The organism is Deinococcus taeanensis (assembly GCF_020229735.1).
Classification (GTDB): domain Bacteria; phylum Deinococcota; class Deinococci; order Deinococcales; family Deinococcaceae; genus Deinococcus; species Deinococcus taeanensis.
Genome location: NZ_CP083455.1, coordinates 2,517,521 through 2,573,642, shown reverse-complemented (window position 1 = coordinate 2,573,642; position 56,122 = coordinate 2,517,521). Strand labels below are relative to the sequence as shown.

Genomic DNA, 56,122 nt, shown 5'->3' with positions numbered 1-56,122 from the left:
GGGTCCGCTGCCCAGGATCACAACCTTGGGTTTGTCGGTGGCCTTCACCTCGTCCTCCCACTCGTAGGTGCTGTAGTGGTAGGGCGTGAACGCCTCGAACTCGGCGGCGCAGGTGTCCACGGTCTTGTACACGGGCAGGGCCCTGGCCGCCTTGCGCAGCGCCCGGACCTGCAGTTCGGTCAGGCCCACCAGCTCGCCGATGCGGGTGTCACTGAAGCCCAGGCGCTTCACCTCACGCCAGATCTCGTACTTCCACTCCTCGATGGGCCCCAGGTCGGAGATTTCCCGTTCTGCGTCCACGATTTCCTTCAGCTGGCTCAGGAACCAGGGGTCGATCTTCGTGGCGTCGAACAGCGCGCCCGTGCTCTCGCCGCGGCGCAGGAGTTCCAGCACGGCTTCCAGGCGGCGCGGGTTGCCGTACAGCAGGCCGCGCAGTTCCGCGTCACTCATGCTGGCGAAGGTGCCGCGCACGTCGGACTCGATGGACCGCATGGCCTTCTGCAGGCTTTCCTTGAAGGTCCGGCCGATGGCCATGACCTCGCCCACACTGCGCATCTGCGTGCCCAGCGCGTCGGGTGTGCCCGGAAACTTCTCGAACGCGAACCGGGGAATCTTCGTGACCACGTAGTCAATGCTCGGCTCGAACGACGCGGGCGTGGAGAGGGTAATGTCGTTTTTCAGTTCATCCAGGTGGTACCCGACGGCCAGCAGCGCCGCGATCTTCGCAATCGGGAAGCCGGTGGCCTTGCTGGCCAGGGCCGAGGAGCGGCTCACGCGGGGGTTCATCTCGATGACGATGACGCGGCCGTCCGCCGGGTTCACCGCGAACTGAATGTTGCTGCCGCCGGTGTCTACACCGATCTCGCGGATGATGGCCAGGGACTGGTCGCGCAGCCGCTGGTACTCCACGTCACTGAGCGTCTGGGCAGGCGCGACCGTGATGGAGTCGCCGGTGTGCACGCCCATGGGATCGAAGTTCTCGATGCTGGTGATGATGACCACCGTGTCGGCGTGGTCACGCATGACCTCCAGCTCGTATTCCTTCCAGCCGAGGATGCTTTCCTCAAGCAGCACGCTGTTCACGGGCGAGTCGCGCAGGCCGCCCTCGGTGATCTTCAGGAAGTCCTCGTAGGTATGGGCGATCCCGCCACCGGTGCCGCCCAGCGTGAACGACGGGCGGATCACGATGGGCAGCCCGATCTCCTTCTGGTACTCAATGGCTTCGGCCATGGAGTGCACCATCTGCCCGCGGGCGGTTTCCACGCCGATTTTTTTCATGGCGGCCTGGAATTCCTCGCGGTCCTCGCCCTTACGGATCGCGGCGGCGTTCGCGCCGATAAGCTCCACACCGAATTCCTCCAGCGTGCCGCTGCCGTGAAGGTCCATGGCCAGGTTCAGGGCGGTCTGCCCGCCCAGGGTGGGCAGCAGCGCGTCGGGGCGCTCCTTCTCGATCACCCGCCGCACGAACTCGGGCGTGAGCGGTTCCAGATAGGTGGCGTCCGCGAGGTCCGGGTCGGTCATGATGGTCGCCGGGTTGCTGTTGACGAGCACCACCCGGTAGCCTTCCTTCTTCAGGGCCTTGAGGGCCTGCGTGCCGGAATAGTCGAACTCGGCTGCCTGCCCGATCTGGATGGGGCCGCTGCCGAGAATCAGGATGGTCTGGAGGTCAGTACGCTTAGGCATTCCAGAGATTGAGCCTAACACGCCAGACGCCCGCAAAGGTAAGCATCATGCAAACTTATGCAGGCATGCGGGACACCTATCGCCGGTTCACGCCCGCAGACCCCGCAGGAGTCCGGCGGCCGTCAGCAGGAGCGTCACGCCAATCACGGCGTCCAGCAGGCGCCACGCCCCCGGACGGGCCATCACCGGCGCCACGGCCCGCCCCGCCAGCGCGAGCATGAAGAACCACGCCCAGGAGGCCAGCACCGTCCCGCTCAGAAACGCCCCGCGCCCCGCGCCGCTCAGGCCCGCGCTGGCCCCGCCGATCAGCACCACCGTGTCCAGCAGCGCGTGCGGATTCAGCAGACTGAACCCGGCCGCAGTGACCAGCACACCCCTGACGGTGGGGGCCACCCCGGCGCCGGCATGCAGGCCGGGCGCGCCGCCCACCCACGCGCCCCGCAGTGCCCGCAGCCCGTACCAGGTCAGGAACGCCGCACCGCACAGGGTTCCGGCCGTCACCAGGGCCGGCGTGCGCGACAGCAGCGCCCCGACCCCCAGGACGCCCAGCGTGATCAGCAGCGTGTCGCACACCGAGCAGGCCAGCGCCGCCAGGGCCGCGTGCCGGCGCGACAGGCCCTGCCGGAGCACGAAGGCATTCTGCGGGCCGATGGCCACAATCAGAGACAGGCCCAGGCTCAGGCCGCGCAGGAAGGGAGGCACGCGCCGCAGCGTAGCGCGCAGTTCACGCGGCGGTCGTGACGGTGTCCCGCCCGGCACGCTTGGCGCCGTACATGGCCTCGTCCGCGCGGCGCAGCAGATCCTCGAGCCGTTCCCCGGGCAGCGCCTGCGCCACGCCGCAGCTCACGGTGATCACGCCCGCCTGCAGGTGCGGCGCCTGCTTCAGCAGCTCCCGCAGGCGCTGCGCGACGTGCTGAGCCGTCACGGCGCTGCCCTGCACGATGATCAGGAACTCCTCACCGCCCCAGCGGCCCACCCGGTCGTGCTGCCGGACGCTGCGGCGCATGGTGTGAGCCACGTGCTGCAGGACGGCGTCGCCGACGTCATGGCCGTGCGTGTCGTTCACGCGCTTGAAGTGATCCAGGTCAAACAGGATCACGCTGGTGTCCTCCGGCCCGCCCAGGCTCTCACGCAGCCAGGTGGTGAGCTGACGGCGGTTGGGCAGCTCGGTCAGCGCGTCAATCTGCGCGAGACTCGCCTCGCGCTTCGCACTCAGCAGCGCCCGCACATAATGCCCGAGCAGCCGCTGCTGCCCCGCGAGGTACGCGATGAACGTGGCGTGCATCAGCATGGTCTGCAGCAGCGAGTTCCCCAGCCCGGTCTTCATGGCGGCCGGCACCTGGGCATCCAGAGCGTAATGAAAAACCACGGCTGCCATCACGCTGTACTGCGTGAGCGCAAAGCGCACGGCGCTGCGCGGCGACAGCACCAGGAACGCCGCGAGGTACGACAGGATCATCCACGGCGCGTACCCGCCCAGCCCGGAGTACGAAGGTGGACTGTGCAGCGTGACGTACAGCCGCACAATCGCCGTACACGCCCCGATGCCCAGCTCGATCAGGCCGACCAGCCGGAAGTGCCGCGGCGAGCGCCACAGCCACGCCAGCAGCGCGGCGTTCTTCAGGCCCAGCAGGCCCAGCAGCAGCTGATCCGCGGCGCTGAAGTTCCAGAAGGCCTGCACGCTGAGCGTCACGACACTCACGACCAGCACGGCGCCCAGCAGCGTCAGCAGGCTGCCCCGCCGGAACGCGAACTCCGCGCGGTCCAGGTGGGGAAGAGGCGAGACGGTCATACAGTTCAGGCTAGGCACGCAGGCTCACAGGCGCCTGACATCCCCCCCCATGAACACCCCGAAGGGGCGCCCGAGGCGAGGGGAACAGTGTTCTACCCCCCGCACCTGCCTTGCCCTGGTGCAGCGCGTCGTCTGCGCGGCGCAGTGGATATTCGCCAGTCCGGCGCTGGGCAGCGCCGCCGATGCCCGTGACCGGACCGGCCGAGCGGCGGGCCACCGTGCGCAGAACGGCGTCCCCAAGGTCATGGCCGCACGGGCCAGAGGGACGTTTACAGTGGTCCGGATTCAACAGAGTCAGGCGTTGTCCAGGGCTGCGCGCAGGCCGCTGTCCAGCAGGCGGTGGTTGGACAGGCCGGCGAACGGGTCACGCCGCGCGTGCGTCGGCTCGCCCTCCGCAGGAGCGCGTTGCCCTGCCGGGTGACGGCCCCCAGCTCAGGATGCGTCCAGGACGCGCCGCCCAACGCCGCGAGCGCCAGCAGCACCAGGGACGCCGCGAGGGAGTCAGAACGAGGAGCCGCTCAGGCCGGGCGGGGGAGAGGGCGCGCAGAACGCCATGCATGCCCGGCCACGACCCTCCCTGCTGACCTCCAGGAGGTCCACGAGCTGAAAGGTGTGCGGAACGCGGCAGTCTCACGCCAGAAACGCTGCGTTCAGGGCTCAGGGCCGGCAGGCTCTGGTCCGTGCGGCTGATGTCCAGCGTTCCGGCCAGGCCAGGGGACAGGCGGTGGAGGCCAGCAGGCCGGTCAGCGCGATGAACAGGCCGCCGCAGCGGTCCTGGAATTCCGGGCTGCCCTGAGGGCAACGAAACCCGGTCAAGGGCTATTGCCTTCAGTGGGGCAGCGGCTGGTCACGGGATTCTGCCGGGTGGATGCTGGCCTGTCGGCCCCGGTCCGGGCTGGGGGCAACGCTCGCCTCACCAGTCTCCTGCGTCAGCCAGGCACCTGCTTTGTCCTTCACGCCTGACCGCCGCGGCGCGTTTGTCTGCACCGCGCCGGCCGCTGCATGGCGCGCTCAGGCGCAGACTGCTGGTATGCCCGAAGTTCAGGTCCGCGCGCGCTCCGCCCAGGAGAGCGTCTTCGCACGTATGAGTCGACTGGCGGCGCAGCATGGCGCCGTGAACCTGGGCCAGGGCTTTCCCGCCGCCCCACCCCCTGCGTTTCTGCTGGACGCTGCGCGCGGCGCGCTGGGCCGCACCGACCAGTACACGCCGCCCGCCGGTCTGGGCGCTCTGCGCGACGCTCTGGGCGCCGACCTGGGCGTGAATGGCGCCGACATCACCGTGACCAGCGGCGCCACCGAGGCGCTGCATCTGCTCACCCTGGCGCTGGTGGGTCCCGGCGATGAACTGCTGATGCTGGAACCCGTCTTTGACGTCTACCTGCCGCAGACGGCGCTGGCCGGGGCGACCGGGGTCACGGTCCCCATGCGCCTGGACCCGGTCACCGGCTGGCAGTTCGACCTCGCCGTCCTGGCAGCGGCCGTCACGCCCCGCACGCGGGCCCTGCTGCTGAACAGCCCGTTCAACCCGACCGGGACGGTCTTTACGCCCGCGGAGCTGGCCGGCATCGTGGCGCTTGCCCGGCAGCACGACCTGTGGATCATCAGTGATGAGGTGTACGACGAACTGTACTTCGGCGCGCCGCCCACACCGCTGCGTGCGCTGGCGCCGGAACGGACCTTCACTGTCGGCAGCGCTGGCAAACGCCTGGAGGCCACCGGATGGCGCGTGGGCTGGATTGCCGCGCCGAGCGGCCTGAGCGCCGGGGTGCAGGGCCTGCGGCAGGTGACGTCCTTCTGCGCGCCCGCGCCCCTGCAGGCGGCGGTGGCGGCGGCCCTGCCGGTGGCGCGCGACTCGGGGTTCTACGCAGAGCTGCGCGCCACGTACGGCGCGCGCATGGCGCACCTGGCGTCCGGGCTCAGGGCGCTGGGCGCCACGGTGTTCGAACCGAGCGGCACGTACTTCCTGACGGCCCTGCACCCCACCTGGACGGCGGAGGCGCTGGTGACCGGGGCGCGTGTGGCGGTGATTCCGGGTGAGGCGTTCTACGCGCAGCATGCGGTGCCGGCGGGCCTGACCCGCTGGGCGTTCTGCAAATCGGACGTGGAGATTGACCTGGCCCTCTCGCGACTGGGTGCGCCTGCCTGATTGAAAAAGGAAGAAGGGATGAAGGGGCCCTCAGTGAACCGTAAGACGATTCACCTTACTTCCCCGGGGGCCAGCCTCCTATGCTCCGGGTATGAAGAAGATGCTGCTTGGCCTGATAACGCTGACCGCCCTGACCGGCGCTTCGGCGGCAACGTATATCGGCGGTTCCGTGGGTTCCGGCGCGACCATTCACTACCAGACGGACCTGACCGGCGCGTCGGCCCTCCGCTACGGCCTGAACCTGGACGCCACCAACTTCAACTTCAGCCGCAACAACGTCTCCATCGGGGGCAGCGTGGACTACCTGGGCGACTTCGTGGGCACCGGCTCCGCGCTGGGCGGCCTGACCCCTTACTACGGCCTGGGCCTGGGCGCCGGCGTGGTCCTGGGTGAGGGGGGCGGCGTGAGCGTGTACCCGCACGGCACGCTGGGCCTGCGCTACAACGTGACTGACCCCCTGAGCTTCTTCGTAGAGGGCAACGTGGGCCCGCGAATCACGGTGGGCGGTACGAATGCCAGCAACGTAACGTTGGGCAGTGGCGTGCGTGTGGGTCTGACCTACCGTCTGCCCTGAGCGGTATGGGCATCTGAGCAGCCAGAGGACGTGATCACTCCCGCAAGGGGTGGTCACTTTTGCTTGCCTTCATGAGGTCATCACTCTATGCTCATGCGCGATGAAGAAATTTCTGATCGCCACTGCCCTGCTCAGCGCTGTGTCCCTCGCTGCCGCCGACAGCCTCGGCCTGAGCGGCAGCTACAACAAAGGCTTCTACCGCGCCGACGGCGAGGCTCTGAAAGACGACGGCGCGTTCGGGGTCGGCCTGAGCTACACCTACGACATTGACGCTGTGTCCGCCGTGCGCACCGAACTGGACCTGCTTCCCAACCTGTACGGGAGTGACAAGCTGGGCTTCGGCGGCGAGTTCACCTACCTGCGCTCGGTGTTCAGCAGCGGTGACGCCGACGTGTACCTGGGCGGCGGCCTGGGCCTGAACACCGTGTCTGACAGTGGAACGGAGAACGGTGTGACGTACACCGCCCGCCTGACCGCCATCAACCCGACGCTGCTGGCGGGCGTGCGCTTCGCGGCCGCTCCCGGCTTCAGCGCCTTCGCTGAACTGGCTGGCGGCCCCTCCTTCCTGCGCGCCACGGTCAGCAACGGCAGCCAGAACGTCTCGGCCAGCATCAACGGGGCGTTCATCAAGCCCCGCGTCGGCTTCACGTACACCATTCGCTGAGTCGAGTTCGGGCTCAGCTCTGAATCTTTGCTCTGACGGGAGTCGCCTGCGGGCGGCTCCCGTTTTGCGTGCCTGGGCGCGGCTGGGCTGGACACGTCCCTTGACCCCCCGCGCCGCCCCTGCTAGCCTTCTATGCATAGCTATACGCAAATTGCGTATAACCATACATATGCAGACCCTGACCTCCCGACGTTGACGCCAGCCGCCTGACCCCACCCCGGGGTTCGCAGGCGGCGCGTCCATGCCGGGCGGTCTTGTGCTGCCCCTTGCACCCCCTTCACACAGACAGGAGACAATCACCTCATGGCAAAAGACAAGATCGTGCTCGCGTACAGCGGCGGCCTGGACACCAGCATCATCCTCAAATGGCTCCAGACCGAGAAGAACTACGACGTGGTGTGCTTCACCGCCGACCTCGGCCAGGGGGACGAGGTCGAAGAAGCCCGCGTGAAGGCCCTGAACACCGGCGCCGTTGCCGCGTACGCTCTTGACCTGCGCGAGGAGTTCGTCCGCGACTACGTCTTCCCGATGTTCCGCACCAGCGCCCTGTACGAGGGCTACTACCTGCTCGGCACGTCCATCGCCCGCCCGCTGATCGCCAAGAAGATGGTCGAAATTGCGGAGAAGGAAGGCGCCGTCGCCGTCTCTCACGGCGCCACCGGCAAAGGCAACGACCAGGTCCGGTTCGAGATGACCGCCTACGCGCTGAAACCCGACATCGTGACCGTCGCCCCCTGGCGCGACTGGACCTTCCAGGGCCGCGCTGACCTGGAAACCTTCGCCCACGAGCACGGGATTCCGGTGCCCACCACCAAAAAGGACCCGTGGAGCACCGACGCGAACCTGCTGCACATCAGCTACGAAGGCGGCATCCTCGAGGACCCCTGGGCGGAACCGCCCGCACACATGTTCAAACTCACCGTGGACCCCACCGAGGCCCCCGCTGAACCCGAGTACGTGGAGGTTGAATTCCTGAACGGCGACCCTGTCGCCATCAACGGCGAGGCGCTGAGCCCCGCCGCGCTGCTCGCCAGGGCAAACGAGCTGGGCGGCAGGCACGGCGTGGGCCGCCTGGACCTCGTGGAGAACCGCTTCGTGGGCATGAAGAGCCGCGGCGTGTACGAAACGCCCGGCGGCACCCTCCTGTACCACGCCCGGCGCGCCGTGGAGAGCCTGACCCTGGACCGTGAGGTGCTGCACCAGCGCGACGCGCTGTCACCCAAGTACGCCGAGCTCGTGTACAACGGCTTCTGGTTCGCGCCGGAACGCGAGGCGCTGCAGGTGTACTTCGATCACGTCGCGCAGTCCGTGACCGGCACCGCCCGCCTGAAGCTGTACCGCGGGAACGTCATCGTCGCCGGGCGCAAGGCCCCGCAGAGCCTGTACGACAAGGACCTCGTGAGCTTCGAGGCCGGCGGCGACTACAACCAGCATGACGCCGGCGCGTTCATCAAGCTCAACGCCCTGCGCATGCGGGTTCAGGCGCGCGTGAAGGCCAAGGCCACCCCGAACGCTGCGCCGGCCGATCAGGACCCCGCGCAGGTCTGAGGGGCATGACCGCCTCCGCGCCTACCCTGCGCGCCGCCACCCCTGCGGACGCGGCCGTGCTCGCCCGGTTCCGCGCCGCGATGTTCACCGACATGGGCGTGGCTGTGGAGGCCGGGGCGGAGGCCTGCTGGGCGGCGTACTTCACGGACGCCCTGGCCAGCGGGCCGTACCGGGCGCAGCTGGCCGAGGTGAACGGTCAGGTGGTCGCCGGTGCGGGCCTGCTGGTGTTCCCGGCCGTGCCCACCCCCCGCGACCCGTCTGCGCGGCGCGCACACATTCTGGGCGTGTACACCCTCCCGGCGTGCCGGGGGCAGGGGCTCGCGGCGGCGCTGACGCTCGCACTGCTGCGCGCCGCGAAGGCCGAAGGGATTGGCAGCGCGAACCTGAACGCCTCCGCGCAGGGGTACGGCGTGTACGAGCGCCTGGGCTTCACGCCCGCCCGGCAGCCGGAACTGCGCCTGAACCTGCACGAGGTGACGCTGTGACCCTCCCCGCCGGCTACACCCTGCGTGCGGCGGGTCCGGCAGACGCCGCCGTGATTCAGGAGCAGCGCACCGCGATGTTCACGGACATGGGGCTCGACCCGGCGCGGCTCGCTCAGGTGCATGAGGCGGGCGTGGCGTGGCACACGCGGGCCCTCACGGCCGGTACGTACACCGGGCGGCTCATCGAGTGCGGCGGGCACCCCGTGGCGGGCGCCGGCATCCTCTGGACGGACCTGCCGCCCAGCCCCGACTCGCCCGGCAGCACGCGCGCGTACGTGATGAACGTGTACGTGCACCCTGGTCACCGTGGCAGGCGGCTCGCCCGGATCCTCATGAACAGCCTGCTCGGTGAGTGCCGGGCGCGCGGCGTGACCACCGTCACCCTGACTGCCAGTCACGCTGGTCGGCCCACGTATGAAGCCCTGGGCTTCACGCCGCTGCCGGAACTGAAACTCGTGCTGTCTGAAGAGGTGACCTCATGACCCTGCGCCCTGTGAACCTCGACGATCTGCCTGCCTTTCACGCCGTGATGATGGCCGCCGGCATGGACCCGCGCAGCTCCTGGAGCCGCACCACGACCCAGGACCTCGAACGCTCGCTGTTCAGTCCTGGCGCGGGTGGCTTCCTGGCGGTGGGCGCCGGCGAGGTGCTGGGCTGCGTCGGGTTCCGCCCGGACGGTCCCCGGACCCTCACGCTGAACAAGCTGGCGACCGTCCCGCAGGCCCGGAGGCTGGGCGTGGGCCGCGCCCTGGTGCGCGAGGTGGAGCACGTGGCCCGCATGGGCGGGTACGGGCGGGTGCTGCTGGCGGTCTCCCAGTTCAACCTGGAGGTCCTGCCGTTCTACGAGAAACTCGGGTACAGCGTCACGGACGATCCCTACGCGCACGCCAGCCCCGCCAGTCCATCCCCGGTGGTGCTGGTGAGGATGATTGACAAAGGAAACGACGCATGACGAATACGCAGGACAAGAAACTCTGGGGTGGGCGCTTCGCGGAGGCCACCGACGGTCTGGTGGAACTGTTTAACGCCTCGGTCGGCTTCGATCAGCGTCTCGCGGAGCAGGATATCCGCGGGAGTCTGGCGCACGTGGCGATGCTGGGCGAGCAGGGCATCCTGACCCCTGAGGAAGTCACGCTGATCACAGAAGGCCTGCACGCGGTTCTCGCCGACATCCGCGCCGGGCAGTTCGAGTGGCGCCTGGACCGCGAGGACGTGCACATGAACGTCGAAGCGGCGCTGCGCGACCGGATCGGTCCGGTGGCCGGGAAACTGCACACGGCCCGCAGCCGCAACGATCAGGTGGCCGTGGATTTCCGGCTGTTCACGAAGGAAGCGGCGCTGGACCTTGCGGGCAAAACCCGGGCGCTGCGCGCCGTGATGCTCGCCGAGGCCGAAAAGGCCCTGGACGCCGGGGTGATTCTGCCCGGCTACACGCACCTGCAGGTGGCGCAGCCGATTCTGCTCGCCCACTGGTTCATGGCGTACGTGGCGATGCTGGAACGCGACGAGAGCCGCTTCCTGGACGCCGCGGCCCGCATGGATGAAAGCCCGCTGGGCAGCAGCGCCCTGGCCGGCACGCCCTGGCCGATCGACCGGCACGCGACCGCGGCGGCGCTGGGCTTCGCGCGGCCCACCGCGAACAGTCTGGACGGCGTGGGCAGCCGGGATTTCGCCCTGGAGTTCCTGGCGGCCTGCGCGATTCTCGGGGCGCACCTGTCGCGGCTGAGTGAGGAACTGATTCTGTACTCCACCTTCGAGTTCGGGTTCCTGACCCTGCCGGACAGTCACACGACCGGCAGTTCGATCATGCCGCAGAAGAAGAACCCGGACGTGTCCGAGCTGGCGCGCGGCAAGGCCGGACGCGTCTTCGGGAACCTGATGGGTCTGCTCACGGTCGTCAAGGGCACGCCGCTGGCGTACAACAAGGACCTTCAGGAGGACAAAGAAGGCGTGTTCGACTCGTACGACACGCTCAGCATCGTGCTGCGCCTGTACGCGGAGATGATGCCCAGAACCACCTGGCATGCCGACGTGACGCGCGCCGCCGCGGCCCGCGGCTACAGCACCGCAACGGACGTCGCCGACTTTCTGGCGCGCGCAGGCGTGCCCTTCCGCGAGGCGCACGAGGTGGTCGGCGGCCTGGTTGGTGTGGCGAGCCGCTCAGGCCGGCAGCTGTGGGACCTGACGGACGAGGAACTCCGCGCCGCGCACCCCCTGCTGTGTGCCGAGGTGGCCGCCGGACTCACGGTGGAAGAAAGCGTGAAGGGCCGCGCGAGTTTCGGCGGCACCGCCCCCGAACGCGTGCGGGAAGCCATCCGCGCGGCCCGGCAGGGCCTGGCGCCGTGACGTACTGCCCGCACGCTGCGCTCCGCGTCTCATTCCCTGGAGGAACCCCATGACCCTGACCGACATGCACGTGAAACTCCGTCAGGCCGCTCCGGCGGACCTGCCGGTCATCCTCGACCTGCTCCAGCGCTGCGGGCTGCACACCGCGAGCGTCGCTCTGGACGGCCACACCTACTGGATTGCTGAACTCGACGGCGTGCCCGGCGGCTGCATCGGGCTGGAGCACGGGCAGGACGTGAGCCTGATCCGCTCGACCGCCGTGGTGCCCGAGGCGCGCTCGCAGGGCCTGGGGCGGGCGCTCGTCACGTCGGCGCTGACGCACGCCACCCTGCGCGGCGATCACACCGTGTACCTGTTCAGCAGCGAAGCCGGAGATTACTGGACGCGCTTCGGGTTCACGCCGTCAAGCCCGCAGGCGGTCGAGTCGGCCCTGCCGGAGGCGCCGCAGGTGAAAAGCGGCGTGAGCAGAGGCTGGATTCAGGAGGAGCTGGTGTGGCGCCTGGAACTGCAGCCGGAAGGTCAGGGGGAGGCCGCGGCCGGGTGACACAGGACTGGCAGTGCTTCCACGCGGGCGTGCGCTATGCTGTCGCCACGCAAAACCCGTGTGCACCCGTGGTCCCCGTGACCGCCGAGCTTGCTTTCATTCCTGAAGGAGTACCGCATGACCGATTCCAGCGTTCAGATTCGCATGGCGACCCCCAACGACAAGGACACCGTAACCCGCGTCTTCCGCGAGGCCGGCCTGGACACCGAAGCGGCCCTCGCCGAGGGCACCACCTACTGGGTGATGGAACGCGGCGGGCAGCCGGTCGGCGCGATCGGCCTGGAGCACGGCGAGGGCGCCTCGCTGCTGCGCGGCGCGGCCGTGATGCCGCAGGCGCGTGGCGGTGGCCTGGGCCGGCGCCTCGTGATGAGCGCCGTGGAGTACGCGCAGGGCCGTGGGGACCGCGCGATCTACATGTTCAGCAAGGGCGGCGACTGGGGCAGCTTCGGGTTTCAGCAGGTGCCGCTGGCCCTCGTGATGGGCGAAGTGCCCGACGCGCCGCAGGTGCAGGCGTACCGCGCGCGTGGCGAGCGGCCCGGCGGCACCACCTGGATGCGGCCGCTGAGCTGAGCCCCGCCGCGCGCCGGGAGGGCCGGGCGTGACGCTCTCCCTGGAGTCCATCGCCGTTCCGGACATTCACCCGGACGCGCCGCTGGTGAGCCGCAAGGCACGCCTCTCGGACATCGAGGCGATTCACGAACTGATCGGCTACTGGGCCGCGCGCGGGCTGATGCTGGTGCGCTCCCGGGCGCTGCTGGCCGAAACCATCCGGGACTTTCAGCTGATGCTGGCAGAACCGCACGACGGCCGCCCCGGCGGCCTGGCGGGCGTGTGCGGCCTGCACATGCTCGCTCCGGATCTGGCGGAGGTGCGCGGCCTGGCGATCCACCCGAACATGCAGGGCCGCGGGCTGGGCCGGCAGCTGGTCGCGGCCTGCGAGGCCGAAGCGCGTGAGATCGCGCTGCCCGCCCTGTTTGCCTGGACGTACCAGCAGGGTTTCTTCGAGAAATGCGGGTTTCACCGCATCGAGAAGACGAACCTGCATCCGAAAGTCTGGAGTGAATGCCAGCGCTGCGCGTTCTTCGAGAACTGCAACGAGATTGCCATGTACCGGGAGCTGACGTGACCGCCGCGCCGCACCTGCGGCAGCGCCCGCCGGCGCCCGCCGTTAAGGTGCGGGGCGTGACTCGATTTCTTCCTGCCCTGTCCCTCACCGCTCTCCTGGCCGCTGCCTCTGCCCAGGCGCAGGCCGTGCGCCCTCTGGCGGACGGCCTGCCCGCCGGGGCGCTGCTGACGCTCGAAACCCGGAACGCCGCGCCGGCCCTCAAGCGCTTCAGCGGCGTGCTGCAGCGCGTTCTGGACGCCGCGCAGGTCGGCAGGAGCGACGAGGACGAGGACGCCGGGGCCATGATGGGTGTGGCCCAGGCCGTGCTGGCCGACTCGCTGGGCCGCGAAGGGATCGCGGGCGTCTTCAGCGTGCAGGGCCGGAAAGGCGCGTTCCAGCCGGCGCTGCTGGCCGTGACCCGCTCAGGCACCCTGACGGACGAGATGCTGGGTGAACTGCTGCCCGAAACCCCCGGCGCGCGGGTGGGCCGTTACACCTTCTCCCGGGCGGATGACCTGTTCGTGGGCGCCTCGAACGGCCTGGTGTACCTGTCGAGTGACAAGGCGCTGCTCATGAGCTACCTGGGCCGCCTCAGCGGAAAGGCCGCGCCGACCCTGGCGACGTCCGCGCCGTACGCAGCGGCCCGCCGCGCGGCCGGGGCGCAGGAACTCAGCGTGTACGCGAACTTCAGCGCCGCCGCGAAGGTGATCCGCTCGCAGCTCACGCAGGTGGCGTTGCCCCGGCTGCTCTCCCCGCTCGTGGACGCCCTGGACACCCTGGGCCAGTTCGCGGGCGGCGTGACCACCACGGCAAGCGGCTGGACGACCAGCAGCGCGCACGTGGTGAACGAAGCCGGCCGGGACAAGCCCCTGGCGCGCCTCCTGCTGGACACCACCGACTTCGCGGTGCAGAGCGTCATCCCGGCTGGTGTGGAAGCCGTGCAGGCCACAGCGTGCCACCCGGATTCCGGCGCGTACCTGGGCCGCTGGCTGACCCGCGTGGACCTGCTCGAACCCTTCGGTTTCCTGACCGACAGCCAGCTGGCGGACCACCTCACGCGCGCCGGGCAGTACCTGGGCCACGAGTGCGCGCAGGTCACCCTGGCCGGCGGCATGACGGCCGGCCTGAAGGACCAGGATCCCCTGGCCTCGCTGCGCCACGCGGTCAGTTACCAGCGCGTGACGGACCGCGCCGCCGCCGAAGCGCACCTCCCGGGGTACGCCCGCAGCGTGAACGACGCCCTGCAGGGCCTGCGCGGGACCCTGAACGAGGCGCTGCAGGGCGGCATCAAGGACTTCGGGGCTGATGACCGGATGACCGGCCTAGGGGCGGCGGGCCTGATGGGCCTGGGCGCCGGCATGCAGGCCGGGCGCGACCTGAACGCCGCGCTCGGCAGCCTGAAGCTGGTGTACGCCTTCCGGGGCGAGTACCTGCTCACGGCGTTCAGCCAGGACGCGCTTGACGCCGCGCTGGCCGACGGCCCCACGCTGGCCCAGAGTGAGGCGTTCCAGGCGGCGGGCCTGACCCTGAGCGGCGCGGCCGGCTGGTCGTACCAGCCGGACCCGGCTGATCTCACGGGCCGCGACCTGCTGGGCAGTCTGCCGCAGGAGCTGGCCGAGGACGACGGGCTCGGCCAGCTGCTCACGCCGGCCATGAACGCCGCAGCCGACCTCATCAACCGCTTTGATGGAACGACTTCACAGCGCGCCGTGACGGGGAATGTCATTATCGGCAAGGCGAGCGTGCGTTACCGCTGGTAAGCCCCCATGCGGGGGCCTGCGGGCGCCGCGCCGCTGAGCCATGAAACGCGTCCAGCGAGGCGCGAATGGGGAGGAAACATGATCAGGAAAGAGCGGGCCATTCTGGCCCTGGAAGACGGCACCGTGTACCGCGGGTACGCCTTCGGGCACCGCGGGGAGACAGTAGGCGAGGTGGTGTTCAACACCTCCATGACCGGGTACCAGGAGATCATGACCGATCCCTCGTACAACGGGCAGATTGTGACCATCACGTACCCGCACGTCGGGAACTACGGCGTGGCGATCTACGACATGGAAAGCAACAAGCCCTACGTGCGCGGCTTCATCTCCCGGGAGTTCAGCGGCGAGTACTCCAACCACCGCGCGCAGCAGTCCCTCGAAGCGTTCATGCAGCAGTACGGCGTTGTCAGCATCCAGGGCATTGACACGCGCGCCCTGGTCCGCCGGCTGCGCACCGGCGGCGTTGTGAAGGGCGTGATCGCCCACCGGTCCTTCACGCACCCTGAGGATTCGTACGGCGAGTTCACGCCCGCCGAGGAGCAGGTGTACGTGCAGCGCGCCCGGGACCACCAGGACATCGACGGTCACGACATGACCCGCGAGGTCACCACCGCGCTGCCCTACGCGTTTCCCACGCTGCGGCGCGGCAAGCGTGTGGTGCTGATGGACTTCGGAATCAAGCACACCATCATCGAGCGCCTCGCCGAGGTCGGGATTGAACCGATCGTCGTGCCCGCGCACACCACCCCGGCGCAGATCATGGCGCTGCAGCCGCACGGCCTGTTCCTCTCCAACGGCCCTGGCGACCCCGCCCCGCTGGAGTACGCGCACAAGACCGCCTGGGAACTCATGGGCCTGCTCCCCACCTTCGGCATCTGCCTGGGCCACCAGATTCTGGGGCTCGCGGCGGGCGGCCGGACCTTCAAGATGAAGTTCGGGCACCGCGGCGGCAACCAGCCGGTCAAGAACCTCCTGACCGGGAATGTGGAGATCACCTCCCAGAACCACGGGTACGCCGTGGATATTGACTCCATTCCGAACGGCGCGTTCGTCGCGACGCACGTGAACCTGAACGACGGCACCCTGGAAGGCATGGCGCACTCCCGCTATCCGGTGTTCAGCGTGCAGTACCACCCCGAGGCCAGCCCCGGTCCGCACGACAGCCGCTACCTTTTCGACCGGTTCATTGAGGAGATCGACGCGTTCGACGGCGGGGACGGCAGCCCCATCGTGAAGGCCAGCGCAGGACGCCTGGGCGTTTGACAGTCTGGCGCGCGGCCCGCATAGTCGGGCCAGGCAGAGCCCTGCTGCTGCCCCGCGCCCCCACCTGACCTGGCCCCGGCGCCCCGCGCGCCCCAGTACCGGCGGCCGTGAGGGCATCCCCTCACGGCCGCCGGTGCTCACCTTGAGGAGGTCCCGCTTGAACCGTCTCGCCCTTCCGCTGCTGCTGACCCTCGCGACCGCCGCCGCGCAGCCGGCCGCGCAGAACGTCACGTTCGTGCTCAGCCAGGACCTCGTGAAACGCACCGTGGTGAACGGCAGGACCACGGAAAGCATCACGCCCGGTCCAAAGACCGTGCTGCCCGGCGACACCCTGCGCGAGCAGGTCACGCTGCGCAACGTCTCTGGCCGCGCCCTGACCACCCTGAACGTCACCGTGCCCGTCCCCAAAGGCACCGAGTTCAGCGTCCTCACCACCCCCGCCACCGACCGCTGGACCGTGCAGTACTCCACCGACGGCGGAAAGACGTTCAGCGCCCAGCCGCAACGGACCGTGACCGTCACCGAGAACGGCCGCTCCGTCACCCGGCAGGTGCCCGCACCCACCACCACCTACACGCACGTCCGCTGGACCGTTCGCAGCATGACCCCCGACGAAACGCTGAAATTCAGTTTCCGCGTCACCGTCCGCTGACCCACGGCAGGGCCCCAGAAGAAAGGCTCAGCGCTTCGCAGCCAAACGCACACGCCCGCACCCGCAAACTGCCGTACAACAGAAGGCAGCCATGAGCGACCAACCAGACCTGTTCGGCCCCGTTCCCGCCACCCCGGACGCGCCCAGAGCCATCCTGCCTGCCGGTCTGCCCGGCAGCTGGCAGCAGGCCCTGCACGCCGAGTTCAGCGCCCCATACTTCCACGAGCTCAAGGACTTCCTGAGCGCAGAACGCCGCGAGCACCACGTGTACCCGCCCGCCCCGGACGTGTTCAACGCCCTGCGCTTCACCCCGCTCGAAGACGTCCGCGTCATGATCCTCGGGCAGGACCCTTACCACCGGCCCGGTCAGGCGCACGGCCTGAGCTTCAGCGTCCGGCCCGGCGTGACCATCCCGCCCAGCCTGCGCAACATCTACAAGGAACTCACGGCCGACCTGCCCGGCTTCACCGCGCCCCGCCACGGGTACCTGAAACACTGGGCGGATCAGGGCGTGCTGCTCCTCAACGCCGTCCTCACCGTTCGCGAAGGGCAGGCGAACAGCCACGCCAACAAAGGCTGGGAGCACTTCACGGACGCCGTGATCCGCGCCGTGAACGCGAAACCTGAACGTGTGGTGTTCATCCTGTGGGGCGCCTACGCCCGCAAGAAGAAGAAACTCATCACCGCGCCGCACCACGTCATTCTGGAGTCGGCACACCCCAGCCCGCTCAGCGAGGCGAAATTCTTCGGGTCCCGGCCGTTTTCGCAGACGAACGCCGCCCTCACCGGGGCCGGCCTGCCGCCCATCGACTGGCAACTGCCGCAGCAGGCCGAGTAATGCCCGGCCGCACCGACCTCCTGCAGGAGGAGTACCTGCGCCGCGAAGGCCATGACCCCAAAGCCTTCCAGTACTTCTGGCCGGACGACACCCCGTACACCGACGAGACCGGCCTGGCCCGCATTGCCAGACTGGCCGTGCCGCCCGCCTACGAGGCGGTGTTCGTCTCCCCGGACGACACCGCGGAACTGCAGGCTTTCGGCCGGGACGCCGCCGGGCGCCTGCAGTACCGTTACCACCCGGACTTCGTGCAGGCCGGCGCACTGAAAAAATGGCAGCGGCTCACCCGCTTCGCCGGTATGCTCGGCCCCCTGAAAACCACCACCGCTGCCGACCTGCGCGCCCAGGGTCTGCCGCCACGCAAGGTCACGGCCCTCATGACCCGCCTGCTGCACGTTGCGCGCTTCCGCGTGGGCAGCGACATCTACGCCCGGCAGCACAAGACGTACGGCCTGAGCACCCTGCGCCAGCGGCACGTGCAGGTCAGCGGCAACACCGTCACCTTTCACTTCAAGGGCAAGCACAGCATCACGCAGCACAAGGCCACCACCGACCGCACCCTCGCCGCGAACATCACGCGCCTGCTTGAACTACCGGGCCCGTGGCTGTTCCAGACCGCGGACGCCGATGGTGCGCGCCGGCGCATCCGGTCCGGTGAGCTGAACGCGTACCTGCGAGAAGTGATCGGTCCGTTCACCGCCAAGGACTTCCGCACGTGGGGCGGAACGCTTCTGGCCGCCGAGTACCTCGCGGAGTGCGGCGTGGCCAGCACCGACCGGCAGGCGCGGCAGGTTCTCGTGGACTGCGTGAAGTACGTGGCCGCAGACCTGGGCAACACGCCCGCCGTGACGCGCAGCAGTTACATCTGCCCCGTCATCTTCGACCGGTACCTGGAGGGCAAGGTGCTCGACGACTACGAGCCCCGCGCCGCGCGGACCGACAGTGACCTGGGCGGCCTGACCCGCAGCGAGGCCGCGCTGAAGCGCATGCTGGAAAGCGAGAAGACCCTGAAGGTGCCCCGCAGAAAGATTCAGTAGCGCAGGATGTACAGGCTGACCGGTGTTCCCATTCAAAGGTGGGGCCGGATCACTGAAACTGTCGCTGGCCTGCAAATCAAGCAACGCTCAGGCCTGTCGATCCGGGTGCTGGAGCTCACCGCCTTCTGCTTCTGAGATCTGGCTGTAGAAAGGAGAAAAAGCCTTGTTTGGCGGGAGAAAGCTTTGCTGAGGTTTGACAACAGTAATGACTGTCGCGGAATTCTGGGTGAAACTCTCCTGTCGGGCTTCAGCAGGTGGTAGCCCTCTCGTAAATACTTCAATATCTGAACTTTTCGGGCTTTAAGCACCAGTTGATGAAGGCTGCGGCGACGCCCTGATATGCACCCAGCCGCGGTCTGGGAAACCCCCAAAGAGAAAGATTGATCGTACTAGAAAACCCACCGCAGTCATAATGGAGCCGATTCTTTACTTTGCAGCCCACGAACCTCCATACTGGTAAACTGGAGGGACCACTCATGGCCTACAAGAAACTTAGTGAACAGGTGATGGAACTCAGCAACGCCCAGCGCAGCGATACGTTCGTGAAATTGTTCCAGGAAGCAGTGCGGCAGGGAAAATTTGACGGTGCATACCTGCCCGAGCGCTTCACAATGCCTAAGCAGTACACCCGGCGCGGCAGTGACGACACGTACCAGCGTGATACCCGCGAAATGCTCTTTGACTGCACGCCGGAATTCGAAACCTGGTTTGAAGAAACCAACCGTTCACTGGCCGCGCCCCGCCGGGGCGGCAACATCAAGCCCAGCATGGAAGCCGTCGAATCCGGCCTCGTGGACTTCAAGTCCCTCGTGGAGGAAACGCGCCGTAAGATGCAGGCCAGCTACGAAAAAGGTCAGGCGCTCGGCAAGGGCCGCGCCAAGACCACCCGAACCACCAAAACCAAGAAGAAGTAACGCCAGCCATCAGGGCGGGCCGCGCTTCATTGCGCGGCCCGCCCCTTCATGACCTGTCGTCTCACCACACTGCGGGTTGGTCTGTCCGGCCGCAGTTGAGTATCGTGACGGGATGACGTCACCTGACACTCCACTCTCCGTTACACCCCGGCGGGGCCTGCTCCTGGTAATGACCGGCGCGTCCGGCGTGGGTAAAGGCACCCTCAGAGAACGCTGGCTGGCCGGGCAGGACGTCTTCTACAGCACCTCCTGGACCACCCGCGAAGCCCGCCCTGGCGAGCAGCACGGCGTGCACTACGTGTTCGTGAGCCCCGCCGAGTTCGAAACGAAAGCGCTGGCAAACGGCTTCCTGGAGCACGCGGCGTTCGTCGGCAACCGCTACGGCACGCCCATCGAGCCGATCGAGGCGGCCCTGAGCCGCGGGCAGGACGTGATCCTGGAAATCGAAGTGGAGGGCGCCATGCAGGTCAAAGCCCGCATGGGTGACGAAGCCATCCTGATTTTCATCATGCCGCCCAGCCTGAGCGAACTGCGCCGCCGCCTGGAAGGCCGCGCCACCGAGACGCCCGAACGCATCGAGAAGCGCCTGGCCCGCGCCCGCGAAGAAATCCGCGAGGCCCACGAGTTCCGGTACGTGGTCGTGAACGACGACCTGGACCGCGCAGTGGATGAACTGCAGGCCATTCAGCGGTCCGAGCGGGCCCGGCAGCTGCCGGAACCCGAATGGACCGAACTGGACCGCGAGGCCCGCGTGAAAGCCGACGCTCTGCGCAGCTACACCCTTACCGACGCGGAACTCGCGCGCATCATCGGCGAATGACACCCACAGCGAGGCGCGCATGACGCTGGAACTGGTCCAGGGCGATATCGCTGCGCAGACCACCTGCGCGGTCGTGACCGCCGCGAACCGTGAACTGATGGGTGGAGGCGGTGTGGACGGCGTGATTCACCGCGCTGCCGGGCCAGAACTGCTGCGCGCCATCCGCGCGATCGGCGGCACCCCCACCGGAACGGCCGTCATCACTCCGGCCTTCGGACTGGAACGGCAGGGCGTGCGGCACGTGATTCACGCCGTGGGGCCCATCTGGCGGGGCGGAACTGCCGGCGAGGCACAGCTGCTGGCGGGCGCATACCGCGGCAGTCTGGAACTGGCGGTGCAGGCGCGCTGTGACAGCGTGGCGTTCCCGGCGATCAGCACCGGCGTGTATGGGTACCCGCTGGCACAGGCGGCTGAAGTCGCCCTACGGACCATCACGGTATTCCTGCACTCTCACCCGGCGCTGCGGGTGAGGCTGGTGCTGTTCGATCGGGGCAGCCTGAACGTCTTTACGCGGGTGCAGTCACAACTGAGTGCATAACCTTGACGGATGCTGCATCCAACGTTATCTTTGTTTTATCACCGTCCGAAAAGGGCGGATTTTTTTGCTTTGTTCCACAGACGCAGCTGAAGGGCCCGCGGCGCACCCTGAAGGCCCCCGGGGGGTGGGCTGGCGGTCGGCAGGTTGGACACGGCGCCTCCGCCGCTGCTGCTGTCGCTTCCCGGCCCCGCACACTTGGGCTGACGCATTGTCGCCAGTGCCCGTGTGGTTACGTGTCCAGGGTGGCCCTTCAGTGTGGTGAGGTGGCTGGTGGCACGGCGCTGAGACGCGTGCGCCCTGACGGAATGCGCCGCTGAGGTGCGGGTGGGGCCGGTGGTACGGCAGAGTCTCGGCTGGCCCTGCCCCTCGTGCGGTGAGCGCTGAAATTTCAGCGCCCTCAGCACGGGGGCAGCATTGTTCTGGTCGGGTGTCAGCTTTCCAGGGTGGTGAGGTCGCCGGGGTCCTGCCCGAGTGCCTGGGCGCGCAACACGCGGCGCATGATCTTGCCGCTGCGGGTCTTGGGCAGGGCGCTGACCACACGAATCTCGCTGGGTGTGGCGATGGGCCCCAGTTCCCGGCGCACGTGCTCGCTGATGCTGGCGCGCAGCCCCCGCCCGACCTGCTCTTCGAAGCCCTGACGCAGGATGACGTGCGCGATGATGCTTTCACCCTTGAGGTCATCCGGCAGGCCGATCACGGCGGCTTCCGCTACAGCCGGGTGTGACACCAGGACGTCCTCCACGTCTGCGCTGCCGATCCGGTGGCCGGCGACGTTCAGGACGTCGTCCGCGCGGCCCAGGATGCTGATGTACCCGTGCTCGTCCCGTAAGGCCAGATCACCGGACAGGTACCCGGCGGGGTTCTCGGTCCAGACCTGCGCGTACTTCTCGGGGTTGCCGTGAATGCCGCGCATCATTCCGGGTGTGGGGCGGCGCAGGACCAGCTGTCCCTGCACGCCGTCCGGCAGGGACTGGCCGGCCTCGTCGACCACGTCGGCGTCCACGCCGGCCAGGGCGCGGCCCACGAAACCGGGCCGGGCGGGCCAGCGTGGGTGGGTGCCCAGGACCGGGGCGCCCAGTTCCGTCTGCCACCAGTGGTCGATCACGACTGCGTGCGCGCCGTCCTCCAGCCCGCCAGCGAGGTGCTGTTGTGCCCAGCGCCACGCTTCGGGGTTCAGGGCCTCGCCGGCGCAGGCGATGACGCGCAGGCTGCTCAGGTCGTGGCCGCGCAGCACCTCAGCGCCGAGTTTCATGAACAGGCGCAGCGCGGTGGGTGCCGTGAACAGGACGTTCACCCTGTGGCGTTCCACGGTGCGCCACAGCACGCCCGGGTCCGGGTAGTCGGGGGCGCCCTCGCGGAACAGTACGGTCGCGCCGGCCACAAGGGGACCGTACACGATGTAGCTGTGCCCGACGATCCAGCCGATGTCGCTGGTGCAGAAGAACACGTCCCCTGGCTGCACGTCGAACAGCTGGCGCAGGTGGTAGGCGGTGGCGACCATGTACCCGCCGTGCGTGTGCACGACGCCTTTGGGTTTGCCGGTGCTGCCGGAGGTGTACAGGATGAACAGGGGGTGCTCGGCGTTGACGGGTGTGGCGTCGGCGCGGCCGTGCGTGAACAGCGTTTCCCAGGGGACGGTGCGGGCGTCGTGTTCGCGCTGGTAGGTCTTGATGCGTTCCCAGAGCACGAGGTGTTCAACGCTGCCGAGGTCCCCGATGGCTTCGGCGGCGATGGCGTACAGGTCCACGAGTTTTCCGCGGCGGTAGCCGACGTCGGCGGTGATGACCACGCGGGCGCCGGCGTCGGTGATGCGGTCGCGCAGGGCACTCACGCCCAGCCCGGCGTACACGACGGAGTGCACGGCGCCCAGGCGGGCGCAGGCGAGCATGGCGATCACGCCTTCGGGGGTGAGGGGCATGTAGATCACGACCCGGTCGCCGGCCTGCACGCCCAGGTGGCGCAGGCCGGCAGCGGCGCGCTCGACGCGGTCGTGAAGCATGCCGTACGTGTACACCTGCGTGTCCTCGGTTTCGGACAGCCAGATGAGTGCGGCGCGTGTGCGGTACTCGCTGCGGGCGTGGCGGTCCAGGGCGTTGAGGGTGATGTTCGTTTCGCCGTCCGCGAACCACTGCATGTGGGGGGGGTCCAGTGCAGGGCGGTGGTGGGGGGCGTGGTCCACTCGTAGGTGTGGGCCTGCGCGAGCCAGAAGGCGTCCGGGTCGGCCTGCGCGGCGTCGAGGTCGGCCTGGGGGTCGCTGTGGAGGCGGCGAAGGACGCTGTCGGGGACAGTCCAGCGGTCGGGGCGGGTGGGGTCGGTCATGCGGCGGTCCTCCGGGTGGGGGGGCGTGTCCGTGGCGTGGGTTGTGGTTGCTGTTTCAGTGTAGGGGAGTGGAGGTGGGGGAGAGGCTGGTGGCCTGTGGGTCATGGCGTGGTCTGCGCTGAAAAACCTCGTGGTTGTGGAGGAAAGTTGGCCGGTTGGGTTGGACGGCTACCCCCGGAATTATTCTGCTGAAAACAGAAAACGTGCTATACTTTTCTTATGAAGAACGCTTCGCTGACCCTAGACTTCGGCACCGTCCGACTGCCCATCAGCGCAGACGGACTCCTCCACGCCCCCACCGCCCTGACCCACCTGGGCGTCCCCGAACACCAGCACCTTCAGACCCTCCAGGCCCACGACGTCAAGCCGCAGACCAGCGACTACGGCGCCGGCCCTGAAGCGGCCCTGACGCTGCCTGACTTCACCCGGCTGGCCTTCACGCTCGACACCACCCAGGCCCGCCGCTGGCGCCGCCGCGCCCAGGACCTCCTGACCCGCACCCTGCAGGGCGACGTACGCCTCGCCGCGCAGATCGCCGAACGCAACCCCGACCCCGAAGCGCGCCGCTGGCTCGCCGCCCGCCTGGAAAGCACCCACGCCCGGCGCGAACTGATGAGCACCGTCGCCCGCCACGGCGGCCAGGGCAACGTGTACGGCCAGCTGGGCAGCATCAGCAACCGCAGCGTGCTGGGCACCGACAGCGCCACGATCCGCCGCGAACGCGGCGTGAAACAGACGCGTGACGGCCTGAACTCCACCGAACTGCTGCGCCTCGCATACCTGGACACCGCGACTGCCCGCGCCATTCAGGAACGCGGCGCCCAGGGCAACACCGCCATCCTCCGGCTGCATGAACACGTTGCCCGCCGCGAACGCCTCGGCTGGGAAACCCCCCTGTCCCCGCAGACCGCCTGATCCCGCACCACTGCGGCCCCCGCCCCGCGGCGGGGGCCGCGCCGTATCCGGGCCCTCCGTCCTCATGCGCGCCCGCTAGAATCCTGCACGTGCCCCCTCTCCTCATCCGCCTCGTTCTGGCCGAGGTCACGCGCTGGTACGCGGCGGGCGTGGCGCTCTTCCTGTCGCTGCAACTTGTGGACATCCTGAGCAGCACCGTCGCCAACCTGCTGACCTACCATCCGCCCCTCTGGAAAGCAGGCATGGCGTTCGTGAACATCGCGCCCACCATCCTGAACAAGAGTCTGGTGCTGGCCGTGCCCTTCGCGATCCTGCTGGCCTTCTCGCGCATGCAGCACGACAGCGAACTCAAGGCCATCAGCGCCGGCGGGGTGCCGCCCCTGCGCCTGATGTGGCCGCTGGCCCTGCCGTTTCTGGTCGTCACGGCCGCCGCGTACGTGAACGGCGACCGGATCGCTCCGGCCGGCATGGCCAGCTGGTGGAACACCTGGTACGCCATCTACGACATGGCGCCGCCCCCCCCCAAGCAGGAGCTGTACACCTTCGCGCCGCCCGGGGCGCTGTACTACGCCGGGCGGGTCGTGACCGACGAAGGCGGCAGCGCCGCGCAGCTGCAGGGCGTGATGGTTCAGCGCGGCGGCGAAACCCTGACCGCCAGCACCGGCACCTGGGACACGAAGAAACGCACCTGGACCCTGCTGAACCCCTGGGTGACCCGCCCCGGCCAGAACCCCCGCCTGCAGACCGGTTCCGTAACGCTGCCGCAGACCGACACGCTGCGCCGCCCCATCATCGAGGCGGAGCAGACCCCCACGCCCGAACTCCGGGCGCGCGCCGGCGACCCTGCCCTGCTGCCCGGCGAGCGCCGTGACGCGGCGTTCCAGGTGACCCGCCGGATCGCGGACCCCTTCACGGCCGTGGTGTTCGCCCTGGCCGCCGCCGCGCTGGGCCTGCTGCTGCGCAACCGCGCCGCGGCGTTCGCCACCGTGCTGGTCTTCCTGGTGAGCTTCTACGTGCTGTGGAGCACCATGTCCGGACTGGCCCGCGCCGGCGCACTGAACCCCAGCCTCGCCGCGTGGCTGCCCAACATCGCCTTCGCGCTGCTGGCCGGCGCGCTCGCCTGGAGACTCCGGTGAAGACCTTCGAACGGTACGTCCTGTCGGAGATCCTGCCGCTGGTGTTCGGCGCGCTGGCCGCCGTGATCACCCTGCTGGTCGTCGCCAGCCTGGAAGGCGTGATTGCGCCCCTGCTCGCCAAGGGCGCCAATCCCACGCTGGTGGCCCGGCTGCTGGCCCTGAACGTGCCTGAAGCGGCCGCGACCGCCCTGCCCATCGCGCTGATGTTCGCGGCGCTGCTGGGCCTCTCCCGCCTCGCCGCGGACAGTGAGATCAAAAGCGCCCTGGCCGCCGGCATTCCCGCCACGCGCCTGTTCCGGCCCGTGCTGCTGCTCGCCCTGGGCGTGACCCTGCTCGACTTCGCGCTTGGCGAGGGCCTCGTGCCGCGCGCGCAGGTGCAGGCGCGGCAGGTGCAGCAGCAGATTGTGCTGGACAACCCCCGCGTGCTGGGCCTGGGGAGCAGCGAAGGCGGCCAGAACGTCGTGCTGCGCGACGCGCTGGGCCGGGCCATCTCCATCGGTGAGATCCTGCCCGGTGGCGAGCTGCGCGACCTGCGCATCGTCACGATGCAGAGCGGCCTGCCGCCGCGCGAGGTGATCACCGCCCGCAGCGGCCGTCTCCCCCCGGGCAGCGCCACCCTGGAACTCCGCGACGGTCAGCGCGTCACGTACCAGGACGCCCGCCCCGTCACGGTCCTGTCGTTTGAGCGCGGCACGTTACCCCTGCAGGACACCGGCACCGAACTCGGCAGTGACAGTCAGACGGCCAAACCCATCTACGACCCGCTGCCGCAGCTGTGGCAGCGCGTGCAGAGCTACCGCGCGCAGCACATCCAGTCCCCGGCGGACTTCACGGCGCTGCACCAGAAGTTCGCCGGACCGCTCGCCGCGCTCGCCCTGGCCTTCTTCGCCGTGTGTCTCGCCGTGTTCAGCTTCCGCAGTGGCCGTGACGTGGGGCTCGTGTGGGCGCTGCTGCTGACCTTCGCGTACTACGCCACGTTCAGTGTCTTCCGGATCATGGGGGAGAAGGGCGCCGTGCCCGGCGCGGTCGCCGCGTACGCGCCGGACCTGATTGCCGTGCTCGCCGGCCTGGGCCTGCTGTGGCTCACCGCCCGCCGCTGAGCACCGGCAGGCCGGAGGGTCAGTACAGGCCGGCCCCGCCCAGTTTCAGCGCGTAATGCACGCGCCGCACCGCCACCGCCTGCGCCCGGGACAGCCCCTGACCTGCCGAGAGCCGCAGCAGCGCCCGCGCGTGCAGCGCCAGGCGGTGCGGCGCGTCGGTGTCCAGCGTTTCCACGTACTCGAAGGTCACGGCGTCCCCCAGGTCATCCACCAGGGCGTCGAGCCGTTCCAGTGACGCGGACTTGCGCCGCCCCCGGTGAATGAGCGCCTCGTCGTACCGCCGCACGTGGAACTTGTGGTCACTCTGCACGTGAAACCCCGTGAAGCCCAGCAGCCGCGCGTGCATCAGCGCCACCCGGATCGCCTCGCGTTCCGCGAGGGCCTCATGCCCCGCTGCGCCGCGCAGCACCACCCCGTACGGCCGCGCGCCCAGCAGGTACCCCAGACTCAGGCTCCCGTCACGCTTGTCCGCGCTGCCGTCCGTCCGCACCCGGACCTCGCCGGCCGCGCCCGGCTGGTCCGCGCGCAGCGCCGTCAGGTCGGCCGCGCCCAACCCCTCACCGGCCGCCAGAGCGCCCAGCGCCCGGGCCACCGCCGCGGCGCGCACCGCCCGCTCCTCCTCACCCTGCCCGGACTGCACCTCCAGCAGGCCCAGCGCCGCCGCGTGCCGGGCCGCGAGCGCGCTCACCTCCAGGTCCGGCCGGGGAGGTACGCCGTACGGAACGCCGTCCAGGACGTACCCGGCCGCGCCGCCCGGCGCCAGCGTCAGCGTGGCCCGCTGGTGCCGGGCGACCGTCAAGCGCGGCTGACCTCCACGCCCTCCACCTGCGTCGCCTGAATGGCCGTCAGGGCAATGGTGTACACGATGTCATCCACCAGCGCGCCCCGCGACAGGTCGTTCACGGGTTTGCGCAGGCCCTGCAGCATCGGCCCCACCGCCACCACCCCGGCGGCACGCTGCACGGCCTTGTACGTGGTGTTCCCGGTGTTCAGGTCCGGGAAGATGAACACCGTGGCGCGCCCCGCGACCGGACTGCCCGGCGCCTTCTGCTGCCCGACCGACAGGACCGACGCCGCGTCGTACTGCATGGGGCCGTCCACCAGCAGGTCCGGACGGCGTTCGCGGACCAGGGCCGTGGCCGCCTTCACCTTCTCCACGTCCTCCCCGCTGCCGGACTCACCGGTGGAGTACGACAGCATCGCCACGCGCGGCGGAATGCCGAAAGCAAGGGCACTGTCGGCACTCTGAATGGCGATGTCGGCGAGTTCCTCGGCGTTCGGATTCGGATTGATGGCCGCGTCCCCGTACACGAGCACCTGCTCGGGCATCAGCATGAAGAACACGCTGCTCACCAGCTTCGATCCGGGCGCCGTCTTGATCAGCTGCAGCGCCGGCCGCACCGTGTTCGCCGTGGTGTGCACGGCGCCGGACACCAGACCGTCCACCTCGCCCAGAGCGAGCATCATGGTGCCCAGCACCACCGTGTCCTCCAGCTGCGCCTCCGCCTGCGGCGCAGTCAGGCCCTTGCTCCGCCGCAGCTCCACCATGGGCCCCACATACAACTGCCGGATGGTGTCCGGGTCAAGCACCTCCAGGCCCTCCGGGAGCGTGAGGCCCTGCCCGTCAGCCACCTGCTGCACCCGCTCGGGTTTCGCCAGCAGCACGGGCCGCGCAATGCCTTTCTCCACGCAGCGGATCGCGGCCCGCACGGTGCGCGGCTCGTCGCCCTCCGGCAGCACGATGCGCTTGCCGGCCGCGCGGGCCTTCTGGATCAGCTCGTACCGGAACGCGCTCGGCGGCAGGCGCCGCTCGGTGTCCCCCGGAGCGCGCAGGCGGGTGCCCAGCGGCACGGTGTCCAGCCGGTCTGCAATAAAATCCAGCATGCGGTCCATGCGGCCCACGTCGTCGTGCGGCACGCGCGAATCCAGCCGCGACAGGCGCGAGGCCGTCTCGAAGGAATTCGTTTCCACGCGCAGCACCGGCAGCGTGCTGCCCAGCGCCGCGCGGCACAGCCGCTCGATGCTGTCCTCCGGCGCGCTGCCGGAGGTGAACATCAGGCCTGCCAGCGGCACCCCGCTCAGGTGCGACAGCGCCGCCGCCATGATCACGTCCTCCCGGTCGCCGGGCGTGACGACCAGCGCCCCGGGCACGAACAGGTGCGCCATGCGCGGCACCGTCCGCGCCGTCACGACGGTGCTCGTCACCCGGCGCGTGGCGGCTTCGCCCTGATTCACCACTTCGGCGCCCAGGTGCCGCGCGACGTCCAGCGTGCGCGGCGCAGTCAGGCCCGCCGACTGCGACACCACCCCCAGCAGCGGCAGTTCCCCGCTCGCCAGCACGCGGCTGCGCGAGCGCAGTTCGGCCATCAGCGTGCCGTAATCCAGGCCCGGCGGCGCGAAATTCAGCACGTACCCGCTGAGGCCTGAACCGTCGCTGCGGCGGTACGCCTGCGCGGCGATCTCCAGCTCATCGGCGAGTTCCGCGGCACCGACGCCCGCCAGACTGGAGACCAGGACGGTGTCGGCCTGCAGGTTCCGGGCGAGGCTGGCGTTCAGCGCCCCGGCGTAGTTGTTGCGGTCATTCAGCGCCAGCCCCTCGGCCACGAGAACGTCCGCGCCGCCGGCCGTGACCTCACTGGCCAGACCCACCACGCTTTCCATCAGGTCCTCTTCTGCGCCGCGGCTCAACTGCTCCTCGGCCAGCGCCAGCGGAATCGGATCCGGCGCGCTCAGGTGCGCCAGGGTCCGCGCGAAATGCACGCTGTCGTCGGTGCTCAGCTCGTGCGTCTGCGCAATCGGCTTCAGGAACGCCACCTTCAGGCCCTGGCGTTCCAGCGCCCGCGTCAGGCCCAGCGCGGTACTGCTCAGGCCCACCCCGTTCCGGGTCGGCGCCACAAACAACGTCTTCACACGACCCCCAGGACCTGACCGGCCCTCAGGTCACGCCGTCCTGCAACGCGCCGGCCGCACAGCGGCAGAACGCACCCCGGCTCACCTGCGGCGCCAGCAGCCGTGACGAGTGCGGCCGGACGGCGGCTCACGCGCTCACCCCCGCCTGCTCGGCCAGCAGGGCCTGCGTCTGCTGCGCGATCATCAGTTCCTCGTTGGTGTTCACCACCAGCGCCGCCAGGGCACCCGGCGGGCTGATGACGCCCCCCTGCCCCCGCACGGCCGCCGCGTTCGCGGCGTCATCCACCTGGGCCCCCAGCACCCCCAGCCGCGCAAGGACCGCGCGCCGCACGAACGCACTGTTCTCCCCGATGCCGCCCGTGAACACCAGTCCGTCCACGCGGCCCATCGCGGCCGCCATGCCCGCCATCTGCTTCGCGAGGCGGTGCACGAACACCTCCAGCGCCAGGCGCGCCCCCACGTGCCCGCGCCCGGCCGCTTCCTCCAGCTCCCGCATGTCGTTGCTCAGGCCCGACAACCCCAGCAGCCCACTCCCGCGGTTCAGGGCGGCCGTCACCTCCGACAGACTCAGCCCCGCCTGCCGCGCAATGAAATCATGCAGTCCCGGGTCCACGTCCCCGCTGCGCGTGCCCATCACCAGGCCCTCCAGCGGCGTGAGCCCCATGCTCGTATCCACGCTGCGTCCACCCTGCACCGCGCACACGCTGCACCCGTTCCCCAGGTGCGCCGTCACCAGATTAAGCTCCGCGGCGGGCCGGCCCAGCAGCTGCGCCGCGCGGCCCGCCACGAACGCGTGGCTGGTGCCGTGAAACCCGTACCGCCGCACCCCGTGCTGCCGGTACCAGTCTTCCGGCACCGCGTACCGGAACGCAGCCTCCGGCATGGACTGATGAAACGCCGTATCGAACACCGCCACGTGCGCCGCGCCGGGAAACGCCAGGCGCGCCGCCTCGATGCCCGCAATGTTCGCCGGGTTGTGCAGCGGCGCCAGCGGCACGCAGGCCCGCACCTCCTCCAGCACCTCCGGCGTGATCAGCGCCGGCGCACTGAACCGCTCCCCACCGTGCACCACCCGGTGCCCCACGGCGCTCACCGAGGCGCGCACGCCCATCTCCTCCAGCGTGCCTGCCAGGACCGCGAACGCCTCGGCGTAACTGCCGCCCCCCAGGTCCGCGGTGCGCCGCGCGCCGTCCACCTCCAGCCGCACCGAGGCGCCTGCCGACCCCAGCCGCTCGGCCAGCCCCGACAGGCGCACCTGTCCCCCCTGCACGTCGAGCAGAGCGAATTTCACGCTGCTTGACCCGCAATTCAGCACCAGAGTCCACATGCCTCCATTCTGACAGTGCCCCGCCGCACGGGCAGCCCCCACCAAGGAAACCCAAACTCAGGGCAGACGGCCAGCGCCGCCCTCTGCGGAGCCGCCGCAGCAGCCCCCCGCCGTCGTGCGCGGCAGGTGGACCGGCTCAGCGCCGGCGGGTCACCCGCCGGACGTCAGGGTCAGGCACGTGGTCCAGGCGCAGGATAGGCGCGTCAGGATAATCGCCGTACAGGCCCTCCCCCCATTCAATGATGCTCACGCGGCTGCGGCTGATCAGGTCCTCCAGGTCCATCTCGTACAGTTCGTTCACGTCGCGCACGCGGTAGGCGTCCACGTGCAGCGCCTGCCCCTGCGGGGTGGGGTACGCGTTGATCAGGGCGTACGTGGGGCTGGTCACGGGCGCCGTGAACCCCAGGGCGCCCACCAGGCCCTGCGTGAGACTGGTCTTGCCGGCGCCCAGTTCACCTTCCAGGAACAGGACACTGCCGGGCACAAGGGCGGCCGCCAGCGCGGCCCCCAGGGCCTGCTGTTCAGGCAGGCCGCGCAGGTCGCGGGTCTCGCCGGGCGCCAGGGGAAGGGCGGAGGAGAGGCTCATACGGGGCAGTATGCCGGGCGCGGCGGCCCAGCGCACAGCGGCCCCGCACAGATCACGGCGCCGGTGTGGGGCCCCGGGTCAGGCCTGGCCGGTGTCCAGCCAGGGGCCCACCTGTTCGTCCAGGTCCGCCCAGCTCGGGGCGCGCCCCAGGCGCCACTCGCCGGGCGTGGTGCTGCGGGCCGACCAGACGTGGGTGCTGTCCCCCATATCCAGGCGTTGCAGGCCCAGCGCGGTGGCCTGCTGCAGCAACGTCGCCATGCCCTGGGCGGCCAGGGTGTGCGCGCCGTGCTGAATCTGCCCCTGCGCGACCACCCAGGTGTCCACGGGCTCCCCGGGCGCGGGGGAAGCCGGAGCGGGGGAGGCGGGGGCTGCGGAGCGCAGCGTGTCAAACAGGGACGCGGCCGGCGCTGCGGCAGACGGCGTGGGCTCCGTCAAGGTGAAACCGAACGGACTGCTGGGCGCGGGCGCCTGTCCGGGACTGGTGTCCAGCAGGCTGCCCTCCTGGAAGTCGAACACGTCCAGCAGACCGCTCAGGGCGTCCTGACCGAAGGTGGCCGTGACTTCCTGCGCGGCGCGGTACTCGGCGTGCGCTTCGGCCAGCAGGGCCTCGGCGTCCACGAGGGTCTGCTCGTAGCGTTCGCGGGCCTGGGCGCTCATGCGGCCCAGGCGGCGCTGGGCACGCAGCGTTTCGGCAAGGCGGCCCAGGCGCTGCGTGGTTTCGCCGGCGAGGTGACGAACGGTGTCGTACTCGCGGATGACACGGTCGGCGCGGCTGTCGAAGTCCTCGCGTTCCTGCGCGGCCGCGCCCATGCGGCGTTCAAGCAGCGCCCACAGTTCGGCGGTGTCCACACTGCCATCCCGGGCGAGCAGGGCGCGGGCCTGGGTGATCAGCGGGGCAAGTTCGGCGCTGGCGCCGGGCACGTTGCGCGCCGAGCGTTCAATGTCCAGCAGTTCGCGCTGCGCCTCAAGCTGCGCCGCGGCGTTCACGCCGGCGTCCAGCGCGGCCTGCATGCTGTTCAGTTCGTGCAGTTCGTCGGTGGCCAGGCTGCCGCTGTCCAGCAGGTGGCGGGCGGAGTCCAGCGCGATGCGCATGTCGGCGGTGGCTGTGGCGTGCGCCAGGCCGGCCTCCAGGCGAGTCAGCTGAGCACGCTGCTCGCTCAGGGTGCGTTCGCGTTCCAGCTGCAGCTGGCCGCGCCAGTCCTCGACGAGTTCCGCCGTGAGCTGCGCCTGACCGTGCAGGGCGCGCAGCCGGTCGTGCTGTTCGCGCAGGTCCGGGCGGTCCTGCAGCAGGGTGCCGTGCTCGCGTTCCAGGCTGTGGAGCTGCTGCGCGGCGTGCTCCTGCTCCAGCGCCAGAACGCGCGCCTGCGCCTCAGGGTCAAGAATGGTAGCGGACGTCGGGATGGCGGGGCTGTCCGTGGCCTGCACGGTCTGCACCACCGACGACTCCAGCAGTTTGCGCAGGTTGAAGGTGATGGTCCGCGCCCGCTCGACCTCGCCGGGCAGCAGGGTGCCCTGCTTCTGCGCCTCTTCAATCTGAGCGATCAGGGTGTCCAGGCGGCGCACGTCCTTGCCGCCCATACTCTGCACGCGGGGAAAGGACGCCTTGAGTTCCGCGAGGTCCTGACCCTGCTCGATCAGGCCCTCCTGCAGGCGGCGGTCCATGGTGTCGATCAGGTTCTGCGCTTCGCGCACCAGGTCCGTCAGGTCACGGCCGTCCTTCTCCTCCTGTCGGGCGACGGTGAGCACGCCGCGCAGGCGCTGCGTTTCGGGCCAGTCGAAGTACAGCGAGAAGCGCCGGGCACCTTCCTCCAGCGCGGGCAGGAGGCTGCCCTGCGCCGGCAGCATGCGTTCCTGCGTGGCCTTGAGCAGCTCGCCGAGCACCTCCGACACACGCTTTTTCGCCAGGGGAGCAGGCACACTCAGCTGCAGCCGCTTGAAGACCTCCTTTTTCAGGATGTCTTCCAGGGCGCTGGCGTCGAGAAGTTCGAGGGTGGAGCCGCGCGTCTGGGCGGCCTCGTGGAGAATGCGTTCCAGCGCGCGGGGAGACACGAGGTCCCCCAGCATCTGGACGGGCAGGCGGTGCAGACTGGCCATCAGAGGTCCTCATCCCAGTCGATGACGGTGTGTTGCATGGGGTTGCTCTGACTGCCCGACTGGTCTCCCAGCAGTCCGAACTGCTGGCACAGGCCGCGGAACCCGAAGGCCAGCAGGCCCAGCGCCCCGGCCGCCAGCAGCGTCCAGATCGGCAGGGCGTACGCGCCCTGCGTGAGAGTGAGGTTCGTGAACGACGCCAGCAGCCCACCGCCGAACAGATCGCCCAGCGCGCCGAGCAGCCCGAACAGGCCTTCAAGCACCAGGGGCAGCAGCAGCAGGCTCAAGCCCGCCATGATGGCCCGCCAGAACGTGTTGCGGCCCCCGAACGCGAGATTCAGCAGGTACAGCGGCACGGCCACCGCCGCCGCCAGCAGCGTGAAGATCAGCACGCGCAGCCACCCGCTGAACCACCCGGCCGTGCCCATGGACGCGCCGTCCAGCGCGCTGACCCGTTCGCCCGCCGCGGCCCGCTCGGCGTTCGCCAGCCCGCCGATCAGGGCCTGCACATCCGACGGCCGCAGGGCCCTGCGGTCCTGCACGCCGTTCAGGGCCCGCTGCAGGTGCTGGAATTCCGCGGTGTCCCGCAGGGGCGTGCCCACGCGCGCCAGTTGTGCGGCGGCGTCCTGCAGGGCCGCGCGGGCCGCCGCGCCGTCCGCGTGGCTGGTGGCCGACAGGGCCCGGCCCAGCGCGGCGTACACCGCTGGAGCTCCGGCCACCGCGCTGCCGGTGGCTGGCGCGGCAGACGGCGCGGCCCTGCCGGACGTGGCGGCGGGCGGGGAAGGCGTGACCGGCGGCTTCTGCGCCGCCGTGGCTGACCCGGAGGGAGGCGGCGTGGCGGGCGTGCCCGCCACCGCGGGGGGCGTGGCCAGCGCCTGCGTGAACGCCTGCGTGCCGGCCCGCAGGGTGACCAGGGAAGCGGACAGCGCCGCGGTGTCCCCAGCAGTCAGCTGGCGCAGCGCGTCCCCGAACTGCGAGAGGCGCAGCGTTCCCACGCCGGAGGCGTCCTGCACCACCGTAAACCAGCTGGTGGCGCGCGCCAGATTCACGTACGATCCGGTGCTCTGCTGCGCCTGCGTGGTCTGCAGCGCCGCGCTGACCTTCTGCGCCGCCGCGCGCTGCAGGCGCCACGCCGCGCGCTCCAGGTGGCCACCACGGGCGTCTTGCGTCAGGGCCTGCGCCGCAGCGCCTGTCAGGCCAAATTCGCGCGCCAGGACACGCAGCTGCGCGTCCGCGTTGGCCGGCGTGCCCGCCAGCACCACCAGACTCTGGTCGTACAGCGCCTTGCGCATCAGGCCGCGCGCGAGCAGCACCTGCGCCTCCAGCTCGGCCGGGGTGCGCGCCAGCGCCGCGCGACTGGCCCCCAGGGCGTCTTTCAGGCCGCTCACGATCTGCTGGTTGCGCAGCGTGGGCGCCAGCTGCTCAAGTGCCTGTCCCGCCGCGTCCAGGCGCGTCAGGGCCGCCTGGGCGGACGTGGCGCGCGCCTGCACCGCGCCCTCCAGACTGCTGGCCAGCGCGGTGTACGCCGCGAGGTTCTGCGCGCCCGCTGCGCTGATGCCCAGCGCCACACTGAGCGTCACGAACCGCGCCAGCCGGGCGGTGCGGGTCACGCGACCACCTGAACCTGTTTCAGTTCCACCAGCAGCCGCCCCACGTTCGCCTGCGAACTGGCGATCACGGCCACGCAGTACTCGCCCAGCGGGCACACACACACCGTCTGCCCCCCCAGGTCCGCGGAGAGCAGCCGCAGCGCCCGCTTCTGGAACAGCATGGCGCTGGCCGCCACCACACCCGCCAGGCCGGTCGCTTCCCGCACGGCACGCACGCGCAGCACCTCGCCGTTCGCGCGGCACACCATGACGCCCTGCACGCCATTGAGTCGGGCCAGCGTCTGAATCAGGTTGTCCTGATCCAGGGTGCTGCTCAGGTTGTACTGCCGCCCTGACGGCCCCGAGGCGTACTCCGGGTCGTCAAATTCGAAGTCGTCGGCACCCAGGCCCAGGTCTTCCCACATCTCGGTGTCGTCGGCCGAGTCGTCCCAGGTGGCCTGCGGCACGTTCTGCGTGAACAGGGTCGGCGCCTTCGGGTACTGCGCTTCCATCTGCGCGGACAGACTCAGCAGTTCCTTGCGCGCGCGCGCGGCAGGCATCACGGCGCCCAGGCGCGCCAGCAGCGGCCCGGACAGCACGCGCTGCATCTCCTGCGCGCTCACGGTTTCCGGCAGGAGGTTCTGCTCACGCAGCACCGCCCGCAGCATTGTTTCAGCAGCCCGTTCCGACACAGCCCCGGACAGGGCGCGGACGGTCATGGTGTACACAGCGTTCGTCATGGGGGACCTCAAGGGAGTATAAAAGCGTCCGACTTACATTTTTGTCTCATGCGGGGGGATCAGGCCCGCCGTGACGTGCACCCGGCGGGGCTGCTATACTCCCGTGCGCGCCGGAACCGGCCTTTCGGCACTCGTAGCTCAGCTGGATAGAGCGGCCCCCTCCTAAGGGGCAGGCCCCGCGTTCGAATCGCGGCGAGTGCACCACCATCAGGTCCCCGCCTCTTCTGGGTGCGGGGACCAACTGATTTACCACCAGCCGCGCCGTTTGAAGGTCACGGCCAGGGAGGTGCCGATCAGCAGGAAACTGCCCCACGCGAGCGCGTACCCGTACGGACTTCTCAGTTCGGGCATGTGCTCGAAGTTCATGCCCCACACGCCCGCCAGGAACGTCAGGGGCAGGAACACCACGCTGACCGCCGTGAGCGTGCGCATGACCTCGTTCATGCGCTGACTCTGCAGGTTCAGGTGCAGGTCCAGCAGGCTGGTCAGCATGTCCCGCAGGCCCTCAAAACGTCCCGCGGCGCGCGTAAAGGAGTCCTGCACGTCCCGGTAGCGCACCAGATCGGCGGGCGTACCGTGGGCGTGGCGGCCGATCAGGGCGGTGGCCTCACCGGCGTCCGTGGCGAGGCGGCGCGCCTGGGCCGCCACGCGCTTGAGCTCGAACACATCCGGCACGGGATTCTGACGCTGCCGCTGGAACACGCGTTCCTCCAGGGCGTCCACCTGCTGCTCCAGCGCGTCAGCCGCGGTGAAAAAGGTATCGGCCGTGTGATCCAGCAGCTCGTAGGTCACTTCCTGCGCGGTGTTCACGCTCTCCCGGCCGGTCAGCGCCCACACGCCGGTCAGCGCGCGCGTACCGCTGCTGGAAAGCGTCAGGACCGCGCGCTCGAAGGTGAAGACACTCAGCCGCTCGGTGAACTCATCAGTCTCCTGCGGCCGGGCGTAGGAACGGACCGTAATGAACGCGTGCTCCGGGTACACTTCCGCGCGGCTCCAGTGCCCCTGTTCCAGCGCGTCCTCCAGCGCCAGGCGGTTCAGAGGAAACGCGGCGCGCAGGGCGCTCACCTCGTCCGGCGTGACCCCCTGCGCGTCCACCCACACGTCCTGCGTTTCCCCCTGCCAGGGAAACTCCTCCCCGCTGCTGAGCCGCCGCGCCTGAATCATGACCCGCAGCATGCCAGACGCCGGGCCCTATCCTGTGAGGGTGAACGCGTGGGTGTGGGTGATGGCAGGCGGCGCGCTGGGCGCCGCGGCGCGGTACGGCACGCAGCTGGCGCTGGCGCCCCTGGCGCTGCGGACGGGCTTTCCCGTGGCGGTGCTGCTGATCAACCTGCTGGGGTCGTTCCTGCTGGGGCTGACCGTGGCCCTGGTGGGCCGGGGCGTGTGGCCGGAAGTGGCGCGCGTGGCGTTCGGAACGGGCGTGCTGGGGGCGTTCACGACCTTCAGCACGTTCAGCGTGGATGTGGACACCCTGCTCACGCGCGGGCAGATCGGCTTGGCCCTGCTGTACGTCACCCTGAGCCTCACGCTGGGCGTCCTGGCGGCCCTGGCAGGGCGCGCCCTGGGAGCGCGCCTGTGACGCGCCGCCGGAAGAAGACCGACGCGACCCGCCCGCCCGAACAGTTCCTGGACCTCGCCGAGCTGCTCGCGTACGTGGGGCAGGTGATTGCGCGCGGCGTGCCCGGCGCCGTGTGGGTACGCGCCGAGATTGCCAGTGTCACCGACCGGCGCCACCTGTACCTGGACCTCGTGCAGACCGGCGAGGCCGGCGAAGTGGCCCGCTGCCGCGCGACCGTCTGGGCGCGTGAGCGGTTCAGTCTGGAAGGCAAATTCCGCCGCGCGACCGGCGGTACGCTTACGGCCGGCCTGAAGGTTCTGCTGTTCTGCGAAGCCACCTTTCACGAGCAGTACGGGTTCGCCCTGAACGTGCTTGACCTCTCCGCGGAGTACACCCTCGGGGACGCCGCGCTGCGCCTCACGGAATCCCGCGAGACGCTGGTCCGCGAAGGCGTGTACGGCCTGAACCGCCTGCTGCCCCCACCCGCCGACTACGCGCGTTTCGCCGTGATCGCTCCGCGCGAAGCGGCCGGCCTGGGCGACTTCCGCCGGGACATCGACCCGCTTGAAGCCGTGGGGGTCCTCCACCCCCTGTACCTGGAAGCCACCTTTCAGGGCCGCGACGCCGCGCCCAGTCTGCTGCGGGCCGTACACGAAGCCCGCACCCTGCATGAACACGAACCGCTCGACGCCCTGGTCATGATTCGCGGTGGAGGGGCCGTGACGGACCTCGCGTGGCTGAACGACCTGCCCTTCGCGCGGGCCCTGGCGACCTTCCCCGCGCCCGTCATCACCGGCCTGGGGCACGCGCGGGACGACACCCTCCCGGACGAGGTGGCGTGCGTGCGCGTGGACACCCCCAGCAAAGCCGCCGCGCTGATCGTCCGCACCGTCACGCAGGCCGCCGCGCAGGCCCAGCAAGACACACGCACCATCCGCACGCACGCCGCGCAGGTGCTCGTGGAGGCCGAAGCGGGCACCCTCTGGACCATGGACCGGACCCGCAGCGCCGCCGCGCGCCAGGCCGACCACGCGGCGGCCAGCGTTGACGCCCTGATGCGCCAGGCACTCGGCCTGACCCCCGAACGCACCCTGGCGCGCGGCTACGCCCTCGTGCGCGGCCCCGCCGGTCAGCCAGTCACCCGCGCCGCGCAGGTTCAGGGCGGCGAAACCCTCACTCTTCAGTTCACGGACGGCAGCGTCCAGGTCAGCGCCCAGCCGACCAGCAGCACCGAAGCCTGAGCGGCCCCCCGACACGCCGCCGTTCACCTTCAGGTCAGGACTGGCCTCCCTCCTCGCCGGTCGCCACTGGCCGGTCAGCACTGATCCAGTCACTCCACGACCCGGCGTACAGCCGGTTGTGTGCGCCCAGCGGCACACCCGCCAACTCCCGCGCCAGCAGGTTCGGGGTGGCGCTCACGCCGCTGCCGCAGTACGTGACAGTCGCCGCGGCCCCGGCGTTCAGGCGCGCCTCCTGCTCGGCGCCGCCCAGCCAGTGTCCCCGTTCATCCAGCGCCCCTGACCAGTCCCGGTTCACCGCGCCGGGAATGTGCCCCGCCTTGCGGTCAATGGGTTCCACCTCACCCCGGTACCGGGCGGGCGCCCGCGAGTCAATCAACAAGGTGCCGGGTGCAAACGCCTGAACATCTGCCGCCGTGGCCACCAGTTCAGACTGAACGTCCGGCGTGAAGGTGACTGGAGAAAACGTAGATTCGTCCGCGCTGGTGGCGCCGCCCGCCCTGACCCAGGCGGGCCACCCACCGTCCAGCACCGCCACACGGCGGTGCCCCAACCAGCGCAGCAGCCACCACGCCCGCGCCGCATAGAACCCCTGCCCGCCACTGGGGTCGTCATAGCACACGATCAGGCTGTCGTTCCCGATGCCGACGCTGCCCAGCCACGCGGCCAGCGTGGCTGGGTCCGGCAGGGGATGACGACCACCCGTGCCCTCAGACTGCACCGGGCCGCTCAGGTCGGTTTCCAGGTCGGCGTACACCGCGCCGGGCACATGCCCCTCCAGGTACGCAATACGGCCAGTCAGCGGATCGCTCAGGGCATACCGGCAGTCCAGGACCTGTACCTGCGGGTGGTCCAGGTTCGCCAGAAGCCAGGAAACAGAAACCAGCGGGGTGGGCAGCTCGGGCATACTGCAGGCTACACCCCGGGCCCGGCTGAAACACAACAAAAAATCCGCCCTTCTCGGACGGTGATAAAATAAATATAGCGTCGAATGCAGCCTTCGTCAAGGGTATGCAGTGGCTGGTCGACGGTTCAGGGGCATGACGCGTTGTCGTGATGGATGAAGAGCCAGACGACGGTTTCGACAGGCGCCTGGCGGCGACTGAAGGCCAGGGAACGGCGCACCAGATGGGTCAGGCGGGCGCGCAAGGTCGCGTTGCAGGGCTCCAGCTGCTGAGTCCCACCACTGCGGTGCAGCTTCCCCAACACGGCACTTTTGTATGGAGTCAGGCGGTCGGTATGACAGACCGCGTTCAGGTGCGGTGTGTCCAGACTGTGCCACAGCCCGTACGCGCCAAGGGTGTCGTGCTGACCGAGGAAGCATCCGACAGATCGTCGGGTGTGCCGGTTCATGGCCAGCCAGAGCCAGCGCGACCGTTGATGGCTGCTCACGAACGTGCATGCCTCGTCGCAAACCAGCACCCCCTTCAAGGGTGCTGGTTTGCTGCTGGGGACAGCGGGTCATCAACGCCGTGTGGAACGCGGTGGCTCAACCTTGTGAGGTGCAGACGGAATCAGGAGCGACTGACCCCGGTGACCCGACAGACGCCGCGGTGGGAGAACGTTCGGTCAACAACCGGTGCACCAGGGCGATCGTGTCAGCCGGAATTCGCTGTCAGGCCGGGTGCGGCATGAACGGGTGGGCACAGCTGCGGCACAGGTTCCGTTGCTTGCCGGTATGGGGATGGCCGTTTCTGACGATGCGGGCGGCACCGCACTGCGGACACCCCAGACCCCTCATGCCTCATGAGGTACCCGTCCTGCTCAGAAATCCACGGCCGGCCACTGTGCGGTGTGCCACTCGCCTGGCGGGCTATGAGGGCATTGTGTTTGGAGCGTTTCCCCGCATGGGAGGGCCAGTGACCGGGACGGTTGAATGCCAGGCATGGCTGGCATCACTTTCAGACCGTTCTTTGGCCTTTCCTCCCCCGTCAGAACACGTCATTCTGTTGAACCATCGACTCTGATCAGTGAGTTGCTTGCTGGTGCGTGCTGGCGATCATGGGGTGATCATGCCGGGTTTTCTACCCTCTGGGTGCATCACTCTCCCAGGAGGAACCACCATGACCTACTCCCTGCCCCGCCTCGTGACGCTGACTTTCGCCCTGTGTGCGCTGCCCGGCGCAGCTTCCGCGCTGTGCGCCGCACCTCCCGACCTGAACGGCGTGTGGCGCGCCAACGACGGCGGCACGTACTACGTGCGGCAGGCCGGCACGCAGGTGTGGTGGGTGGGCCTGAGCAGCGACAACGGAAAAACCTGGACCAACGTCTTTCACGGTACCCGCAGCGGCAACGTGGTCAAGGGCACCTGGGCGGACGTCCCGCGCGGAAACGTTCGCAGCGGCGGCACGCTGACGCTGAACATCGCGGGAACGACCGGCGTGCTGGGCTTCACCCGCGCTGGCAGCAGCGGCGGCTTCGGCGGCTCGAAATGGTTCATGCCCTGTGACGACACGGTCCTGAACCCCGTGGACTGAAGTCAGATCCCGCGTCGGGCCCACCCGAGGGTGGGCCCGGCCACTGTGCACTGCATTCCCCCGGCCACACACCCGGTGCGGTAGACTCTCCTGTCGCAGGCCCCCTCACCGTGAGGCGCAGGCCGTTTCGGCGGAACCCCCCATGGCGCCCGGGGTGGAACCGACACCGTACAAGGAGCGTCACCATGCATAAAGTTGCCATTGTCGGCCGACCAAACGTCGGCAAGTCCAGTCTGTTCAACCGCCTGATCGGCCGCCGGGAGGCGGTGGTCGCAGATTTCCCTGGTGTGACCCGTGACGCCAAGGAAGGCTTGATGCTGTACCACAACCACCGCATTACCCTGATTGACACAGGGGGACTGTGGAGCGGGGACGAGTGGGAGGAGGCCATCCGGCAGAAAGCCGAGTGGGCCATGGAGGGAGCGCAGGTCGTGATGTTCGTTCTGGACCCCCGCGAGGGCCTGAGCGCCGCCGACTACGAGGTGGCCGAGTGGCTCCGGCGCCTGGGGAAACCCGTGATCATTGCCGCGAACAAGATCGACAGTCCCAAGCACGAGGTGCATATGGCTGAGCTGTGGGGGCTGGGTTTCGGGGACCCGGTCGCCATCAGCGCTGAGCACGCCCGCGGCCTGGACGACCTGCTGGACCGGGTGATGCAGCACCTGCCCGAGGACACCGAGGACGTCCCGGAGATCGCTCCCATCCGCATCAGCCTGATCGGCCGGCCGAACGTGGGCAAGAGCAGCCTCCTGAACGCCATCACGCAGACGGACCGCGCCATCGTGGCCGACCAGCCCGGCACCACCCGTGATTCCCTGGACGTCGAGTGGGATTACGGCGGGCAGCGCTTCGTGCTGGTTGATACGGCCGGGATTCGCAAGAAACCCGACACCGCCATTGAGGACTACGCGATTCAGCGTTCGCAGGCCGCCATTGAGCGCAGCGACCTGATCTGGCTGGTCGTGAATGCCGGGGACCTCGGGGATCATGAGCTGAAACTCGCGAACCTCGCCTACGACAGCGGGAAACCTGTGATTGTCGTGGTGAACAAGTGGGACCTCGTGCCCGACGAGGAACTCAAGCGTGCGGAGAAGGACCTCAGCCAGAAGCTGCATCACATCTCGTACGCGCCGCGTGTGTACACCAGTGCCCTGAACGAGTACGGCATTCACGACATGCTGGCCGAGGCCATGAAACTGCACGAGAAGTGGCAGAGCCGCATTCCCACCAGCGAACTGAACCGCTGGCTGGAAGTCTGGCAGATGCGGCAGTCCGTGCCGAACTTCCACGGGAAGAAACTGAAGATGTACTTCATGACGCAGGTGGAAACGGCGCCGCCCACCTTCGCGATTTTCTGCAACCGGGCGGACTTCGTTACGCGCGCCTACGAGGGCTTCCTTCAGAACCGGATCCGCGAGGACCTGCAGCTCGCCGGAATTCCGGTGCGCCTGAAGTGGAAGGAAAAAGGGCCGTACAAGAAAGGCAAGAAAGACGACGAGGAGTAACCCCCCTCGCCGCGCAAGCCCCCGCATCGGCGGGGGCTTCGTGTTGCGTTGCAGGGGTGCGCCTCGCCTCAGGCCGGTGCGGCCCCCCTGGACCTGCCCGGCTTCTACTCCTGGGGGCACGGCGTATGGTGGCGTCACGTCCCCCTGAACGCCGGCGCTCAGGGCTGGTAGGTTTTGGTGACGCCGCTGGGGCCGTCTGCCAGGCGGGTGCGGTAGAACACCAGACTGATGGGCAGGTTGCTGCCGCTGCTGGGCACAAAGTCGATGTTCAGACGGTCACTCTGGGCGCGCCACAGCAGCACGGGCTCGTCGGGTTTCAGGGCGTTGCCGGTGCGGGGCAGCTTGATGGTCTGCGTGATGGGTCCGTCCTGGATGTTCATGGCGCCGCGGTACAGCCCGCCGCGGGGGCTGAGGGCCACGGCGGTGCCGGCCGCACCGTTGACTTCCAGGTCGTACAGCACGCCGTAGTTGCCGCTGAGGCGCACACCCTGGCCGGTCAGGGCGTCCGTGCCGGTCAGGGCGGGGTCCACGCGGCCGTCACCGATGATCAGGCGGGTGGGCAGCGCGCTCAGGGTGACGCGCAGGGTCCGCACGGCGTCCGGGAAGGTGCCCCGCACGTGCCGGCCGTCGCTTTTCAGGTACGGCAGCTGCTGCGTGACCTGCGGGGTGGGGGGCAGGGTGTCTTCAAGCATCACGAACGTGAGTTCCACCCGGCCGGACGTGCTGAGGTCCTGCATGACGTTCACGCCGCTGCCGGGTTTCAGGGTGGGGCTGGCGTACACGGCGGCCGTCTGGCCCGGGGCGAGGGCAAGCGCGGCGCTGCTGGCCGACGCGAAGTATTCCAGCAGGGTGACCTGACCGAGGATGCTTTCCAGGCGGGTGGGGGCAGTTTCGCCCAGGCGTTCGCTGCGGACTTCCACGGGGCGGCTTTCGAGGTTGCGGGCCAGGACGTACAGGCGGGCGGTGCGGCCCAGGCCGTTCAGGTGGTAGCCCAGCAGGCGCGCGCGGCCCGTGACGCTGTCCTGGTACAGGATGCCGTTCTGGTCGGGAATTTCGGGACTGTCGCTGAACAGCAGCGGGTAGCTGGGGCCGGCCTGCGGCGTCACGAGCGCGGACGGGTAGTTGAGGACGTGCGGGTCGGGGAAGGCGTCGCCGGGCTGCGCGTACTTCAGGGCGTAGGTCAGGGGCGTGTCGACGGGGCTGCCCTCGACGCGGATGGTGCGCGTAAACGGCTGGCTCTGCAGGCCGCGGCTGTTCGTGACGGTCAGGGTCACGGTGTACGTGCCGGGCTGGAAGTACACGTCCTGCCGGCCGGTCCAGCGGCGGGCGGTGATGTCGGCGCCGTCCGGGTCGAAGGGGTACTCGGTGTACACGACGCGCTCCCCGGGGGCGTACACGTTCTTGTCGGTGCTGAAGCGCGCCTGGGGGATCAGGGGGTTGCCGCCGTCGCGCAGCGCGGTGAGCGTAAAGGTGCGCCCGGCGTCATCGGCACTCAGGTTGGCGTTCAGTGCGTCGGCGAGGGTGCGGACGCTGACGTACAGCACACCTGCGAAGGTAGCGACGGTACCGGCGGGCTGCGCCGCGCCGTTCAGGGCCGCGGTGTTCAGGCGCGTGTCGATGCTCAGGCGCGCGAGTTGCACCTGCGCGCCGCTGCCGGGCAGAGGCTGGCCGAGCAGCGCCGCCGTTTCCCGCAGCGGCAGCATGGTGCGTCCGCTGATCAGGCGGGCCGGCGCGCTCAGCTGGGTGGGCAGGCCGTTGACGTACACGCTGGGGTCATCCACCGTGAAGGTGAGCTGCACGGAGCCCAGGGTGGGCTGGGCGGCGTGGGCGCGGCTGAGGCTGGTGGCCGCCAGCAGCGGCGCGCCGCCCGTGAGGGGCGGCGTGAGCAGGCCAAGCAGGGAGAGGAACGCCGTTCGGAAGCGCTGTGTGGGCGCAGAGCGCAGGAGGAGGGGCCGGTCAGAACGCATCCGCTGAGTATGCCGCGTGAACCTGACGGGTGTCTGCCCCTGTGTGAAGGTGACCGCTTCCTGAAGGTCCAGGCGGTGACTTGATGGGGTGCGTTGCAGTCCATGTGCAGGGGCGCGGCATACACTGGGGCATGAGTCTCAGGCCGGCGGTTCGGGTGGCGCTGTTCCCTGTTGTCAGGGGGGCCGTGTGAAGCGTGTGCCGTGGCTGTGGGTGGCAGCCACGCTCGCGGTAACGGTGGTGATGGCGTGGTTGTTGTGGCCGCGTTCGCAGGCCGGTGAGCTGGACGTGACGGCGTTTGCGTCGGCCCTGTCGCGTGGGCAGGTGAGCACGGCGAACATCACGTTCCAGAACGGCACGGCCGTCGTGACCGGCGACCTCGACGGCGCGCCGTACCGCACGCGGACGCTGGCCGCCGATCCGCTGCTGACCGTGGACGCCCTGCAGGCGCGGGGCGTGAACGTTTCGTACGCGGCGCCGTCGCGGCTGAGTGTGCTGGGCGCCCTGAGCCTGCTGCTGACCGTGGCGCTGATTGTGGGCCTGGTGGTGCTGCTGCTGCGCAGCCGGCAGAGCAGCAGTTCGGACGCCGCCGGGAACTTCGGCCGGTCGCGGGCGGCGGTGATTGCCGAGGGGCAGATCAAGCTGACGTTCAACGACGTGGCCGGCTGCGACGAGGCCAAGCAGGACCTGCAGGAAGTCGTGGACTTCCTGCGCCAGCCGGAACGTTACCACCAGCTCGGCGCCCGCATTCCCCACGGGGTGCTGCTGGTCGGTCCTCCCGGCAGCGGCAAGACCCTGCTCGCCAAAGCCGTCGCCGGTGAGGCCCGCGTGCCGTACTTCAGCATCAGCGGCAGTGACTTCGTCGAGATGTTCGTCGGCGTGGGCGCCGCCCGCGTGCGCGACCTGTTCGAACAGGCCCGCAAGTCCGCGCCGTGCATCGTGTTCATCGACGAGATCGACGCGGTGGGCCGCAAACGCGGCGTGAACATGCAGGGCGGCAACGACGAGCGCGAGCAGACCCTCAACCAGCTGCTCGTGGAAATGGACGGCTTCTCCAGCGGGCAGGAGGTGATCATCCTGGCCGCCACCAACCGCCCGGACGTGCTGGACGCCGCGCTGCTGCGCCCGGGGCGCTTCGACCGGCAGGTGGTGGTGGACGCGCCGGACGTGCGGGGCCGGGAGATGATCCTGCGCATCCACGCGCGCAAGAAACCGCTGGACGCCAGCGTGGACCTGGGCGTGATCGCGCGGCGCACGGCAGGCATGGTGGGCGCGGACCTGGAGAACCTGCTGAACGAGGCGGCGCTGCAGGCGGCGCGTTCGGGGCGCACGCGGATCGTGGGGCGGGACGTGGAGGAAGCGCGCGACCGGGTGCTGATGGGGCCGGAGCGCCGCTCGCTGGTGGTGCGTGAGGCCGACCGCAAGGTCACCGCCTACCATGAGGTCGGTCACGCCCTCGCCGCCCAGCTCCTCCCCCACGCGGACAAGGCCCATAAACTGACGATTGTGCCGCGTGGCCGCAGTCTGGGCAGCGCGCTGTACACCCCGGAAGACCGCATGCACCACACGCGGGCGGCGCTGCTGGACCGGATCTGCGTGGCGCTGGCGGGGCACGCGGCCGAGCAGGTCGCCACCGGGCAGGTCACGACCGGCGCTGCGAACGATTTCCAGCAGGCGACGAGCATCGCGCGGCGCATGGTCACCGAGTGGGGCATGAGTGAGGTGGGGCAGCTGGCCCTGGCGCAGGACAGCGGCAACTACCTGGGGTACGGGCCGCAGCAGGGCGTGTACAGCGATCACACGGCCGCGCAGATTGACGTGGAGGTGGCGCGCATTCTGAACGGGCAGTACGAGCGGGCCGTGGAGCTGCTGGGTGAGCACTCGCACGTGCTGCACCGCCTGACCGATGAGCTTGTGGCGCGTGAGAGTCTCAGCGGTGAGGAACTCCAGCTGGTGCTGGCCGGTGGAACGCTGCCGCCGGTGGAGGTACCGGGCCGTGGTGAGGACGGGCCGGCCCCCAGTGGTCAGCTGACCCCCGGTCCTGCCTGATGGGCTGAGCGCAATGAGACGAGGGGAAGTCACGCTGACTTCCCCCTCTGCCTTTGAGCGTCAGGTGCGGTCGGGAACGGCGCACTGGCCGTCGTCGCAGCCGTCAGCGGGCGCGGCGGCGCCGAGCAGGGTCAGGGGCGCGGGGTGCGTTTCCTGCCACACCTGATTCAGCGCGCCGAGCAGGGTGGCGGGGTCCTGAGCGCCACTGACGCCGTACTTGCCGCCCAGCACGAAGAACGGTACGCCACTGATGCCGAGCGCCTGCGCCTGGGTTTCGTCCTGCCGGACAGCCTGGGCGTGGCGGCCCTCCTGCAGCGCGGCGCGGACCTCGCTGCCGTCCAGGCCGGTCTCCTGAGCCAGGCGAACCAGGGTGTCCAGGTCGCTCATGAGTTCACCTTCGCTCATGTAGGCGCGCAGGAGGCGTTCTTTCATGGCGTCCTGGTGACCGTGCAGGGCGGCGTGATGAATCAACTGGTGCGCCAGGAAGGTGTTGCCCAGCCGGGCTTTCTCGAACTGGTAGGTCAGGCCCTCGCGGGCGGCGGTGCGGGTGACGTGATCCATCATGCCCTGCGCCTCGGCGGGGCTGCGGCCGTATTTGTGGGCGAGGGTGTCGCGCATGGTCTGGGGATGCTCGGCGGGGGTGCTGGGGTCAAGTTCGAAGGCGTGCCAGACGATCTCAACCTGCTCCTTGTGGGCAAAGTCGTCCAGGGCGCGTTCCAGGCGGCGTTTGCCGATGTAGCACCAGGGGCAGGCGACGTCGGACCAGATGTCCACGCGCAGCTTGTCGGGGCTGGAGGGGGTGAAGGGGGCGCTCATGACCCGATGATGTCATGCTTTGGAAAGTAAAGCATGGTCGAACGCACAAAGTCCCGATGGGCCAGCTCGCCTCATGAGGGCCCGAGCTACACGGCCCACTTATGAGAGCGGCAGGCAAAAAGGCCGACCAGATCACCCTTTAGACTGACGACACCAGCATGAGGCCAAGCCCGGAGTTCTCACCACCTTCACGTACAGTAAAAGGCACATGAAGCGAACAGCCATCTTCCTCTCATCTGGCCTGCTGTTCACGGTCGCGACCGGCAGCTTTGCCCAGAGCGGCGATCCCTTCACGCGCGCCGTGCCCGGCGCCGCCACCCCCAGCCTGCAGGGCACCCCCACCACACCCATCACCCTGACCGGCGTTCAGACCGCCACCTTCGGCGAACCGCGCTTCAACACCCAGGGCAACGCCACACGGGTCGTGTTCGACCTGCCCCGCGGCGTCACCTACACCCTGACCCCCACCTTCACCGGCCTGCGCGTCGACATCCAGGGGGCCCGCGTGCTGCCCTCCGTCACCGCCCGGCTGAGCGATCACATCACCGAGTACCGCGCCGGCGGCGGCCAGGCCACCCTCATCACCCCCTACCCGCTGTCCCCCACCGAAGGGTGGCGCGCCAGTGAAGCCACCATCGCCACCGGCAACCGGGTCCTGATTCTTGAACTCGGCGCCGGCGTCAGTGGCGGCGCCAGCGCCGGCCTGCAGGGCCGCGTGCTTGCCAGCGCCCCCACCAGTGCCGCCGCGCAGGCCGTCCTGAACACCCCCCTGCCCGGCACCCTGCCGCCCGGCGATCAGGTCCGCAGCGGCCCCACCCTGCCCCCCGCCCCGGTGCTGCCCGGCGCGAACCCCGCCCAGCCCAGCGCCCTGCAGGGCACCGCGCCCGGCACGCCCCGCGCCGCCCAGCTGAGCGCGCCCCGCATCGGCAAGAGCCCAGGTCAGACCCGCGTGGTGCTGGATCTGCCTCCCGGTGCCAGCTACCGCATCAGCACCGGCCAGACCGGCCTGACCATCACCCTGACCGGCGTGACCCTCACCGCGCAGAGCGGCGCGAACATCAGCCCCGAACTGCGCAGCTGGAACTTCACGCCCGGCGCGCAGGGCGGCACCCTGAGCCTCAGCACCGCCACCGCCACCCGCGACCGCAGCGGCTGGCGCGCGCAGCTGTTGCCGCCCACCACGGGCGACACCGCCCGCCTCGCAATCGACCTGTCCCCGGCCCTGGCCGACCTGACCCCGCTGCGCCCGGAAGACCGCGACCTGCAGGCCGTCGCCCCCATTCCCGCCACGCGCGGCACCGCCCTGCTGGCCTTCAGCGCCAATTTCATGAAACCCCGCGTGGTCATTGACGCCGGGCACGGCGGCCGCGACCCTGGCGCCGTCGGGTCCGTCATCGAGAAGGACGTGACGCTGGCGGTCGCCCTGCGCGTGCGGGACCTGCTGGCCCCCGCCGGCGTGGACGTCGTCCTGACCCGCGACAGTGACCGGGAACTGAACACCGTCAAGAACGTGGACCTGCAGATGCGCGCCGCGATGGGCACGCCCGGCACGCAGCTGTTCGTGAGCATCCACGTGAACGCCATGGACGCCAGGAACGCCCTGCGCGGCTACGGCGTGGAAACCTGGTGGAACCCCAACCACCCCCAGAGCAGCGCCCTGGCCGCCCTGATCCAGAACCGGCTGGTGGAGCAGACCGGCGCGTTCAACCAGGGCCTGAAAAACACCCAGTCGCTGAGCGTGCTGCGCAACAGCCGCGTGCCCGCCGCGCTGGTGGAGATCGGCTTTGCCAGCCACCCGGTCGACGGTCTGAACCTGAAAGACAGCAACTACCTTGACCGCGTCGCCCTGGGCATCGCGCAGGGCATCCGCGAGGCGCTCGTGACCGGCGTGACCGCCGACCAGACGACCGACGCCGCGAGCCTGAACGCCCGGCGCCGCTGACCGCCCAGGCCCCCCTCTGGCACAATGCACCCATGACCGACTCCGCCCCGCCCGGCTTCCGTGAGCGCGTCCTGACCCTGGTGGCCCGCATTCCCGAAGGGCGCGTGATGACCTACGGGCAGCTGGCCCTGCTGGCCGGGCAGCCCGGCGCAGCCCGGCAGGCGGGGTTCGTGCTCAACAGCCTTGCCGGCGGCAGCGACCTGCCGTGGCAGCGCGTCATCAACGCGCAGGGCCAGGTCAGCACCCACAAAGCCGGCTTTGGGGACATGCAGGAGAACCTCCTCAGGACCGAAGGTGTCGTGTTTGACGCGCAGGGCCGCTGCGACCTGAGCCGCCTGCAATGGTGGCCCGACGGGGACCGCGCCGCGCCCCCACCCCCCCTGCTGTAACCCGGCGCGTCCCGGGCAAGCGCGGCACAGCATGAAGAAAAGCTCACGCTGACACGGCAGGACGCGCTCCTGACCGGGCGGTATGCTCGCCGTATGAATGGAACGCGAACCGGACGCTGGACGGCAGGCAGCGTGGCCTCCTGGGCCCTGGGCGTCACGCTGGGCGTCATCCTGGGCATTGCCCTGCTGATCGTCACGCCCCGCCTGATGGCCACCCCGCAGGCCGTCACGACCGGCGCGCAGGCCGCCGAGGAAGACAACGGCGCGCCCGGCAGCGGCACCAGCCGCGCCCTGGACGGCGAAAGCACCGCCAGTGGGGAGAAAGGCAACGCCCAGGGCAATGACACCGCCAACGCCAGTGGCAACGGTGGGAACGCCGCCCAGCAGAACGCCGGGGGCGAAGGCAAGAACGGCACCACAACCACCGCCAGCCGCGACCTGGGCAGCAGCGGCGATTCCAACAGCAACATGGACACCGGCGCGAACCCCGACAGTGACGACGGCCCCCAGCCGGGCGTGCCCAACGGCGGCGCCACGGCCGCCACCGAAGGCACCCCCGACGACAGCGGCACGGTCGACGAGCAGGCTCCCGGCAGCGCCGAATCCGGCCAGACGATCTTTGCAAGCAACTGCGCCGGCTGCCACGGCGCCCAGGCCCAGGGGCAGATCGGCCCCAGCCTCGTCACGGCCGACGGCCCCAAGGCGTGGACTCTGGCGCAGTTCACCACCACCCTGCGTGAAGGGCGTACCCCCGAGCGTGAACTTGCCCCCGTCATGCCCCGCTTCAGCGCCCAGCAGCTCAGCGACGCGCAGATCGCGGACATTCAGGCCTGGATCAAGACCCAGTAACCCACCCGGGAAGCGTCCCGCCAGGCCCGGGCGGGACGCTTTGCGCTGGCAGGCCAGTCCCCTGGGCCTTCAGGACCGGACCGGCGGCGCGCTGAGGGCCCGCGCCAGGGCCTGCAGCGCCGGTTGAGCCTCATCCGCCGGGCGGTACAGCAGCCGCCAGCGCTGCGTGGGCACCAGGGCGCGCACGTCAAGCAGTTCACGCACCTGCCCGGCCGCCAGGGCCTCCTGCGCCGCGAACAGGGGCGTCAGGCTGGCCCCCAGACCCACCTGCACAGCCCGCACCACCGCCCGCAGGTCCGGCACGATCAGGGCCTGAGGCGCCGCGAAGCGCACGCCGAACGTCTGCGTGAACAAACGGCGCGTGACCGGCAGGTCCACGCTGTAACTCACCCAGGGCCGGGCATTCAGCCACTCGCCCGCCGCGTCGGCCGGCAGGGCAGGCCAGTCAGGCGGGCCGATCAGGACGAACGGCACGTCCAGCAGGGCCCACTCGGTCACCGCGCGGCTGCTCAGCGGCTCCGGGGTGAGCAGGGCGTCCAGCCGGCCCGCCTCCAGCAGCGTCAGGTGCTCCCGTGCGCCGCCCAGCGTGACGTGCAGGTCCGGCGCGCCCGGGTGCAGGCGCGGCAGCACGAAGCCCTGCAGAAATTCAGGCGGGCAGCCCAGCCGCAGGGGCCGCCGCTGCGGCCAGGGCAGCCGCAGGTCACGGGCGGCGCCGTCCAGGCGGTCCACGGCGTCGGCCACCTGCGCGTACAGCTGCTCACCCCGCTCGGTGGGCCGCATGCCGCGCGGCGTCCGCGTGAACAGCCGCTCCCCCACGCGGGCCTCCAGCGCGGCGAGCTGCGCACTCACCGCAGGCTGGGTCAGGTGCCGTTCCCGCGCCGCGCCGGTCACAGTGCCCGCGCGGTACACCGCCACGAACACCCGGAATGCGTCCAGTGAAGCCATCAGTCTGACTTATACCACCACCCCGCTTTCATGATTTGAGGTGATGCGCAGCGCGGCGCACACTGACCCCATGACCAGCAGCGCCCAGCAGTTCAACGCCCACGCCGACAAGTACGCCACCAGCGAGGTTCACCGCGCCGGGCCCAGCCTGCCGGTGCTGCTGAACCTCGCGGCCCCCACGCCGGCCGACACGGCCCTGGACGTGGCAACCGGAACCGGGAACACCGCCCTGGCCCTGGCCGCTCACGCCGGGCACGTGACGGGCCTGGACGTCGCCGAAGGCATGCTGGCGCACGCCCGCGCCCGCGCGGAACGCGAGGCCGTGCGCAACGCCGCGTTCATGACGGGTTCCGCCGAGGCGCTTCCCTTCCCGGACGCGCAGTTCACGCTGCTGACCTCCCGGCACGCTCCGCATCACTTTCAGCATCTGGACCGCTTCCTGAGTGAAGCCTGGCGGGTGCTGCGCCCCGGTGGCCGGCTGGTGATTGCCGACCAGATCAGTCCGGCGCCCGACCTGCAGGCCTGGACGGACACCTACCAGCACCTGCGCGACCCCAGCCACCACACGCAGCGCACCGCCGACGCGTGGCGCACCCTCAGTGAGGCCGCCGGGTTCACGTGGGGACCGGCCACCACCGTGCCCTACCGCCTGGCGTTCGACTGGTGGACCGCGCAGAGCGGCTGCACGCCGGACACAGTGCAGCGCCTGCAGGCGCACGCCGCGGCCCTCAGCCCCGCCGATCAGGCGCGCGCCGGCCTGATTCTGAACCCTGAAGGGCAACTGATCGCGCACCTTGAACCCATGCTGGTCGTCCGCCTGGACAAACCCGCCCGCAGCTGACCACCCCGCGGCACGGGCGGGCCGGTGATCCGCGCCTGGCCCGGATGGCCGCGGCCCGGACCCTACAGCCGGTCACCCACGTGAATCGCGGCAATCCCAAAGGTCAGCAGACGGTAGCGCGTGCGGAACCCCGAAGCGCGCATCAGCTGCGCCAGCCGCTCGGGGTTCGGGAAGGCCAGCACGCTCTCGGGCAGGTACGAGTACGCCCCGGCATTCCCGCTGATCAGGCCACCCACGCGCGGCAGCACGTGCTGAAAGTAGAAACGGAACACCTGCCCGAACACGCCCGGCGCGGGCGGCGGGAACTCCAGAATCACGGCCCGGCCGCCCGGCGCCAGCACCCGGTGAAACTCAGCAAGCCCCCGGGCGTAATCCGCGAAGTTCCGGAAGCCGAACGCGCAGGTGACCGTATCGAAACTCCCGTCGGGGTAGGGAAGGTTCAGGGCGTCCCCTTCCTCCAGCGCAATGTGCAGGTGCCGGGCGCGGGCCTTCTCCCGCCCGATGGCGAGCATCTCCGGCACGAAGTCACTGCCGGTCACCTCGGCCTGCGGGGCGCGGCGCTTGAGTTCCAGGGCGAAGTCCGCCGTGCCGGTCGCCACATCCAGCACCCGCGCCGGGTGCAGCGCCAGGGCCTCCTGCGCCGCGGCGCGGCGCCAGCCCCGGTCCACGCCCAGGCTCAGGACCCGGTTCAGAAGGTCGTAACGCGGGGCGATGCTGGCGAACATCGCCTGCACGTCCCGGCCCTTGTCCTGCTTGTCGCCCACCGGCGGCCGCTTCGTCATGAGGGGCATGATAGGACGCAGGAAGCGGGACGGACCGGAAGCGTCCTGCCCGCGCGTCACCTCCGCTGCCGCACACCGGCGGCGCTGGGCACGAGTTCACGGCCCACACCGCGTCGCTGCCACACCGGGTGCACCGTTGTGTCCAGCAGGAACGCGTGAGCGCCACCGTCCCAGGCGACATTCACGAACCCGGTCAGGGTCTCGCCGTCGTGCGCGGTCACCCAGGTCAGACTGCGCGCCAGCACGCCCGGCCAGGCGCGCCTACCGTCCTTGCCTCCCCAGGCAGCCGCCCACACGCGGGCAGTGACTACCCGCCGATGGTGCCCAGGGCGCGGCCCACGCGCTCGTAGGCCCCCAGGGCCTTCTCCAGGTCGTCGCGCGTGTGCTCGGCTGTCACGATGTTGCGGATACGCGCGAGGTTGCGGGGCACGGTCGGGAAGCCCAGACCCACCGCGAAGATCCCCTCGTCAAACAGGCGGCGGCTCGCCTCGAACGCGGCGGGCGCCTCCCCGAAAATCACGGGCGTGATCGGCGTGACGCTCCCGAACGTGTCAAAGCCCAGACGCGCCAGTTCCGCCTTGAAGAAGCGGGTGTTGTCCCACAGGCGCTTCATCAGGGTGGGGTCGCGCTGCACCTCATCAAGCGCGGCAGCCAGTGCGCCCACCACGGCCGGCGGCTGCGCGGTGCTGAACAGGTACGGCCGGGCGCGATTGATCAGCAGTTCGCGCAGGTTCGCGTGCCCGGCCGCGTACCCGCCCACGCCCCCCCAGGCCTTGCTCAGCGTGCCCACCTGAATCACGTCGTCGGCGTACTCAAAGCCAAAGTGATGCACGGTGCCACGGCCTGATTCGCCCATCACGCCGCTGCCGTGCGCGTCATCCACGTACGTGACCGCCCCGAAGCGCCGCGCCACAGCCACCAGCTGATCCAGCGGCGCCAGGTCACCGTCCATGCTGAAGACGCCGTCCGTGACGACCATCACCAGACCTTCGCAGGGATTCTCGCGCAGCACGCGCTCCAGGTCGGCCGGGTCGGCGTGCCTGAACACCTTGCGGGTGGCTTTGGTCAGGCGCAGCCCGTCGATGATGCTGGCGTGGTTCAGCTCGTCACTGACCACCAGGTCCCCTTCTTTCAGCAGGGCACCCAACACGCCCTGGTTGGTGGTGAAGCCGCTGTGCAGCACCAGGGCGCTCCCGGTGTGCTTGAACTGCGCAATCTGCTCTTCCAGGTCCTCGTGGATCCGCAGCGTGCCGGCAATGGTCCGCACCGCGCCGGCGCCCGCGCCCCACTTCTGCAGGTACTCGGCGGCCCGGGCTTTCAGGGCGGGGTGGTCCGCAAAGCCCAGGTAGTTGTTACTGGCGAGATTCACCACGGCGCGGCCGTCCACGGTGGTGCGGGCACGCTGCGGGGCGTCCAGCACACGGGGGTGGATCAGCAGGCCCGACTCGCGCAGGCTGCCGAGCTCTTGACTCAGGCGTTCGGACAGGGAAGTGGACATACCGGCAGTCTATGCGGGTGTGGCTGGCGTCGTCCGGGCGCAACAGACGTTCCCGGGTGGCGCCACAGAGAGCGGCGCCCTCCTGACGTCATGGGTTCCCGCGCCGTGGGTCCGGGTCGGCCCGCCGTGCCTGAGCGTCAGGCGGGTAGCCAGACGACTCCAGCGTCTGGAGGCCGGCATCTTCGCGCCGTCTCTCCTTCACCTCAGAGGAAACGGGCGGCGCGGGCATGCCCGCGCCGCCCGCACCCTGCCCGGCGTCAGCGGTTCATGATGTGAATTGCCTGCTTGTGCACGGCCTCGGCGGCTTCCAGCACGCTCTCGCCCAGGGTGGGGTGCGCGTGGATGGTCAGCGCGATGTCGCTGGCGGTGGCGGCCATTTCCAGTGCCAGGCCCGCCTCGCCCAGCAGGTCGCTGGCGTGAGGCCCGACAATGTGCACGCCGAGCAGCAGGTCCGTGTCCTTCTCCACGACCATCTTCACGAACCCGTCGGTCTGCTGCAGCGTCATGGCGCGGCCTGAGGCGCTGAACGGGAAGTTCCCGGTCTTCACCTCGTAACCTTTGTCCTTGGCTTCCTGCTCCGTCAGCCCCACCCAGGCCAGTTCGGGGCTGGTGTACACCACGCCGGGAATCGCCACGGCGTCCTGCTCGGCCGGTTTCCCGGCAATCACCTCGGCGGCCACCAGGCCTTCTTTCATGGCCTTGTGCGCCAGCATGGGGTTGCTCGCCACGTCGCCGATGGCGTAGATGTGCGGCACGTTCGTGCGCTGCTGCTTGTCCGCGGGAATGAAGCCCCGTTCGGTCACAGCCACGCCGGCCGCCTGGGCGTTCAGGCCGTCGGTGCGGGGCCGGCGGCCCACGGCCACGAGCACGCGGTCAAACACCTCCACGGTTTTCGTGCCGGTCTTCACGTCCTCAAGTTCCACGTGAATGCCGTCGGCCTTTTTCTCTGCGCGGTTGGCTTTGGTCTGCACGGCGATCTCGATGCCCTGCTTCTTCATGGCCTTCTGGAATTCCTTCACGGCGTCGGCGTCCGCGCCGGGAATGATGGTGGGCAGGAATTCAATGACCTTCACCTTGCTGCCCATGTTGGTGTACACGTGCGCGAACTCGAAGCCGATCACGCCGCCGCCCACGCACAGCATCCGCGCCGGCACCGGGTCAGGCATGACCAGCGCGCCGGTGCTGTCCACGATCTGCACCTGATCCACGTCCAGGCCCGGGAGTTTGGCGGGTTCACTGCCGGTCGCGATGATGATGCTGCCGGCCGTGACGGTCTTGTCCCCCACCTTGACGGTGTGGTCGTCCACGAAGCTGGCCTGCCCGGTCAGGTGCGCGACCTTGTTCGCCTTGAACAGGCTGCCAACGCCGCCGGTCAGTTTCTTCACGATGCCGTCTTTCCAGCCGTTCAGCTTGGCGATGTCCATGCGCTGTTCGCCGAAGGTCAGGCCGAAGTCCGCCGCGTGCCGCGCGGCCGCGATCTGCTCCCCGGCGTGCAGCAGCGCCTTGGTGGGAATGCAGCCGACGTTCAGGCACACGCCACCCACGGCCTCACGCTCGGCGCAGGCGACCTTCAGGCCCAGCTGCGCCGCGCGGATCGCGGCGTGGTACCCGCCGGGGCCCGCGCCGATCACGAGCACGTCGTAGTCATAGGATTTCGTCATGAAGGCAGTCTAACGCGCCCCCAGTGAGCCGTCACTGACCTGCCCGCATAGCTGGACAGGCGCGATTCACAACTGCCACTGGTGAAACAGCCGGGGTGACCCCCGCCGTCACAGCGTCTTGCGGAAACGCAGGCTGGCCAGCGCCAGCGCCACGACTGCAAACACCGTCAGGCCCAGGAACGCCC

At 69.6% G+C, this 56,122-nt stretch carries 54 protein-coding genes and 1 tRNA gene (2 of these 55 cut by a window edge); 32 read left to right on the top strand and 23 right to left on the bottom strand.

Annotation, left to right across the window (positions count from 1 at the left end; translation table 11 throughout):
- From carB to LAJ19_RS12360, 3 genes are all read right to left on the bottom strand, one after another.
- Positions 1-1,683, bottom strand: the 5' portion of a protein-coding gene (gene carB, locus LAJ19_RS12370) for a carbamoyl-phosphate synthase large subunit (RefSeq protein ID WP_225476052.1). 1,392 nt of this gene lie to the left of the window's left edge; 1,683 of the gene's 3,075 nt are visible here — the first part of the coding sequence; its start codon is at positions 1,681-1,683; the stop codon falls past the left edge of the window.
- A gap of 87 nt (positions 1,684-1,770) precedes the next feature.
- A complete protein-coding gene (locus tag LAJ19_RS12365; protein WP_225476051.1) occupies positions 1,771-2,385 on the bottom strand; it encodes a LysE/ArgO family amino acid transporter in 615 nt (204 codons plus the stop codon).
- A gap of 22 nt (positions 2,386-2,407) precedes the next feature.
- Complete coding sequence (locus LAJ19_RS12360; RefSeq protein ID WP_225476050.1) at positions 2,408-3,475, bottom strand: GGDEF domain-containing protein; 1,068 nt, start codon at positions 3,473-3,475, stop codon at positions 2,408-2,410.
- A 1,030-nt stretch (positions 3,476-4,505) separates the two neighbouring features.
- Between LAJ19_RS12360 and LAJ19_RS12355 the strand changes: the two genes are divergently transcribed.
- The 19 genes from LAJ19_RS12355 (at position 4,506) to LAJ19_RS12265 (ending at position 20,709) form a co-directional block, all read left to right on the top strand.
- A complete protein-coding gene (locus LAJ19_RS12355) occupies positions 4,506-5,621 on the top strand; it encodes a pyridoxal phosphate-dependent aminotransferase (protein ID WP_225476049.1) in 1,116 nt (371 codons plus the stop codon).
- A 91-nt stretch (positions 5,622-5,712) separates the two neighbouring features.
- Positions 5,713-6,195 carry a hypothetical protein gene (locus tag LAJ19_RS12350; RefSeq protein WP_225476048.1) on the top strand — a complete coding sequence of 161 codons (483 nt, stop codon included), beginning with the start codon at positions 5,713-5,715 and terminating at the stop codon, positions 6,193-6,195.
- A 100-nt stretch (positions 6,196-6,295) separates the two neighbouring features.
- Positions 6,296-6,859 carry a hypothetical protein gene (locus LAJ19_RS12345; RefSeq protein WP_225476047.1) on the top strand — a complete coding sequence of 188 codons (564 nt, stop codon included), beginning with the start codon at positions 6,296-6,298 and terminating at the stop codon, positions 6,857-6,859.
- A 303-nt stretch (positions 6,860-7,162) separates the two neighbouring features.
- Positions 7,163-8,407, top strand: a complete 1,245-nt coding sequence (locus LAJ19_RS12340; protein WP_225476046.1) for an argininosuccinate synthase — start codon at positions 7,163-7,165, stop codon at positions 8,405-8,407.
- Positions 8,408-8,412: 5 nt separating this feature from the next.
- Positions 8,413-8,892, top strand: a complete 480-nt coding sequence (locus LAJ19_RS12335; RefSeq protein ID WP_225476045.1) for a GNAT family N-acetyltransferase — start codon at positions 8,413-8,415, stop codon at positions 8,890-8,892.
- Positions 8,889-9,374, top strand: a complete 486-nt coding sequence (locus tag LAJ19_RS12330) for a GNAT family N-acetyltransferase (RefSeq protein WP_225476044.1) — start codon at positions 8,889-8,891, stop codon at positions 9,372-9,374. Before LAJ19_RS12335 ends, LAJ19_RS12330 begins: the two co-directional genes overlap by 4 nt.
- Positions 9,371-9,844: a GNAT family N-acetyltransferase gene (locus LAJ19_RS12325; protein WP_225476043.1), complete on the top strand. Its 474-nt coding sequence runs from the start codon at positions 9,371-9,373 to the stop codon at positions 9,842-9,844. The genes LAJ19_RS12330 and LAJ19_RS12325 overlap by 4 nt, the downstream gene beginning before the upstream one ends.
- Complete coding sequence (argH, locus tag LAJ19_RS12320; protein ID WP_225476042.1) at positions 9,841-11,238, top strand: argininosuccinate lyase; 1,398 nt, start codon at positions 9,841-9,843, stop codon at positions 11,236-11,238. The genes LAJ19_RS12325 and argH overlap by 4 nt, the downstream gene beginning before the upstream one ends.
- Before the next feature lie 49 nt (positions 11,239-11,287).
- A complete protein-coding gene (locus LAJ19_RS12315; protein ID WP_225476041.1) occupies positions 11,288-11,782 on the top strand; it encodes a GNAT family N-acetyltransferase in 495 nt (164 codons plus the stop codon).
- Between the two features lie 117 nt (positions 11,783-11,899).
- Positions 11,900-12,352, top strand: coding sequence for a GNAT family N-acetyltransferase (locus LAJ19_RS12310; protein ID WP_225476040.1), 453 nt, complete (start codon positions 11,900-11,902; stop codon positions 12,350-12,352).
- A gap of 28 nt (positions 12,353-12,380) precedes the next feature.
- The gene (locus LAJ19_RS12305) at positions 12,381-12,908 is read left to right on the top strand and encodes an N-acetyltransferase (RefSeq protein ID WP_225476039.1); all 528 of its coding nucleotides are present in this window, start codon (positions 12,381-12,383) and stop codon (positions 12,906-12,908) included.
- 56 nt (positions 12,909-12,964) lie between these two features.
- A complete protein-coding gene (locus tag LAJ19_RS12300) occupies positions 12,965-14,647 on the top strand; it encodes a hypothetical protein (RefSeq protein WP_225476038.1) in 1,683 nt (560 codons plus the stop codon).
- Between the two features lie 78 nt (positions 14,648-14,725).
- Complete coding sequence (gene carA, locus LAJ19_RS12295) at positions 14,726-15,910, top strand: glutamine-hydrolyzing carbamoyl-phosphate synthase small subunit (RefSeq protein WP_225476037.1); 1,185 nt, start codon at positions 14,726-14,728, stop codon at positions 15,908-15,910.
- Positions 15,911-16,067: 157 nt separating this feature from the next.
- Positions 16,068-16,562 (top strand): hypothetical protein, encoded by a 495-nt coding sequence (locus LAJ19_RS12290; protein ID WP_225476036.1) that lies wholly within the window; start codon positions 16,068-16,070, stop codon positions 16,560-16,562.
- Positions 16,563-16,653: 91 nt separating this feature from the next.
- Positions 16,654-17,400 (top strand): uracil-DNA glycosylase, encoded by a 747-nt coding sequence (gene ung / locus LAJ19_RS12285; protein ID WP_225476035.1) that lies wholly within the window; start codon positions 16,654-16,656, stop codon positions 17,398-17,400.
- Positions 17,400-18,437 (top strand): DNA topoisomerase IB, encoded by a 1,038-nt coding sequence (locus LAJ19_RS12280; protein WP_225476034.1) that lies wholly within the window; start codon positions 17,400-17,402, stop codon positions 18,435-18,437. The genes ung and LAJ19_RS12280 overlap by 1 nt, the downstream gene beginning before the upstream one ends.
- Before the next feature lie 476 nt (positions 18,438-18,913).
- Positions 18,914-19,351, top strand: a complete 438-nt coding sequence (locus LAJ19_RS12275) for a hypothetical protein (protein WP_225476033.1) — start codon at positions 18,914-18,916, stop codon at positions 19,349-19,351.
- A 112-nt stretch (positions 19,352-19,463) separates the two neighbouring features.
- Positions 19,464-20,171 (top strand): guanylate kinase, encoded by a 708-nt coding sequence (gene gmk / locus LAJ19_RS12270; protein ID WP_225476032.1) that lies wholly within the window; start codon positions 19,464-19,466, stop codon positions 20,169-20,171.
- A gap of 19 nt (positions 20,172-20,190) precedes the next feature.
- Positions 20,191-20,709: a macro domain-containing protein gene (locus LAJ19_RS12265; protein ID WP_225476031.1), complete on the top strand. Its 519-nt coding sequence runs from the start codon at positions 20,191-20,193 to the stop codon at positions 20,707-20,709.
- 430 nt (positions 20,710-21,139) lie between these two features.
- Here LAJ19_RS12265 and LAJ19_RS12260 read toward each other — a convergent pair whose 3' ends face one another.
- On the bottom strand, positions 21,140-22,888 hold the full coding sequence (locus LAJ19_RS12260) for an acetate--CoA ligase (protein WP_225476030.1): 1,749 nt from the start codon (positions 22,886-22,888) through the stop codon (positions 21,140-21,142).
- A gap of 359 nt (positions 22,889-23,247) precedes the next feature.
- On the opposite strand from LAJ19_RS12260, the gene ddrC reads away from it, so the two are divergent.
- The 3 genes from ddrC to LAJ19_RS12245 all read left to right on the top strand — a co-directional run bounded on the left by ddrC (position 23,248) and on the right by LAJ19_RS12245 (position 26,179).
- The gene (gene ddrC, locus LAJ19_RS12255; protein ID WP_225476029.1) at positions 23,248-23,943 is read left to right on the top strand and encodes a DNA damage response protein DdrC; all 696 of its coding nucleotides are present in this window, start codon (positions 23,248-23,250) and stop codon (positions 23,941-23,943) included.
- A gap of 89 nt (positions 23,944-24,032) precedes the next feature.
- Positions 24,033-25,079: an LptF/LptG family permease gene (locus LAJ19_RS12250; protein ID WP_225476028.1), complete on the top strand. Its 1,047-nt coding sequence runs from the start codon at positions 24,033-24,035 to the stop codon at positions 25,077-25,079.
- Positions 25,076-26,179 carry an LptF/LptG family permease gene (locus tag LAJ19_RS12245; protein WP_225476027.1) on the top strand — a complete coding sequence of 368 codons (1,104 nt, stop codon included), beginning with the start codon at positions 25,076-25,078 and terminating at the stop codon, positions 26,177-26,179. Before LAJ19_RS12250 ends, LAJ19_RS12245 begins: the two co-directional genes overlap by 4 nt.
- 19 nt (positions 26,180-26,198) lie before the next feature.
- Here LAJ19_RS12245 and LAJ19_RS12240 read toward each other — a convergent pair whose 3' ends face one another.
- From LAJ19_RS12240 to LAJ19_RS12210, 7 genes are all read right to left on the bottom strand, one after another.
- Positions 26,199-26,978, bottom strand: a complete 780-nt coding sequence (locus tag LAJ19_RS12240) for a hypothetical protein (RefSeq protein WP_225476026.1) — start codon at positions 26,976-26,978, stop codon at positions 26,199-26,201.
- Positions 26,975-29,089 carry a phosphate acetyltransferase gene (gene pta / locus LAJ19_RS12235; protein WP_225476025.1) on the bottom strand — a complete coding sequence of 705 codons (2,115 nt, stop codon included), beginning with the start codon at positions 29,087-29,089 and terminating at the stop codon, positions 26,975-26,977. Before pta ends, LAJ19_RS12240 begins: the two co-directional genes overlap by 4 nt.
- A 127-nt stretch (positions 29,090-29,216) precedes the next feature.
- The gene (locus LAJ19_RS12230; protein ID WP_225476024.1) at positions 29,217-30,416 is read right to left on the bottom strand and encodes an acetate kinase; all 1,200 of its coding nucleotides are present in this window, start codon (positions 30,414-30,416) and stop codon (positions 29,217-29,219) included.
- 136 nt (positions 30,417-30,552) lie between these two features.
- Entirely contained in the window at positions 30,553-31,002 is a 450-nt protein-coding gene (gene tsaE, locus LAJ19_RS12225) for a tRNA (adenosine(37)-N6)-threonylcarbamoyltransferase complex ATPase subunit type 1 TsaE (protein WP_225476023.1), read from the bottom strand.
- A 78-nt stretch (positions 31,003-31,080) separates the two neighbouring features.
- Positions 31,081-33,096 carry a coiled-coil domain-containing protein gene (locus LAJ19_RS12220; protein ID WP_225476022.1) on the bottom strand — a complete coding sequence of 672 codons (2,016 nt, stop codon included), beginning with the start codon at positions 33,094-33,096 and terminating at the stop codon, positions 31,081-31,083.
- Positions 33,096-34,703: a hypothetical protein gene (locus tag LAJ19_RS12215; RefSeq protein ID WP_225476021.1), complete on the bottom strand. Its 1,608-nt coding sequence runs from the start codon at positions 34,701-34,703 to the stop codon at positions 33,096-33,098. Before LAJ19_RS12215 ends, LAJ19_RS12220 begins: the two co-directional genes overlap by 1 nt.
- On the bottom strand, positions 34,700-35,422 hold the full coding sequence (locus tag LAJ19_RS12210; protein ID WP_225476020.1) for a roadblock/LC7 domain-containing protein: 723 nt from the start codon (positions 35,420-35,422) through the stop codon (positions 34,700-34,702). Before LAJ19_RS12210 ends, LAJ19_RS12215 begins: the two co-directional genes overlap by 4 nt.
- Positions 35,423-35,549: 127 nt before the next feature.
- Between LAJ19_RS12210 and LAJ19_RS12205 the strand changes: the two genes are divergently transcribed.
- Positions 35,550-35,626, top strand: a tRNA-Arg gene (locus LAJ19_RS12205).
- A 42-nt stretch (positions 35,627-35,668) separates the two neighbouring features.
- On the opposite strand, the gene LAJ19_RS12200 is transcribed toward LAJ19_RS12205, so the two are convergent.
- The gene (locus LAJ19_RS12200) at positions 35,669-36,586 is read right to left on the bottom strand and encodes a magnesium transporter CorA family protein (protein WP_225476019.1); all 918 of its coding nucleotides are present in this window, start codon (positions 36,584-36,586) and stop codon (positions 35,669-35,671) included.
- Positions 36,587-36,647: 61 nt separating this feature from the next.
- On the opposite strand from LAJ19_RS12200, the gene crcB reads away from it, so the two are divergent.
- Entirely contained in the window at positions 36,648-37,001 is a 354-nt protein-coding gene (gene crcB / locus LAJ19_RS12195; RefSeq protein WP_432804247.1) for a fluoride efflux transporter CrcB, read from the top strand.
- Positions 36,998-38,221 (top strand): exodeoxyribonuclease VII large subunit, encoded by a 1,224-nt coding sequence (gene xseA / locus LAJ19_RS12190; protein ID WP_225476018.1) that lies wholly within the window; start codon positions 36,998-37,000, stop codon positions 38,219-38,221. Before crcB ends, xseA begins: the two co-directional genes overlap by 4 nt.
- A gap of 34 nt (positions 38,222-38,255) precedes the next feature.
- Here xseA and LAJ19_RS12185 read toward each other — a convergent pair whose 3' ends face one another.
- From LAJ19_RS12185 to LAJ19_RS22095, 3 genes are all read right to left on the bottom strand, one after another.
- The gene (locus LAJ19_RS12185) at positions 38,256-39,125 is read right to left on the bottom strand and encodes a sulfurtransferase (RefSeq protein ID WP_225476017.1); all 870 of its coding nucleotides are present in this window, start codon (positions 39,123-39,125) and stop codon (positions 38,256-38,258) included.
- A gap of 125 nt (positions 39,126-39,250) precedes the next feature.
- A complete protein-coding gene (locus LAJ19_RS12180) occupies positions 39,251-39,640 on the bottom strand; it encodes an IS1 family transposase (RefSeq protein WP_225523266.1) in 390 nt (129 codons plus the stop codon).
- A 193-nt stretch (positions 39,641-39,833) separates the two neighbouring features.
- Entirely contained in the window at positions 39,834-39,959 is a 126-nt protein-coding gene (locus tag LAJ19_RS22095) for an IS1/IS1595 family N-terminal zinc-binding domain-containing protein (protein WP_225476016.1), read from the bottom strand.
- A gap of 322 nt (positions 39,960-40,281) precedes the next feature.
- Between LAJ19_RS22095 and LAJ19_RS12170 the strand changes: the two genes are divergently transcribed.
- On the top strand, positions 40,282-40,695 hold the full coding sequence (locus LAJ19_RS12170) for a hypothetical protein (RefSeq protein ID WP_225476015.1): 414 nt from the start codon (positions 40,282-40,284) through the stop codon (positions 40,693-40,695).
- A gap of 185 nt (positions 40,696-40,880) precedes the next feature.
- Positions 40,881-42,200 (top strand): ribosome biogenesis GTPase Der, encoded by a 1,320-nt coding sequence (der, locus tag LAJ19_RS12165; protein WP_225476014.1) that lies wholly within the window; start codon positions 40,881-40,883, stop codon positions 42,198-42,200.
- Positions 42,201-42,358: 158 nt separating this feature from the next.
- Here the strand turns inward: der and LAJ19_RS12160 are convergent, their stop codons facing one another.
- Complete coding sequence (locus tag LAJ19_RS12160) at positions 42,359-44,167, bottom strand: stalk domain-containing protein (RefSeq protein WP_225476013.1); 1,809 nt, start codon at positions 44,165-44,167, stop codon at positions 42,359-42,361.
- 241 nt (positions 44,168-44,408) lie between these two features.
- On the opposite strand from LAJ19_RS12160, the gene ftsH reads away from it, so the two are divergent.
- Positions 44,409-46,214, top strand: a complete 1,806-nt coding sequence (gene ftsH / locus LAJ19_RS12155) for an ATP-dependent zinc metalloprotease FtsH (RefSeq protein WP_225523265.1) — start codon at positions 44,409-44,411, stop codon at positions 46,212-46,214.
- Between the two features lie 60 nt (positions 46,215-46,274).
- Here the strand turns inward: ftsH and LAJ19_RS12150 are convergent, their stop codons facing one another.
- Positions 46,275-47,030, bottom strand: a complete 756-nt coding sequence (locus tag LAJ19_RS12150) for a DsbA family oxidoreductase (protein WP_225476012.1) — start codon at positions 47,028-47,030, stop codon at positions 46,275-46,277.
- Between the two features lie 208 nt (positions 47,031-47,238).
- Between LAJ19_RS12150 and LAJ19_RS12145 the strand changes: the two genes are divergently transcribed.
- The 3 genes from LAJ19_RS12145 to LAJ19_RS12135 all read left to right on the top strand — a co-directional run bounded on the left by LAJ19_RS12145 (position 47,239) and on the right by LAJ19_RS12135 (position 50,210).
- Positions 47,239-48,972 carry an N-acetylmuramoyl-L-alanine amidase gene (locus LAJ19_RS12145; protein WP_225476011.1) on the top strand — a complete coding sequence of 578 codons (1,734 nt, stop codon included), beginning with the start codon at positions 47,239-47,241 and terminating at the stop codon, positions 48,970-48,972.
- 32 nt (positions 48,973-49,004) lie between these two features.
- Positions 49,005-49,361, top strand: coding sequence for an MGMT family protein (locus LAJ19_RS12140; RefSeq protein WP_225476010.1), 357 nt, complete (start codon positions 49,005-49,007; stop codon positions 49,359-49,361).
- A 93-nt stretch (positions 49,362-49,454) separates the two neighbouring features.
- Complete coding sequence (locus LAJ19_RS12135) at positions 49,455-50,210, top strand: c-type cytochrome (RefSeq protein ID WP_225476009.1); 756 nt, start codon at positions 49,455-49,457, stop codon at positions 50,208-50,210.
- A gap of 69 nt (positions 50,211-50,279) precedes the next feature.
- Here the strand turns inward: LAJ19_RS12135 and LAJ19_RS12130 are convergent, their stop codons facing one another.
- On the bottom strand, positions 50,280-51,155 hold the full coding sequence (locus LAJ19_RS12130; RefSeq protein WP_225476008.1) for a LysR family transcriptional regulator: 876 nt from the start codon (positions 51,153-51,155) through the stop codon (positions 50,280-50,282).
- 70 nt (positions 51,156-51,225) lie between these two features.
- Between LAJ19_RS12130 and LAJ19_RS12125 the strand changes: the two genes are divergently transcribed.
- Entirely contained in the window at positions 51,226-51,996 is a 771-nt protein-coding gene (locus LAJ19_RS12125; RefSeq protein ID WP_225476007.1) for a class I SAM-dependent methyltransferase, read from the top strand.
- A 62-nt stretch (positions 51,997-52,058) separates the two neighbouring features.
- Here LAJ19_RS12125 and ubiE read toward each other — a convergent pair whose 3' ends face one another.
- The 5 genes from ubiE to LAJ19_RS12100 form a co-directional block, all read right to left on the bottom strand.
- Complete coding sequence (ubiE, locus tag LAJ19_RS12120; protein WP_225476006.1) at positions 52,059-52,778, bottom strand: bifunctional demethylmenaquinone methyltransferase/2-methoxy-6-polyprenyl-1,4-benzoquinol methylase UbiE; 720 nt, start codon at positions 52,776-52,778, stop codon at positions 52,059-52,061.
- Positions 52,779-52,834: 56 nt separating this feature from the next.
- Complete coding sequence (locus LAJ19_RS12115; RefSeq protein WP_225476005.1) at positions 52,835-53,074, bottom strand: GNAT family N-acetyltransferase; 240 nt, start codon at positions 53,072-53,074, stop codon at positions 52,835-52,837.
- An 11-nt stretch (positions 53,075-53,085) separates the two neighbouring features.
- Positions 53,086-54,276 (bottom strand): BioF/Kbl family PLP-dependent acyltransferase, encoded by a 1,191-nt coding sequence (locus LAJ19_RS12110; protein ID WP_225476004.1) that lies wholly within the window; start codon positions 54,274-54,276, stop codon positions 53,086-53,088.
- Between the two features lie 257 nt (positions 54,277-54,533).
- The gene (gene lpdA / locus LAJ19_RS12105; protein ID WP_225476003.1) at positions 54,534-55,937 is read right to left on the bottom strand and encodes a dihydrolipoyl dehydrogenase; all 1,404 of its coding nucleotides are present in this window, start codon (positions 55,935-55,937) and stop codon (positions 54,534-54,536) included.
- 108 nt (positions 55,938-56,045) lie between these two features.
- Positions 56,046-56,122, bottom strand: the 3' end of a protein-coding gene (locus tag LAJ19_RS12100) for an ABC transporter permease (RefSeq protein ID WP_225476002.1). Its footprint extends 1,051 nt past the window's final position; 77 of the gene's 1,128 nt are visible here — the last part of the coding sequence; its start codon lies beyond the right edge, outside the window; its stop codon occupies positions 56,046-56,048.

What these genes read in the sequence shown, in the direction of transcription:
- LAJ19_RS12345 (WP_225476047.1), top strand. Translation starts at nt 6,296, where the DNA reads ATGAAGAAATTTCTGATCGCCACTGCCCTGCTCAGCGCTGTGTCCCTC.
- ubiE (WP_225476006.1), bottom strand. Translation starts at nt 52,778, where the DNA reads ATGACGAAGCGGCCGCCGGTGGGCGACAAGCAGGACAAGGGCCGGGAC.
- LAJ19_RS12220 (WP_225476022.1), bottom strand. Translation starts at nt 33,096, where the DNA reads ATGGCCAGTCTGCACCGCCTGCCCGTCCAGATGCTGGGGGACCTCGTG.
- LAJ19_RS12135 (WP_225476009.1), top strand. Translation starts at nt 49,455, where the DNA reads ATGAATGGAACGCGAACCGGACGCTGGACGGCAGGCAGCGTGGCCTCC.
- ung (WP_225476035.1), top strand. Translation starts at nt 16,654, where the DNA reads ATGAGCGACCAACCAGACCTGTTCGGCCCCGTTCCCGCCACCCCGGAC.
- LAJ19_RS12280 (WP_225476034.1), top strand. Translation starts at nt 17,400, where the DNA reads ATGCCCGGCCGCACCGACCTCCTGCAGGAGGAGTACCTGCGCCGCGAA.
- LAJ19_RS12210 (WP_225476020.1), bottom strand. Translation starts at nt 35,422, where the DNA reads ATGACGAACGCTGTGTACACCATGACCGTCCGCGCCCTGTCCGGGGCT.
- lpdA (WP_225476003.1), bottom strand. Translation starts at nt 55,937, where the DNA reads ATGACGAAATCCTATGACTACGACGTGCTCGTGATCGGCGCGGGCCCC.
- LAJ19_RS12335 (WP_225476045.1), top strand. Translation starts at nt 8,413, where the DNA reads ATGACCGCCTCCGCGCCTACCCTGCGCGCCGCCACCCCTGCGGACGCG.
- tsaE (WP_225476023.1), bottom strand. Translation starts at nt 31,002, where the DNA reads ATGAGCCTCTCCTCCGCCCTTCCCCTGGCGCCCGGCGAGACCCGCGAC.
- ddrC (WP_225476029.1), top strand. Translation starts at nt 23,248, where the DNA reads ATGAAGAACGCTTCGCTGACCCTAGACTTCGGCACCGTCCGACTGCCC.
- LAJ19_RS12315 (WP_225476041.1), top strand. Translation starts at nt 11,288, where the DNA reads ATGACCCTGACCGACATGCACGTGAAACTCCGTCAGGCCGCTCCGGCG.
- LAJ19_RS12310 (WP_225476040.1), top strand. Translation starts at nt 11,900, where the DNA reads ATGACCGATTCCAGCGTTCAGATTCGCATGGCGACCCCCAACGACAAG.
- LAJ19_RS12130 (WP_225476008.1), bottom strand. Translation starts at nt 51,155, where the DNA reads ATGGCTTCACTGGACGCATTCCGGGTGTTCGTGGCGGTGTACCGCGCG.
- LAJ19_RS12110 (WP_225476004.1), bottom strand. Translation starts at nt 54,276, where the DNA reads ATGTCCACTTCCCTGTCCGAACGCCTGAGTCAAGAGCTCGGCAGCCTG.
- LAJ19_RS12200 (WP_225476019.1), bottom strand. Translation starts at nt 36,586, where the DNA reads ATGATTCAGGCGCGGCGGCTCAGCAGCGGGGAGGAGTTTCCCTGGCAG.
- LAJ19_RS12275 (WP_225476033.1), top strand. Translation starts at nt 18,914, where the DNA reads ATGGCCTACAAGAAACTTAGTGAACAGGTGATGGAACTCAGCAACGCC.
- crcB (WP_432804247.1), top strand. Translation starts at nt 36,648, where the DNA reads ATGGCAGGCGGCGCGCTGGGCGCCGCGGCGCGGTACGGCACGCAGCTG.
- argH (WP_225476042.1), top strand. Translation starts at nt 9,841, where the DNA reads ATGACGAATACGCAGGACAAGAAACTCTGGGGTGGGCGCTTCGCGGAG.
- LAJ19_RS12355 (WP_225476049.1), top strand. Translation starts at nt 4,506, where the DNA reads ATGCCCGAAGTTCAGGTCCGCGCGCGCTCCGCCCAGGAGAGCGTCTTC.
- LAJ19_RS22095 (WP_225476016.1), bottom strand. Translation starts at nt 39,959, where the DNA reads ATGAGGGGTCTGGGGTGTCCGCAGTGCGGTGCCGCCCGCATCGTCAGA.
- LAJ19_RS12160 (WP_225476013.1), bottom strand. Translation starts at nt 44,167, where the DNA reads ATGCGTTCTGACCGGCCCCTCCTCCTGCGCTCTGCGCCCACACAGCGC.
- LAJ19_RS12170 (WP_225476015.1), top strand. Translation starts at nt 40,282, where the DNA reads ATGACCTACTCCCTGCCCCGCCTCGTGACGCTGACTTTCGCCCTGTGT.
- gmk (WP_225476032.1), top strand. Translation starts at nt 19,464, where the DNA reads ATGACGTCACCTGACACTCCACTCTCCGTTACACCCCGGCGGGGCCTG.
- der (WP_225476014.1), top strand. Translation starts at nt 40,881, where the DNA reads ATGCATAAAGTTGCCATTGTCGGCCGACCAAACGTCGGCAAGTCCAGT.
- carA (WP_225476037.1), top strand. Translation starts at nt 14,726, where the DNA reads ATGATCAGGAAAGAGCGGGCCATTCTGGCCCTGGAAGACGGCACCGTG.
- LAJ19_RS12360 (WP_225476050.1), bottom strand. Translation starts at nt 3,475, where the DNA reads ATGACCGTCTCGCCTCTTCCCCACCTGGACCGCGCGGAGTTCGCGTTC.
- LAJ19_RS12140 (WP_225476010.1), top strand. Translation starts at nt 49,005, where the DNA reads ATGACCGACTCCGCCCCGCCCGGCTTCCGTGAGCGCGTCCTGACCCTG.
- LAJ19_RS12340 (WP_225476046.1), top strand. Translation starts at nt 7,163, where the DNA reads ATGGCAAAAGACAAGATCGTGCTCGCGTACAGCGGCGGCCTGGACACC.
- LAJ19_RS12230 (WP_225476024.1), bottom strand. Translation starts at nt 30,416, where the DNA reads ATGTGGACTCTGGTGCTGAATTGCGGGTCAAGCAGCGTGAAATTCGCT.
- LAJ19_RS12145 (WP_225476011.1), top strand. Translation starts at nt 47,239, where the DNA reads ATGAAGCGAACAGCCATCTTCCTCTCATCTGGCCTGCTGTTCACGGTC.
- LAJ19_RS12125 (WP_225476007.1), top strand. Translation starts at nt 51,226, where the DNA reads ATGACCAGCAGCGCCCAGCAGTTCAACGCCCACGCCGACAAGTACGCC.
- LAJ19_RS12325 (WP_225476043.1), top strand. Translation starts at nt 9,371, where the DNA reads ATGACCCTGCGCCCTGTGAACCTCGACGATCTGCCTGCCTTTCACGCC.
- LAJ19_RS12185 (WP_225476017.1), bottom strand. Translation starts at nt 39,125, where the DNA reads ATGCCCGAGCTGCCCACCCCGCTGGTTTCTGTTTCCTGGCTTCTGGCG.
- LAJ19_RS12350 (WP_225476048.1), top strand. Translation starts at nt 5,713, where the DNA reads ATGAAGAAGATGCTGCTTGGCCTGATAACGCTGACCGCCCTGACCGGC.
- LAJ19_RS12150 (WP_225476012.1), bottom strand. Translation starts at nt 47,030, where the DNA reads ATGAGCGCCCCCTTCACCCCCTCCAGCCCCGACAAGCTGCGCGTGGAC.
- LAJ19_RS12265 (WP_225476031.1), top strand. Translation starts at nt 20,191, where the DNA reads ATGACGCTGGAACTGGTCCAGGGCGATATCGCTGCGCAGACCACCTGC.
- ftsH (WP_225523265.1), top strand. Translation starts at nt 44,409, where the DNA reads ATGGCGTGGTTGTTGTGGCCGCGTTCGCAGGCCGGTGAGCTGGACGTG.